Origin of the sequence: Robertkochia aurantiaca (assembly GCF_020166495.1) — a bacterium.
Lineage (GTDB): Bacteria > Bacteroidota > Bacteroidia > Flavobacteriales > Flavobacteriaceae > Robertkochia > Robertkochia aurantiaca.
Genome location: NZ_JAINZS010000007.1, coordinates 115,343 through 173,013 on the forward strand (window position 1 = coordinate 115,343; position 57,671 = coordinate 173,013).

General features: G+C 45.7%; 45 protein-coding genes and 1 tRNA gene (2 of these 46 running past the window's edge). 27 read left to right on the forward strand and 19 right to left on the reverse strand.

Annotated elements, in window-relative coordinates; translation table 11 throughout:
• The 7 genes from K7R10_RS14080 to K7R10_RS14110 all read right to left on the reverse strand — a co-directional run.
• A protein-coding gene (locus K7R10_RS14080; RefSeq protein ID WP_224485369.1) for an ABC transporter permease crosses the window boundary here: on the reverse strand, positions 1-314 show its beginning. 892 nt of this gene lie to the left of the window's left edge; 314 of the gene's 1,206 nt are visible here — the first part of the coding sequence; the start codon lies at positions 312-314; the stop codon falls past the left edge of the window.
• A gap of 10 nt (positions 315-324) precedes the next feature.
• The gene (gene rbfA / locus K7R10_RS14085; RefSeq protein WP_224485370.1) at positions 325-717 is read right to left on the reverse strand and encodes a 30S ribosome-binding factor RbfA; all 393 of its coding nucleotides are present in this window, start codon (positions 715-717) and stop codon (positions 325-327) included.
• 373 nt (positions 718-1,090) lie between these two features.
• Positions 1,091-1,164, reverse strand: a tRNA-Ile gene (locus K7R10_RS14090).
• Positions 1,165-1,280: 116 nt separating this feature from the next.
• Positions 1,281-1,685 carry a methylmalonyl-CoA epimerase gene (gene mce / locus K7R10_RS14095; protein WP_224485371.1) on the reverse strand — a complete coding sequence of 135 codons (405 nt, stop codon included), beginning with the start codon at positions 1,683-1,685 and terminating at the stop codon, positions 1,281-1,283.
• 141 nt (positions 1,686-1,826) lie between these two features.
• Positions 1,827-2,294 carry a hypothetical protein gene (locus tag K7R10_RS14100; protein ID WP_224485372.1) on the reverse strand — a complete coding sequence of 156 codons (468 nt, stop codon included), beginning with the start codon at positions 2,292-2,294 and terminating at the stop codon, positions 1,827-1,829.
• A gap of 111 nt (positions 2,295-2,405) precedes the next feature.
• Positions 2,406-3,410, reverse strand: a complete 1,005-nt coding sequence (locus K7R10_RS14105; protein ID WP_224485373.1) for an NADP-dependent oxidoreductase — start codon at positions 3,408-3,410, stop codon at positions 2,406-2,408.
• A 135-nt stretch (positions 3,411-3,545) separates the two neighbouring features.
• Positions 3,546-4,940, reverse strand: a complete 1,395-nt coding sequence (locus tag K7R10_RS14110) for a phage integrase SAM-like domain-containing protein (protein ID WP_224485374.1) — start codon at positions 4,938-4,940, stop codon at positions 3,546-3,548.
• A gap of 419 nt (positions 4,941-5,359) precedes the next feature.
• Between K7R10_RS14110 and K7R10_RS14115 the strand changes: the two genes are divergently transcribed.
• Positions 5,360-5,854, forward strand: coding sequence for a CIA30 family protein (locus tag K7R10_RS14115; protein WP_224485375.1), 495 nt, complete (start codon positions 5,360-5,362; stop codon positions 5,852-5,854).
• Between the two features lie 17 nt (positions 5,855-5,871).
• Here the strand turns inward: K7R10_RS14115 and K7R10_RS14120 are convergent, their stop codons facing one another.
• A complete protein-coding gene (locus tag K7R10_RS14120) occupies positions 5,872-6,381 on the reverse strand; it encodes a hypothetical protein (protein WP_224485376.1) in 510 nt (169 codons plus the stop codon).
• A 178-nt stretch (positions 6,382-6,559) separates the two neighbouring features.
• Here K7R10_RS14120 and K7R10_RS14125 point away from each other — a divergent pair, with 178 nt between their 5' ends.
• The gene (locus K7R10_RS14125; RefSeq protein ID WP_224485377.1) at positions 6,560-7,546 is read left to right on the forward strand and encodes an amidohydrolase family protein; all 987 of its coding nucleotides are present in this window, start codon (positions 6,560-6,562) and stop codon (positions 7,544-7,546) included.
• Between the two features lie 489 nt (positions 7,547-8,035).
• Here the strand turns inward: K7R10_RS14125 and K7R10_RS14130 are convergent, their stop codons facing one another.
• A complete protein-coding gene (locus K7R10_RS14130; protein WP_224485378.1) occupies positions 8,036-8,683 on the reverse strand; it encodes a potassium channel family protein in 648 nt (215 codons plus the stop codon).
• A gap of 242 nt (positions 8,684-8,925) precedes the next feature.
• Here K7R10_RS14130 and K7R10_RS14135 point away from each other — a divergent pair, with 242 nt between their 5' ends.
• From K7R10_RS14135 to K7R10_RS14145, 3 genes are read left to right on the forward strand one after another with little or no spacing between them, the layout of a single operon-like run.
• Positions 8,926-10,056 (forward strand): efflux RND transporter periplasmic adaptor subunit, encoded by a 1,131-nt coding sequence (locus K7R10_RS14135; protein WP_224485379.1) that lies wholly within the window; start codon positions 8,926-8,928, stop codon positions 10,054-10,056.
• Entirely contained in the window at positions 10,053-13,220 is a 3,168-nt protein-coding gene (locus K7R10_RS14140) for an efflux RND transporter permease subunit (protein ID WP_224485380.1), read from the forward strand. The genes K7R10_RS14135 and K7R10_RS14140 overlap by 4 nt, the downstream gene beginning before the upstream one ends.
• Entirely contained in the window at positions 13,217-14,629 is a 1,413-nt protein-coding gene (locus tag K7R10_RS14145; RefSeq protein WP_224485381.1) for an efflux transporter outer membrane subunit, read from the forward strand. The genes K7R10_RS14140 and K7R10_RS14145 overlap by 4 nt, the downstream gene beginning before the upstream one ends.
• A 947-nt stretch (positions 14,630-15,576) precedes the next feature.
• Here the strand turns inward: K7R10_RS14145 and K7R10_RS14150 are convergent.
• Together K7R10_RS14150 and K7R10_RS14155 are read right to left on the reverse strand one after the other, a co-directional pair.
• The gene (locus K7R10_RS14150) at positions 15,577-18,129 is read right to left on the reverse strand and encodes an ABC transporter permease (protein ID WP_224485382.1); all 2,553 of its coding nucleotides are present in this window, start codon (positions 18,127-18,129) and stop codon (positions 15,577-15,579) included.
• Positions 18,123-18,812 carry an ABC transporter ATP-binding protein gene (locus K7R10_RS14155; protein WP_224485383.1) on the reverse strand — a complete coding sequence of 230 codons (690 nt, stop codon included), beginning with the start codon at positions 18,810-18,812 and terminating at the stop codon, positions 18,123-18,125. The genes K7R10_RS14150 and K7R10_RS14155 overlap by 7 nt, the downstream gene beginning before the upstream one ends.
• Positions 18,813-18,896: 84 nt before the next feature.
• On the opposite strand from K7R10_RS14155, the gene K7R10_RS14160 reads away from it, so the two are divergent.
• Positions 18,897-19,574, forward strand: coding sequence for an arylesterase (locus tag K7R10_RS14160; protein ID WP_224485384.1), 678 nt, complete (start codon positions 18,897-18,899; stop codon positions 19,572-19,574).
• 83 nt (positions 19,575-19,657) lie between these two features.
• On the opposite strand, the gene K7R10_RS14165 is transcribed toward K7R10_RS14160, so the two are convergent.
• Positions 19,658-20,008, reverse strand: coding sequence for a four helix bundle protein (locus tag K7R10_RS14165; RefSeq protein ID WP_224485385.1), 351 nt, complete (start codon positions 20,006-20,008; stop codon positions 19,658-19,660).
• Positions 20,009-20,160: 152 nt separating this feature from the next.
• Here K7R10_RS14165 and K7R10_RS14170 point away from each other — a divergent pair, with 152 nt between their 5' ends.
• On the forward strand, positions 20,161-21,042 hold the full coding sequence (locus K7R10_RS14170; protein ID WP_224485386.1) for a tetratricopeptide repeat protein: 882 nt from the start codon (positions 20,161-20,163) through the stop codon (positions 21,040-21,042).
• A gap of 122 nt (positions 21,043-21,164) precedes the next feature.
• Here K7R10_RS14170 and K7R10_RS14175 read toward each other — a convergent pair whose 3' ends face one another.
• The 3 genes from K7R10_RS14175 to K7R10_RS14185 form a co-directional block, all read right to left on the reverse strand.
• Positions 21,165-22,748, reverse strand: coding sequence for a DUF7133 domain-containing protein (locus tag K7R10_RS14175; protein ID WP_224485387.1), 1,584 nt, complete (start codon positions 22,746-22,748; stop codon positions 21,165-21,167).
• A gap of 203 nt (positions 22,749-22,951) precedes the next feature.
• Positions 22,952-24,763, reverse strand: coding sequence for a hypothetical protein (locus K7R10_RS14180; protein WP_224485388.1), 1,812 nt, complete (start codon positions 24,761-24,763; stop codon positions 22,952-22,954).
• Positions 24,764-24,974: 211 nt separating this feature from the next.
• Positions 24,975-26,129, reverse strand: a complete 1,155-nt coding sequence (locus K7R10_RS14185; protein ID WP_224485389.1) for a hypothetical protein — start codon at positions 26,127-26,129, stop codon at positions 24,975-24,977.
• A 182-nt stretch (positions 26,130-26,311) separates the two neighbouring features.
• Here K7R10_RS14185 and K7R10_RS14190 point away from each other — a divergent pair, with 182 nt between their 5' ends.
• From K7R10_RS14190 to K7R10_RS14215, 6 genes are all read left to right on the forward strand, one after another.
• Positions 26,312-29,569, forward strand: coding sequence for a SusC/RagA family TonB-linked outer membrane protein (locus K7R10_RS14190; protein ID WP_224485390.1), 3,258 nt, complete (start codon positions 26,312-26,314; stop codon positions 29,567-29,569).
• An 18-nt stretch (positions 29,570-29,587) separates the two neighbouring features.
• Positions 29,588-31,009, forward strand: coding sequence for a SusD/RagB family nutrient-binding outer membrane lipoprotein (locus tag K7R10_RS14195; protein ID WP_224485391.1), 1,422 nt, complete (start codon positions 29,588-29,590; stop codon positions 31,007-31,009).
• A 20-nt stretch (positions 31,010-31,029) separates the two neighbouring features.
• Entirely contained in the window at positions 31,030-31,797 is a 768-nt protein-coding gene (locus K7R10_RS14200; protein ID WP_224485392.1) for an SGNH/GDSL hydrolase family protein, read from the forward strand.
• Positions 31,797-33,272, forward strand: coding sequence for an SLC13 family permease (locus tag K7R10_RS14205; RefSeq protein WP_224485393.1), 1,476 nt, complete (start codon positions 31,797-31,799; stop codon positions 33,270-33,272). The genes K7R10_RS14200 and K7R10_RS14205 overlap by 1 nt, the downstream gene beginning before the upstream one ends.
• 31 nt (positions 33,273-33,303) lie before the next feature.
• The gene (locus K7R10_RS14210; protein WP_224485394.1) at positions 33,304-35,085 is read left to right on the forward strand and encodes an Ig-like domain-containing protein; all 1,782 of its coding nucleotides are present in this window, start codon (positions 33,304-33,306) and stop codon (positions 35,083-35,085) included.
• 67 nt (positions 35,086-35,152) lie between these two features.
• A complete protein-coding gene (locus tag K7R10_RS14215) occupies positions 35,153-36,526 on the forward strand; it encodes an Ig-like domain-containing protein (RefSeq protein WP_224485395.1) in 1,374 nt (457 codons plus the stop codon).
• Positions 36,527-37,683: 1,157 nt separating this feature from the next.
• Here the strand turns inward: K7R10_RS14215 and K7R10_RS14220 are convergent.
• Complete coding sequence (locus K7R10_RS14220; protein ID WP_224485396.1) at positions 37,684-39,036, reverse strand: serine hydrolase domain-containing protein; 1,353 nt, start codon at positions 39,034-39,036, stop codon at positions 37,684-37,686.
• 628 nt (positions 39,037-39,664) lie between these two features.
• Between K7R10_RS14220 and K7R10_RS14225 the strand changes: the two genes are divergently transcribed.
• On the forward strand, positions 39,665-41,191 hold the full coding sequence (locus K7R10_RS14225; protein WP_224485397.1) for a M61 family metallopeptidase: 1,527 nt from the start codon (positions 39,665-39,667) through the stop codon (positions 41,189-41,191).
• 206 nt (positions 41,192-41,397) lie between these two features.
• On the opposite strand, the gene K7R10_RS14230 is transcribed toward K7R10_RS14225, so the two are convergent.
• Positions 41,398-42,738, reverse strand: coding sequence for an erythromycin esterase family protein (locus K7R10_RS14230; RefSeq protein ID WP_224485398.1), 1,341 nt, complete (start codon positions 42,736-42,738; stop codon positions 41,398-41,400).
• Positions 42,739-43,691: 953 nt separating this feature from the next.
• Between K7R10_RS14230 and K7R10_RS14235 the strand changes: the two genes are divergently transcribed.
• Both K7R10_RS14235 and K7R10_RS14240 read left to right on the forward strand, forming a co-directional pair.
• On the forward strand, positions 43,692-44,390 hold the full coding sequence (locus K7R10_RS14235; protein ID WP_224485399.1) for a Bax inhibitor-1/YccA family protein: 699 nt from the start codon (positions 43,692-43,694) through the stop codon (positions 44,388-44,390).
• A gap of 508 nt (positions 44,391-44,898) precedes the next feature.
• A complete protein-coding gene (locus K7R10_RS14240; protein WP_224485400.1) occupies positions 44,899-45,675 on the forward strand; it encodes a hypothetical protein in 777 nt (258 codons plus the stop codon).
• A 255-nt stretch (positions 45,676-45,930) separates the two neighbouring features.
• Here K7R10_RS14240 and K7R10_RS14245 read toward each other — a convergent pair whose 3' ends face one another.
• Positions 45,931-47,880 (reverse strand): DUF2779 domain-containing protein, encoded by a 1,950-nt coding sequence (locus tag K7R10_RS14245; RefSeq protein ID WP_224485401.1) that lies wholly within the window; start codon positions 47,878-47,880, stop codon positions 45,931-45,933.
• A 153-nt stretch (positions 47,881-48,033) separates the two neighbouring features.
• A complete protein-coding gene (locus K7R10_RS14250; RefSeq protein WP_224485402.1) occupies positions 48,034-48,246 on the reverse strand; it encodes a hypothetical protein in 213 nt (70 codons plus the stop codon).
• A 117-nt stretch (positions 48,247-48,363) separates the two neighbouring features.
• On the opposite strand from K7R10_RS14250, the gene K7R10_RS14255 reads away from it, so the two are divergent.
• The 11 genes from K7R10_RS14255 to K7R10_RS14305 all read left to right on the forward strand — a co-directional run.
• The gene (locus K7R10_RS14255) at positions 48,364-48,672 is read left to right on the forward strand and encodes a DUF805 domain-containing protein (RefSeq protein ID WP_224485403.1); all 309 of its coding nucleotides are present in this window, start codon (positions 48,364-48,366) and stop codon (positions 48,670-48,672) included.
• A gap of 27 nt (positions 48,673-48,699) precedes the next feature.
• Complete coding sequence (locus K7R10_RS14260; RefSeq protein ID WP_224485404.1) at positions 48,700-49,224, forward strand: hypothetical protein; 525 nt, start codon at positions 48,700-48,702, stop codon at positions 49,222-49,224.
• Positions 49,225-49,296: 72 nt separating this feature from the next.
• On the forward strand, positions 49,297-49,677 hold the full coding sequence (locus K7R10_RS14265; RefSeq protein ID WP_224485405.1) for a PH domain-containing protein: 381 nt from the start codon (positions 49,297-49,299) through the stop codon (positions 49,675-49,677).
• Between the two features lie 129 nt (positions 49,678-49,806).
• Complete coding sequence (locus K7R10_RS14270; RefSeq protein ID WP_224485406.1) at positions 49,807-50,523, forward strand: DUF2225 domain-containing protein; 717 nt, start codon at positions 49,807-49,809, stop codon at positions 50,521-50,523.
• 28 nt (positions 50,524-50,551) lie between these two features.
• The gene (locus tag K7R10_RS14275) at positions 50,552-51,136 is read left to right on the forward strand and encodes a hypothetical protein (RefSeq protein WP_224485407.1); all 585 of its coding nucleotides are present in this window, start codon (positions 50,552-50,554) and stop codon (positions 51,134-51,136) included.
• Positions 51,133-51,435: a hypothetical protein gene (locus K7R10_RS14280; RefSeq protein WP_224485408.1), complete on the forward strand. Its 303-nt coding sequence runs from the start codon at positions 51,133-51,135 to the stop codon at positions 51,433-51,435. Before K7R10_RS14275 ends, K7R10_RS14280 begins: the two co-directional genes overlap by 4 nt.
• Positions 51,436-51,506: 71 nt before the next feature.
• Positions 51,507-51,782, forward strand: coding sequence for a hypothetical protein (locus K7R10_RS14285; RefSeq protein WP_224485409.1), 276 nt, complete (start codon positions 51,507-51,509; stop codon positions 51,780-51,782).
• Between the two features lie 207 nt (positions 51,783-51,989).
• Entirely contained in the window at positions 51,990-52,445 is a 456-nt protein-coding gene (locus K7R10_RS14290) for a very short patch repair endonuclease (RefSeq protein ID WP_224485410.1), read from the forward strand.
• Positions 52,409-53,971, forward strand: coding sequence for a DNA cytosine methyltransferase (locus K7R10_RS14295; protein ID WP_224485411.1), 1,563 nt, complete (start codon positions 52,409-52,411; stop codon positions 53,969-53,971). The genes K7R10_RS14290 and K7R10_RS14295 overlap by 37 nt, the downstream gene beginning before the upstream one ends.
• A gap of 50 nt (positions 53,972-54,021) precedes the next feature.
• Positions 54,022-55,479 carry an ATP-binding protein gene (locus K7R10_RS14300; protein WP_224485412.1) on the forward strand — a complete coding sequence of 486 codons (1,458 nt, stop codon included), beginning with the start codon at positions 54,022-54,024 and terminating at the stop codon, positions 55,477-55,479.
• On the forward strand, positions 55,472-57,671 hold the 5' portion of the coding sequence (locus K7R10_RS14305) for a Z1 domain-containing protein (RefSeq protein ID WP_224485413.1). The gene runs 536 nt beyond the window's last position; 2,200 of the gene's 2,736 nt are visible here — the first part of the coding sequence; it begins with the start codon at positions 55,472-55,474; its stop codon lies off the right edge, out of view. Before K7R10_RS14300 ends, K7R10_RS14305 begins: the two co-directional genes overlap by 8 nt.

Consider the following 57,671-nt stretch of genomic DNA (forward strand, 5'->3'; position numbering starts at 1 on the left):
TGGGTGAGGAAAATGCGTTCCTCGATCTCTGTAGCGTAGTGAGCAATACTCTTCAGACTGTCCAGCGAAGCGATCTCCTCCTTTTCCAGAGTAAAATATTTGCCGGTTGCTGTTATGGCCTTAAGATCCGGATCAAAGGTATTTGAAAAAGAAAGACTAAACGTTTTGAGTCCGGCAAAAGCTGAGAGCACGATAAAAAGGGCGGCTGCACCTATAACGATTACCAGAAAGGTGACCATATTGATGATGTTCACCGCATTCTTACTGCTTTTAGAGATCAGGTATCGTTTAGCTATGTACAGGGCCGGGTTCAAGGCAGACAGGTCAGGATTTCTTTCGTTTTTCCAAAAGATCAGGGTCGTCTATCGGGTTTTCTTTCCCCTTCAGAGAGCTTTCGATGCGATCGATATACTCCAATGAGTCGTCGATATAGAATTGCAGTTCGGGTACCCGCCGCAATTGATTCTTTGTGCGTTGTGAAAGGTCGTGCTTGATCTTGGGTGCGATCTCCCGTAATTCCTTCAGCAGTTCTTTCGCCTTGTCATGGGGAAAGATGCTGATATAGACCTTCCCGATCGAGAGGTCGGAGGTCACATTTACCTTGGTCACAGAGATCAGCGTTCCGGTTAGTCCGGCATCAGCTGCCACCCGCTGCAGGATTTCGGCAAGGTCCTTCTGCAATACGCCTGCTATCTTTTTTTGCCTGTTTGTTTCCATACCGACAAAAGTACGAATAAAGTACTACAGTTATACGGTTATGCGGTGATACGGTGATACAGGGATGTGGTTGTAAGGGTGTGAAGTGATAAAGTTAAAGGGTTACCGGCTGAGAGATCCGGCTAATCGTGTTCACAGAAACAAAAAACCCCCACTCTTGCAAAGTGAGGGCTTGCGCTTTAAGTGGTCCCACCTGGGTTAACTTACTATGCTCGTTGGACCAGGGGTTCCCGCTTGTGAAAATGCAAGCCACCGTCCTGCTTCGCAGAACACACATTTTTTGTTTCTCTTCCACCTTCCAAAAGCAAGCTTTTGTCTGTTCCACAAAAACAAAAAACCCCCACTCTTGCAGAGTGAGGGCTTGCGCTTTAAGTGGTCCCACCTGGGCTCGAACCAGGGACCACCTGATTATGAGTCAGGTGCTCTAACCAACTGAGCTATAGGACCCTTTCGGTATGCACATTCAAAGTACATAAATATTCCGAAAATTGGAGTGCAATATTACTATTAATTCTTTAAGAGTGCAAAACTTTTGTCAGGCAAAATAAAAGAACTGCTTTTGCCTATTCCTCTATATCCTGACATAGCTCCACTAAAACGCCGTTGGTATTCTTCGGGTGTAAAAATGCCACCCATTTATTGTCGGCTCCGCGCTTCGGGGTTTCATTCAATACCACAAAGCCCTCCTCTTTAAGTCTGTTGATCTCGATCTGTATATCAGCAACCGCAAAGGCGATGTGATGAATTCCTTCCCCTTTCTTTTCTATGAATTTCGCGATCGGACTATCATCCTTAGTGGCTTCCAGCAATTCGATCTTGCTTTCACCCATCTCGAAGAATGAGGTTTTAACCCCCTCTGAGGCTACCTCTTCTTCCTTATACGGTGCGACACCGAGCAATTTGGTGAACAGATCGTTTGAGGCGGCAAGGTCTTTAACGGCAATGCCCAGGTGTTCTATTTTGTTCATCGGTTCAATTTTAGTGTTACAAAATTAGCAAGATATTGGCTGATAGCTAATTTTGATCTGGCTAAGCGCAATTTAAACGAATATAAAAAACCCTCTTGGTTAAAAGAGGGTTTCGAATATATAGAGATGCCTTGCGGCTGTTTATTTTACACGCTGCATCCACGCTCGCGGCTCGATTTTTCCGTGTTCGTCCACAGAGATCAGGCGGTCTTCTGAGAGTACCCAGTAACCATCGTTTTCCATCTGAACATTTTCGTTCTCGATGTCATCGATCTCGATCTGTCCGTTGTCATTGATCTCCCAATACAGCTCTTCAGTTTCGGTTTCTTCATCATCAAGGTCATTGACTACTGTGAGATAGGCCACGTTATTCTTTCTGAAATCGAAGGTGATGTGAACTTCCTCCAGCGCTGTTTCCACTAGTCCGGACACGCTTCTGGCAACCATCCTTTCAAAAAAGTTCATTTCTTCTGCCTCTTCCTCAATGGCTCCTTTGATGTCGATCTTGAATTCGTATACTCCGTATACGTCTCTCTCTGAAAAGCTTCCTTGTGCATATAGTCCCGTTGCCAGGAACATCATGATTAATGCGATAACTGTTGGTTTCATGTTGATGTGTTTTCAAGGAAGACGAAACAACAGTATAATTGTTACAGCATTCCCTGAATTCGTTCAGCACAGTGTTATCAAATCACCCTTTTTCAAAGCGATTGCACTGATCTAGTCTTCAGCTACCTTCACCAGCATTTTTCCTTTATTTTTCCCCTCGAATAGTTCTAAAAAGGCTTTTGGGATATTATCAAACCCTTCCCTGATGGTTTCCTCATAGGTGAGCTTCCCCTCTTTTAACCATTGACCTAACTGTTGCACCCCCTCCGGGAATCGATCCTGAAAATCCCCGATGATAAAACCCTGCATCTTAGCACTGTTCTTGATCAGAAAGACTTCCGGACGCGGACCGGTGGGCATTTCGGTCTCGTTGTAAAGGGAAATGGCCCCGCAATTCACGATGCGGGCAAACTTGTTGATGTTCTTCATGACCCCATCTGAGATCTCCCCGCCTACATTGTCGAAATATACATCGACTCCGTCCGGACAAGCCTTATTAATGGCGGCAGCCATATCATCGGTGGTGTCGTAATTGATGCCCTCATCGTATCCGAATTTTTCCTTGATCATGCTGATCTTTTCATCGCTTCCTGCGATGCCAACCACTTTCATTCCCAGGATCTTTCCGATTTGCCCCACAGTACTACCAACCGCTCCGGCAGCTCCTGAGACCACCAGAGTTTCGCCCTTCTCGGGCTCTCCGATCTTGGTAAGTCCGAAGTAGGCTGTTAACCCCGTCATTCCAAGAACCCCCAAAAAAGCAGAGAGCGGTGCCAGATTCTTATCTGCTTTATTCAGGTCTTTTCCGTCGGAGACCTGGTACTGTTTCCATTCCAGCATCCCGGAAACGTATTCTCCCTTTTCAAAATCTTTGTGCTTTGATTCGATCACCTCAGCGATGATACCCGAAGCAATGGGTTTTCCGACTTCGAAGGGCGGAATGTATGATTTACCTTCGCTCATACGTCCTCTGAGGTAGGGATCTACCGAAACATAAATCGTTTTGAGCAGGATCTCTCCTTCTGAGGCTTCGGGCCTCTCTTCCTCGGAGAACTTAAAATTTTTGTCTGTGGGCTTTCCGGTCGGCCTGCTGGCCAGTTTAATGACTTTGTTCATATGCTTTTATGTTAGTGGAAGTTAAAAAGGCAGGGAGTTTCGGGAAGGATAATCAGTCCGTTCTTAAAAATACGTATTTCAACTGATACATAGAAATAAGGAAGCAAGATACCGACCAGGTCAGCACGTATGATTCTACTTATTCCAGACGCTTCGCTCATAGTTCATCCAGAACGAGGCTTCGCTTTCATACTTGTCATCCAGGTATACAAAATTAGGCACCTTGAGATCCCTGAGGGAATCGATTAGCTGATAGGTGAGGTTTTTGGCCTTGAAGTTTTCCAACACCTGAAGATGGGCCCGCTCAACCTGTTTGCGAAAATTATCCTTGCTGAGGTAATCCGGATATTGAGCCATGGGATAAGGAGTACCAGAGAGCACAGAGCGCACCGGCTGACTGACCTCCAGCTGATCGGCATAGTAGCGGTAAGTTGCCGCTGCTGTCCCGAATGTATTGCCTAACAGCGCTTTGACCTTTCGTTTGTAGATATCCCAGGTGGAAACATGCATACGGTAATTGTCGCTGATACGGTATTTGAATATGGCGAGTTCGTCGGTTACATCGGGAATGATGAATTGCTTCTGACGGTGATGTGTCAGGGTTACCGAGTACTTCAGGCTTTTGATAAGTTTTCCGGTAGGATAATCATCGATGCGTATCAATTCAGGGGAATGTCTTTTTTTTCCTGAAGGGAAGAAGATCAGGTAAGTATAATCAGGGTCGGTAAAAGGAAGCAGCTCTTCGAAGTCATGGATGTTGCGTGTACGGAAACCGGGTATATCTGCCATACCACAACCTCTGGTGCAGAACATGAGCAGGTAAAAGGCCATCGCCTGCCATTCATAGATCGTTGAAACGTTTTCGATAGCCGTCCGCATTTCGGCAAAACTGGTCAGTTGAGATTTTCTGGTGCTGATGTCCTTTCTTTTAAGTTCCCGATCCAACTCAAACCGTTGTTTTACAATCCCTGCTCTCCACGCTTCGTTCATGATAGAACGTATCTTATTCAGGTAACTGTTGAATGATGAGCCGCTCAACGAGGAGAAACTATTTTCCCTGAATAATCTCAGTAGGTTGTGATCTATGGCAGAGAAGGGCAGGGGTTCTTCGGTATCATCGTTTCTATAACCCGTATAATTCTTCAGACCCTGAATGGCATACCGGTAATCAAGCAAAGTGGGCTGGCTTTTGGTCTCTTTCAGGTGATGATCCAAAAAATCATCGACCGTTTCGATCACTGCCTTTCCCTTCAGTTTCATCAATAACTGTTTACGGGTCAATAACCCTTGGGCATACTGTGTTTCGGCTTCCTGTTTACGAGTCTGTAATTTTTTCAGTTCAGAGTTGATCTGATCTTCTGCGGAAGTGCCTGAGTTGACAGGCCCGGTTTCCTCTGGCCAATGTTCCGGAAGACACCTCAGACCGGTTCTTATCTTCCGCCTGAAGGAACGGCCGTCTGAAAGATCAAAAATGACCGGGCAAAGACCTTGTTTGTCGGGAACGGCTAATAATTTCAGTCGAATGGTCATATTTTAGTGTACAATAAGAGTTACAAAAGTAGCGGAAGATCATCGTCGAATTAAAAATACACTAAATATTTGATTACGTGGTTAATCGCTTCTTTTTTCTCCCGGTATGTTAAAGGAACTATTCCCTTTGGGTGCATTTCATCGATGAAATTTCGTAAATACATTTTATAAACCATCAAGTGTTTTAATAGAAAAAAGGTGTAAATACAAGCTAATTAACCTGATAGCATCTGTAAGGGGAAACTGTTGAATATTTCAGGGTCTGACAGTGATTTGTTTCCAGGGCAGACCGGCTCTTATCTCTTTTAAAGGCAGGTCTGATAATTGATACTTCCGGGATTCTTTTTCCGGAAATTTAATACGTAACTTATTAGAAAATCAACGCAATGCACTGGCACTATTTTTTGATATTGATTCTTATGATACAGACAGCAACCCTTTTCGATTTTAACGAACAAACAAACGCTGATTCCTGGGAGTCAGAAAACGACGTGGTCATGGGAGGTCGCTCTGAGGGCGGACTGAAAATAGGTCCTGACGGGAATGGTGTTTTCTCCGGAAGTGTGTCTTTGGAAAACAACGGCGGTTTTTCGATGATTCAGCATCGACTAACGCCTAAGTCGGTAAGTCAGTATTCGGCCGTGGTGCTGAAGGTGAAAGGCGATGGGAAACGTTACCAGTTCAGACTTCGGTCTGAGATCTCTCAGCGACATGCCTATATACAATACTTTGAAACGACCGGCGACTGGCAGGAGATCACGCTTCCTTTTGAAGATTTCTATGCAACCTTCCGCGGAAGAGAGCTTGACCTTCCGAATTATCCCGGAGAGCAACTGGAATATATCGCGATTCTCATAGGAAATGGAAAACCTCAGGATTTTACTTTACTGATCGATCATATTGGCCTGCGATAGGCCATCTGAAATATATCTTAAGGGTTAACCTTCTCCCGATTTTCTTTCTTACGTACATAATACACCCTTACTAAGTATACTTCGTTCTTATAGGTAGCTATACTGTGTACGCTCATACTGTCTTTATGTGTAAATAAAGGAGTCATGCTATCGAAAAGTTTCACGGTTCTTTTTTGTGTTTGCCATTCGATATCAACCACCGAGTCATTCACGACTTCCCAATTGCCTTTCTTTAACCTGCTGATATCCCGGGCCGCAACCCCGTCAATTTTAAGGGTGTCATAACGATGGGCGTCGTGAGAATAGGCGCCATTGCTCTGGAATTCCATATAACTGTTCGGAATCTTATTCTTAACAAAGGGAGGTGGCGATGCCACCACTACCTGATGAAGAGTGAAAGTCTTTACATCATAAGGTTCCCATATTCCCGGCAAAAGGCTGTTGAGATCTTTCTTTTCAGATGAAATAGCAGGGGTTTCCTGGCTTAAGCAGATCAGGGGTAAAAACAACAGGAACAAAATTTTCATAATCGGGTGGTTAAAAAGTCAAATCTAGAAATAAAATCCAGGGGATCATTGTATAAATGGAAGAGCGGATTAAGTTACCCGTTCCTGGCCCTGCTTCACAACATTTCTGACATCACTCACAACTCTTTGACAGTCTGAAAGTCAATTATTCGCTACCTTACCCAAAAGCTTCCAAAACATGAAAAATTTTTTTTATGTAGGAATACCGGTGATCTTGCTTACCCTGCTGATGGCTTTTCGCAACAGTGATGTGCAATCATTTGGAGAGTTCATGCGGGGTCAGCCGGTGATCGACGTACATGTTCACCTCACCAAAGGAATAGAGGGCAACGAAGTGTATACCAACGGCACCTTTCAGGAGGGTCCGCAATTGGATGAGGTACGCCTGCAATACCTGCAATACGAATTCAATAATAACAATGTGGTGCTCGCCATCGGTGGCGGGGTACCTAAATACGCAGCCCTGTACGGAAAGAAGGAACCCCGTATCTGGAGTGGACTCATCTTTCCCTGCAGCAAGCTGGTTGACGACGAGGAACCCTGCGAGAAGGAGTTCTTAGGTTATGAAGAATTGAAAGCGCTTTATGATGAACAGGGTTTTCGGGCTATGGGAGAGTCGCTGTACAATTACTATGGAATACCTCCTACAGACCCCCGCCTGGCCCCTTACTGGAAATTTGCAGCAGAACGTAACCTTCCCGTTGGAATCCATTCCGATTCCGGTCCGAACCGGGTCGACGAAAAGGAACGTCCGCATTTCAATCCCGAATTTGCCAATCCTGAAGCGCTCAGACCCGTTCTGGATCAATACCCCAACCTGAAGATCTATCTGATGCATTACGGGAATGATTATACCGATGAGGCCATTGCCCTGATGAATGACTACCCGCAGATCTATTGTGACATTTCAGCCATCTCCATCTTACTGCCTAAAAGGTTATGGGAACAGAACCTGAGAAAACTCTATGCCGCCGGCCTGGGAGACCGCTTGATGTTTGGCTCTGATTACTTTGGAACCACACGGCAACACCTGAAAGCCATATTTGATATCGGCTGGCTCTATGAAGAACAAAAGCGAGATATTCTATACTACAATGCCGCCCGTTTTCTCGAACTCTCAGAAGAGGAGATCAGGCAACATCATGCCTGGGTGCGGCCGAGGTAGGTTGTTTGGGAATGGTTAGTCGTGAGTCGTGAGCAGAGATCTTGCCTGTCGTGCAGACAGCGGGGCCAGCTGCGGCGTTGGCCACTATTCGGTAAAATTATTTTCTAAGTGGCTGAGTTACTAACAATCATAATATCCTTCGCCCCTGCAGGGCTCTGGGTGACATTATTGCTTATAGATGTTCCTGGAAGTTGTACCGCCCACTCTTAGCCCTTAACCCTTAGCCCTTAGCCCTTAACCCTTAACCCTTAGCCCTTAACCCATAACCCGTAACTCACAACTAAAGCAGGCAAAGGAGCGAAGGAGCAAAGAGGGTAAAGTTGTGAAGGTGTTTTTTTGATAACTTATCTAACATCTAACATCTAACATCTAGCATCTAGCATCTCTCGTAACCCGTAACCCGTAACTAATCCCCCCTCCCGACTAACGACTCCCCATGCACTAACTTTCGCGGCTACAATTCTTAACATGCCAGGAACCTTAATTGATTTATTGTTCCTCTCTCAGGTGTTTCCCAATTATCAGGGCGATGACCACGGTAAGGTAGAATTGGCCTGACATACCTATGAGGATGGCTGTTCTTTGAGTGGCTTCAGAGAGCGGAATGATATCGCCATAGCCGATGGTCAAAAGGGTGATAAAGGAGAAATACAGGATATCTCCGGATTGTACATCGCCGCTGATCATATTGAATTGCATAGATAGCGGATCGATCATGATAAAATTTTCCAATATCAAGAACCCGATCGTTCCCAAAGTAACATAACCCGAAAACATGGCGAAAACGATCTGGCTGTCTACCTTTCTTATATGAATGATCTGTTTGATGATTTCGACCATCAGCGTCAGGTATAAGAGTGAAAGAATAAGATTTCGGCTAATTAATAAAGGTTGTGTGTCTCCTGCTGTCAATGAAAGAATGAATTGAATTAACATCAGCACGGCAACTACAGTTACCAGAACCCGGTTATTAGAAATAATGAGAAGGCCGGCAATAAGATTGAGCAAAAAGGCAAGAGGTCTGAACAATGAAGAAATATTTTCCTCCGGAAGAATGATCGAAATGAATAATACGATCATTTGAGTAGCAAAGAAAATATGAAACCGGTAATGATGAAGTCTTTGAATTAGCTTCATAAGGTGATGATTATTTGAAAAAGTTACGACAAAATTTCGAGCACATAATGGATATTATAGAATTGACCGAGGCATAATATAAATGCACAACAGTCAGTTGAGATTTATCTGACAGTTGAGTCCGTTCGTCCAAATCAGGCGACTGTCTATGTATCGTTTTCAAATGTTGCTTATATTAGTATTGCCATTCCCCAGATTAACCGCCGATCATAACCAATTTTTATGCATGAAAACCATGGGCCATGCGAACGATTCTTTTTTTCTTTTTTCTATCGGTTATTTTCTCTTGCAAGGAAGCCAGGCAACCATCCATACTACTGGAACTACCGGTAGTGACGATCGATGCACGGGAAGTTGCTTTTGAACGCGAATTCGTAGGCCAGGTATACGGGTACCAGGATATACCCATCAGAGCAAGGGTAGACGGCTATCTTGAAAAAATACATTTCCGGGAAGGTAGCCGGGTAAACAGGGGAGATCTGCTTTATACCATTGATGCCGATCCCCTCGCTGAAGCAGTAACCAGACAGGAGAGTCAACTGGCACAGGCAGAAACCCAGCTGGCAAAAGCAAAGGTAGACCTTGACAGGATCGAGCCTTTAGCAGAGATCAACGCGGTAAGCAAGGCTGAATTAGATGGTGCTAAGGCTGCCTACGAAGCGGCCAAGGCCGGAGTGAATGCTGCGAAAGCGAATTTAAATTTAACTCAAATTCGTTATGACTACTCCAGTATCGAAGCACCTATTACCGGGTTTATAGGGAAATCACAGGCCCTGGAGGGAGAATACGTCGGACAAAATCCGAATCCGGTTATACTCAACACCATTTCCAAGACCGATTCTATCAAAGTTGAGTTTCTACTTACCGAGAACGACTACCTCTATATGGCGCGACAGCGGATGATCCAGGAGCAGGAGAATTCTCCGAACACAGATGCAAAGGTGGAACTCATCCTTTCTGATAATTCGGTATTTGAACACCAGGGACGCTTTAGGTTCATCAACAGGGAGATCGATCCTGAAACCGGATCGATTCTGGTACAGGCGGTCTTTCCAAATCCTGATTTCCTGATAAAACCCGGACAGTTCGCCAAAGTAAGAATCACAGGAAAACCCGAGAAAGGGGTTGTTCTGATCCCTCAAAGGGCCGTTCGGGAGTTACAGGGAAAATTTTCAGCCTTCGTACTTACCGACAGCAATACAGTTCGTGAAAGGGATATTTCTCTCAGCGGTACGTATCGTGATTATTTCGTGGTTACTGATGGAATCGAAGAAGGTACGAAAATTTTACTCGAGGGCATACAAAAGGTGCGTGAAGGACAGGAAATAGATCCACAACCAACTGAATTCGAATCCCGAGCTAAAGATCAATGAATCAAGAACCAAAACAGAACTTTTTTGTTCGCCGTCCCGTATTGGCTATTGTAATCGCGATAACAACGGTGATCGTGGGTGGGGTTTCCATATTGGGATTACCCCTGGAGAAATATCCGGATATTACTCCACCCATTGTTCAGGTTCGGGCGAACTATACCGGAGCTAGCGCCCTGACCGTAGAGAATTCGGTGGCCACGCCTCTGGAGCAACAGATCAACGGGGTCGACAATATGATCTACATGAAGTCGACCAATACCAATGATGGTACCATGACCATTCAGGTATCATTTGATGTGGGCACCGATCCGGATATGAATACGGTTTTCACTCAGAACAGGGTTTCTGCCGCTACCGCCAAGCTACCTGAAGAAGTAAAAAGACTTGGGGTTACCACTGAGAAATCTCTGCCCAATACATTACTCCTTCTCACCCTGACAAGCGAAAATCCAGAGTATGATCAGAATTTTTTAGGGAACTATGCTTTGATCAACATCAAAGATGTGCTTTCCCGAATAAAAGGCATCGGTAGGGTCGATATAATGGGAGCCTCTGATTATTCAATGCGTATCTGGATCAAACCTGATGTATTGGCCAAGATGGGGATTACTATTCCTGAGATTATGAAAGCCATTCGGTCTCAGAATGCTATTGTTCCCGGAGGAAAATTCGGGGATGAACCCGCGCCTCCTGGAACAGAATTCACCTATACAGTCAGATTGCCCGATCGGCTCGTTACCGAGGCTGAATTTGGCGAGATCGTGATCAGGGCCAATGAAGACGGTAGTCAGGTACGCCTTAAAGATATTGCAAGAGTTCAGTTGGGTGTGGAAAGCTATCGTGCCCGTACGCGCATCAATGAAGAAGCCTGTGCCATCCTCGCGATCTATCAGGCTCCGGGCTCTAATGCCGTGGAACTTGCCGAGAATGTTATCAGCACTATGGACGAGTTGCAGTCGAGGTTTCCACCAGGAATGCAATACCAGGTGTCTCTTGATGCGACGAAACCCATTACAGCAGGTATCGCTGAGATTATCGAAACCCTCATCATCGCTCTTATTCTGGTTATCCTGGTTGTCTTTATTTTCATTCAGGACTGGCGTGCTACATTGATTCCCACCCTGGCTATTCCAGTATCGCTGATCGGTTCGTTTATGCTTTTCCCTTTACTGGGTTTTACCGTGAACACTCTTTCTTTATTGGGTTTGGTGCTTGCCATCGGCCTGGTGGTCGATGATGCGATCGTGGTGATAGAAGCGGTACAGGTTAACATGGAGAAAGGGATGAATGCTAAAACTGCCACGACACGTGCCATGCAGGAAGTAAGCGGTCCGGTTATCGCAACCACACTCGTTTTAATAGCGGTTTTTGTCCCCGTGGCCATGATAAGCGGAATCACGGGAAGCTTGTATAAGCAGTTTGCGATCACCCTGGCCGTTTCTGTGGCATTTTCATCGGTGAATGCTCTCACCCTTAGTCCTGCTCTTTGTTCCATCTTGCTTAAAAAACCTCAGGAGTATAAAGGTTTTCTGGGATCGTTTTTTAAAAAATTCAACAATTTCTTCGAAAAGAATACCCGCTCATATGTGAAACAAACGCAACGAATAGGAAGCCGAACAAGACGCGGGCTAATATTTCTGTTGGTGATATTGGTGGGTACAACAGTCTTAGGAAGATTGTTGCCCGGAGGGTTTATTCCGGAGGAAGATCAGGGGTATCTCTTTGTGAATCTACAACTTCCGCCTGCCTCCTCTTTGCAAAGAACCGACGGGGAAGTCAGACAAATAGAAAGAATACTGCTGGAAAACGAAGAGGTGGAGTATGTGACAGCAGTTTCAGGATTCAGCCTTCTTTCCGGAGCGATGTCTTCTAATGCAGGTTTTCTTTTCGTCACCTTAAAAGACTGGGATCAAAGAAGCGCAGATGGTTCGGTGGCCAATATTGTCAATACGCTTAACGGAAGGTTATACCGGGAGGTTAAACAGGGACAGGCTTTTGCTTTCGGTCCGCCTGCAATTCCGGGACTGGGTAACGGTACCGGGTTCAGCGTGATGTTACAGGATCAGGCCGGCAATACCCCTGAGTATCTTGAAGCCAATGCAAACCGCATCATTCAGTTGCTCAATCAGCAGGAATCGATCACAGGTGCCTTTACAACCTTTCAGGCCTCTGTTCCGCAGAAACAGATCGAATTGAACCGGGATAAGATTCTGAAGTCCGGAGTGGCGCTGGAAGACATTTATGATACTTTCGGGGCTTTTCTTGGAGGAGCATACGTCAATGATTTTAATCGGTTTGGAAGACTTTACAAATCCTATGTACAAGCTGAACCGGAGTACAGGCAGGATGAAAGCGGCCTGAACCTGTTCTATGTAAAAAATAAGGCCGGAAAACTGGTTCCCCTGGCAACGCTGGTTGATGTAAAGAATGGAAGCGGACCGGAATTCACCAATCGCTTTAATTTGTTAAGAGCTGTTGAGATCACCGGCGCACCTGCACAGGGTTACAGCTCAGCGCAGGCATTGGCGACCGTTGAGCAGGTGATGAAAGAAAACCTTCCCTCAGACATGACCTATTCCTGGAACGCTATGTCTTTCCAGGAAAAGCTGGCATCAGGTTCAACGGCCATGGTATTTATATTCTCCCTGATCTTCGTGTATCTCATTCTGGCAGCCCAATACGAGAGCTGGTCGCTGCCGCTGGCTATTCTGTTGGGTACGCCCTTTGCCGTCTTTGGAGCCTTTTTTCTGCTCTATCTGGCCAGACTGATAAGTCCGACCTTTGAGAATAACGTATTTACACAGATCTCCCTGGTCATGCTGATAGGAATGGCAGCGAAGAACGCGATCCTGATCGTGGAATTTGCCAAGATGAAATTCGAAGAAGGGAATAGTTTATATGATGCAGCCATGAAAGCTGCCCGGGAGCGTTATCGACCTATCTTAATGACCGCATTTAGTTTCATTTTAGGCGTGATCCCTCTGATAACAGCATCAGGGTCGGGGGCCGAATCAAGACAGATCATGGGAATGGCACTTCTTGGAGGTATGGGTATTGCCACCCTGCTTGGGGTATTCTTCTATCCCATGTTCTTTATAGTTGTGGGCCGGCTTTTTGGCTATGAAAAAAAACGCATAACTAAAGCAGAGATACCAGGTAAATGAAAAGATCGATTCATATAACCGCAATTTGCAGTTTACTGTTATCCCTGCTGGTGCTTGGCTGTAAAGTGGGCAGGAATTACGAGCCGGTGAATTATGAGGCGCCTGAGGGGTATTTATACGACCGTCATCCCGGAGACTCACTTCGGGAGGTGGCCTGGTGGCAATTATTCAATGACCAGGTGCTCGATACCCTTATTGCGACAGCTTTGCAAAACAATCCTGACCTGCGAATTGCTTTGGAGAATGTCGAGCAGGCAGAACTTGCACTGAACATTCAGCGAAAGGAATTATTGCCGAAGATCACGGTGCAGGCAGGAGCAACCCGGGGTAATTTTTTCGGTATCCAGGCCGGACAGGGGGGGACTTCAAACATTTTTACCGGGTTTGGAAATGCTTCCTGGCAGATCGATCTGTTCGGGAAACTTCGCCGCCTGAATGAAGCTGCCCTGGCAGACTACCTTGGCTCAGAGTACGGGGTAAGGGCTGTGCGCCTTACACTTATTTCAGAGGTAGTACGAACCTATCTCAGCATGCGACAATTCGAGGAATCATATCGCATATCACTGGCGAACCTTAAGCTCAGAGACAGTTCCCTGCGTCTTATACAAGCCAGGTTTGACCAGGGTTATACCGCACAGATCGAGCTGGATCAGGCACGAATACAAAAGGCCATAGCTGCCAGTGCCGTTCCCAGGTTCAAACGATCATGGCTTCAAGCTCAGAATGCCCTCAGTATACTCACAGGCAGTCTTCCACAACCTCCTGATTCTCTGCGAAGCTTTGAATCGTTGAAATTCATACCTGATATTCCTGCCGGACTTCCTTCGGAATTGTTGCGTCACAGGCCTGATATGCTCGAAGCCGAGCAGGGAATTATCGCACAAAATGCACTCGTTGGAGCTGCTATCGCCAATCGATGGCCTAATTTGAATCTTACAGGAGCAGCCGGTGTTGTGACAAATGAACTGGAAAATCTCAGTCTGCAAGATCCGGCCTGGTCTCTTTCAGCTGCGGCTTTAGCGCCCTTGTTCAATTGGGGACAGAACAAGCGGCGGGTGGAGATCGAGCGAAGCAGACTGGAACAGCAATATCTGGTTTATGAACGTACTGCTCTGAACGCTTTCAGAGAAGTGGAAGATGCCCTGGTGGCTATTGAAACGTATCAGAAGGAATACAAGGCCCGCGAAGATCATGTGAAAGCGGCATTAAGTGCACAATATCTGAGTGGAGAACGATACGATAAGGGAGTGACGAGTTATCTTGAGTTTTTGGAATCACAACGACAGGCTTTTGATGCCCAGATAGAAAGGGTCGCCACGCGAAGACTACTTCTTGAATCGTATGTGCTGCTGTATCAATCTCTTGGCGGAGGTTGGGTGGCCGAGGAACAATTGACAAGTGGAGAGTAGCATCACTCCTCACTTTTGGCAGCGGTCTTTAACCCTGTGGAAGAAGGAGTAAAGGAGCAAAGAGGGTAAAGATGTGAAGTTGTAAAGTCGTTGGGTAATATTGATCTCGTTTCACCCTGCTTGTTCCAATACAAGTCACCCTGATTGGAAGCAGCTTTGCTGCTGAAGTTGGACCGAGCGTTTAAAAACAGCCGGTGGCTGTTTTAAGCGACGGGGCCAGCTGCCGCGTTGGCCACTATTCGATAAAATTATTTTCTAAGTGGCTGAGTTACTGCCCATCATAAGATCCTTCGCCCCCGCAGGGCTCTGGATGACATTATTGCTAATAGGTGTTCCTGGAAGTTGTACCGCCCACTCTCAGCTCTTAACCCTTAGCCCATAACCCGTAACTCACAACTAAAGCAGGCAAAGGAGTGAAGGAGCAAATACCCCCTCAGTCTGTCGTTGCCAGACAGCTCCCCCTGGGAGGGGGAGCATAAAGGGAATTCTAAGTAACATCGCTTTTCCTTCTCCCTTTGGGGAGGGCCGAGCGTTAAAAAATGGTTCTGTGAACCATTTTAGCGAACCTGCCTGTCGGCAGACAGGGGAGCCAGAAGGCGCTTGGATGGCAACGCTGAATGCGTTGACGGATGGGGGAGTTATATTAATTGGATAAATAGATCAATAATAAGCAGATCCTTCGCCCCTTCAGGGCTCTGGATGACATTATTGCTAATAGGTGTTCCTGGAAGTTGTACCGCCCACTCTTAGCTCTTAACCCTTAACCCTTAACCCTTAGCCCTTAACCCATAACCCGTAACTCACAACTAAAACAGGCAAAGGAGCAAAGGAGCAAATAGGGTAACCTTATTCAGGCATGCTCACTAACATCTCTCGTAACCCGTAACTCATAACTCATAACTAAACCCCACTCCCGACTAACGACTAACGACTAACCATTCAGCACCCTACGCTGCCTCCTTTCGCAGCACTTCCAACGGCGGACTTTTGATCACCCCGATGCTGTTAGAGAGCCCGATGATCAGTATGAGCAAAGTGAGTCCTGGAAGGAGTACCAGGAAAGGGAATAGTGACGGACTAAAAGTCGTGTCGAATACGAACCAGGCTAACAGCTGGCTGCCCAGCAGGCTGAGCAGGATCCCCGACAAGGCACCCAGAATGCCCAGGTAGAGATATTCAAGGGCAACGATACGCAGTACTTGTTTTCCTTTCGCACCCAGGGTTCGCAGGAGCACGCTTTCGCGCATACGCTGATATTTGCTGCTTCGAACCGCTCCCAGTAATACGATGATTCCGGTAAGTATACTGAACGAAGCCATAAAATTGATAATCCAGGCGATCTTTTCCAGAAGCTCTTCTATCACGTTCAACACCTGACGGAGGTCTAAGATGGAAACATTAGGGAATTTGGCCACCAGTTTTTGCTGCAGTTTAGCCGAAGCCTCCTCGGTCGGCAGCTTGGTGGTAACTACGCGAAACTGTGGCGCTTGCTCTAATACGCCTTTAGGAAATACGATGGAAAAGTTCGGCTGCAGACGACTCCAGTCAACCGCCCTGATGCTTCCAATCGTGGTGGTCATGATCTTTCCCTGAACATTGAAACGAATGGTGTCGCCCATGCTCACTTCAGCATCTCCGGCAAAATCCCGGCTTACTGAAATGGGAATAACATTCGTCTCCGTTACTTCCCGCGTGAACTCCCCTTCTTCCAGTGTTTCCGAATCGATAAGGGAGTCCCTGTACGTGGTACGGAATTCATGGTTCAATATCCATCTGTTGATCGTTGAGCTCGTGTCTTTTCTGATCTCCCGCACCGGTTTTCCCTTTAGCTCATCTACCCGCATGGTGACGATCGGGATGTTGCTAAGAACAGGTTGATCATTCGATCTGATGGTCTCTAATACTTCTTTTTCCTGCCCGGTCTGTACATCCAGCAGGATCATGTTCGGACTGTTACTTCCGCCTTCAATGGAGGCTTCCGCGAGGAGCAGATCCCTTGAAAAGTAAAGGGTACTGATCAGAAAGGTACCCACCCCAATGGCCAGAACCAGTATCAGGGTTTGGTTGTTGGGCCGGAACAGGTTCAACAGGCTTTGTCGCACTTCAAAATTCCAGTGGTGTGGAAAATACTTTCTTACAGATCTGATAAACAGCTGGGCTATTCCGGCCAGGACGGCAAAGGTAACTATGGTTCCCCCCATAAATGCCAGGGAGTATTGCCAGTCTTCGAGCAGCCACAGAGAAATTATGAATATACTGGCGAAGATGGCCACAAAAACCAGCACGCTGCTTCGTTTTGATCGGGCGGAGGGCTGATGAGAAACCCGTAAAGCCTGCAGGGGTGATACATACAAGGTGCCGATAAGAGGGTATAAGGCGAAGAGCACAGACATGCTGACACCCAGCAAAAGCCCGGCGATCACCGCTTCGGGAGCAACGCTGAGTTCCAGCTGTACAGGGATCAGGTCTTTGATCAAAGCCGGGAATAGAAATTGCAAGCCTATACCGGCAGCTGTTCCTATGATACCTCCCATCAGTCCGATAAAGGCAACCTGGATCAAAAATATCTTAAAGGTTTGTGCCCTGGAGGCTCCCAGGCATTTCAACACGGCGATAGAGGGTAATTTTTCCTTGATGTACAGGTGAATGGCGCTGGCGATTCCGACACAGCCAAGTAGCAGAGCGATAAAGGCTACCAGGTTGAGGAATTTCCCGAAGTTTTCATACCGCCTTCCCAGACGCTGACTGGTCGACAGGTGGGTGTCGAGGTCTGCCCCTTCGGCATCAAGCATGGGGTCGAGCTCGCGATCCAGTCGTTCAAGGTCGGTATTGGCCTCATCTTTAAAATAATATTCATAATCGACACGACTCCCTGTCTGAATGAGTTCTGAAGATGCGATAAACCGATAGGGAATGGCTACAGGGGGAGCAATCGAACTGAAGATGGCGTTGCTGCCGGGGATGCTTTTTAGTGATCCGGCGATAGGTAAACTTACCTTTCCCAGGTGAATGGTATCTCCCTTTTCCAATCCGAATTGCAGCATCAGGGTTGCATCGACCAGGGCTGCACCCTGCTCCTGGTAGTTGTTTGCCGCTTCTTCGGGCTGGGTTTCCAGCTCCCCGTAAAAGGGAAAACCTCCCTCGATACCCCGTACCCGTACCAGTTTAGTGGCTTCGGTGGTGTTGAAGGCTGCCATTGAAGCGAAATTCACCTCCTGCGCATCGGCACCGCCTAAGGAGTCAATGATCGCATTGACCCTTTCATTGGGCAGATCATCACTGTCGATGATGTAATCGGCTCCCATCAGGGCCTTTGAGCGAAGGGCGATATTATCTTTAAGGTTGCTGCCAAATGATTGTATGGAGACCACAGCGGCTATACCCAGTACAGTCGAAAGCATAAAGAGCAGGATCTTGTTCCAGCTGCTGCGGCCATCTCTCCATGCCATTCTCAGCAACCATACAAAGCCCGGTTTTTGTGGTTGGTTCTTTTCTACCATGATGAAGCGACTTGGTTATCGACTATGGTACCACCTTTTATGCGCATGATCTGCTGGGTCTTTTCGGCCAGTTCCAGGTCGTGAGTCACAATTACCAGGGTGGTGCCAGCCTCCTTGTTGAGGTCGAAGAGCAGTTTCACCACTTTCTCCCCCGTTTCTGCATCGAGGTTTCCGGTAGGTTCATCAGCAAACAGAATGGCGGGACGGTTGGCAAAGGCCCTTGCCACGGCCACCCGTTGTTTCTCTCCTCCTGAAAGCTGTGAAGGATAGTGATGCCAGCGGTCTCCGAGGCCGACTTTTTCAAGGAGTTCCTTCCCTGTTTTCGAAGCATTTTTTTCACCGCGCAGCTCCAGGGGAACGATCACATTTTCCAAAGCGGTCAGGGTAGGGAAGAGCTGAAAATCCTGGAAAACAAATCCCACATGTTCATTTCGAAGCCTTGCCCGCTGGTTTTCATCGAGGTTGCTCAAACGAGAACCACAGAGCTCCACCTCTCCGGAATCGACCTGGTCGAGGCCGGCACAAAGGCCCAGGAGGGTGGTTTTTCCACTTCCTGACGGGCCCACAATCGCGAAGGTCTGTCCTTCTTCGATGTCAAATGAGACTTTGTCAAGCACGGTCAGTGTTTTGTCGCCATTCGAATAACTCTTCGTGAGATTTTCAACCTTTAATATCTTCCCCATCTTTCGTATTTTGTGATATCAAACAAATTAAGAATGATTTTGAACTCCCTTGTCCGGTTAAAGAGAATATTAACATTTTTGTGCGTGCTTACGGCATTTTCGGTGACCATCTCATGTGGTCAGGCCGATAAGAAGACGCAGAGCAACACAAACTCCGGGGTAGCAGACACTCCTTCAGATTCGATTACCACAGAAGCACAGGCATCGGCCACCAAAACCATATTATTTTTCGGGAACAGCCTGACCGCAGGCATGGGCCTTGATACGCAGGAGGCTTTTCCGGCAGTGATACAAAGGCGTATCGATTCTTTGGGATGGGATTATAAGGTGATCAATGCCGGACTGAGCGGAGAAACCACGGCGGCCGGCCGAAACCGTGTCGACTGGGTGATGGATGAAGATGTTGATGTATTTGTACTGGAGCTGGGTGCCAATGACGGGTTAAGAGGCGTGCCGCTGAGCGAAACACGGGAGAACCTGGAGGCGATTATCGAAAAGGTCAGGGAAAAGAATCCCGATGTGGAGATCATTTTGGCGGGAATGCAGATTCCGCCTAACCTGGGGGAAGCCTATACCAAAGAGTTTCGTGCGATCTTTCCCGAACTGGCCGAAAAGAAAAATGTGGAACTGATCCCTTTTTTACTGGATGGCGTTGCCGGCAACCCTGATCTCAATCAGGATGACGGGATTCACCCCACCGCTGAGGGACAGGAGATCGTCGCGGAGAATGTGTGGGATGTTTTGAAGGAGGTAATCAGGTAGGCGGGTAAGCAGGTAAGCAGGTAAGCAGGTAAGCAGGTAGAAAGGTAATCAGGCTTTAAAACAAAAGACGGAATTTTACTGGCTTAGATATGTTTTTTAATTGACTGTTTCTGTTTATACAGCATTTTCTTTATTGGGATTAAGTCCTCTGTTATTATTGATGAGGTCGTTGCGTAGTTTAATTGTTCTGCCAAAAGGAGTAATGTTTCAAGTTCGGAGGCAGAACCGGTAGCAATATCCAAGAATCGCAAGTACTCTTTTGTACTGCTTCTTCCTGCTCCTTCTGCAATGTTTGCTGGAATGGAAACTACTGCCCTGTTAATTTGAGACACCAAAGAAAATTTTTCATCTTCCGGAAAGAGCTTGGTCATTCGATATACTTTGGTAACCAAGGCCATACTTTGTTTCCAAACATGCAATTCGTTATGCAGCATTTTTCATTTTTTTCAAATATAGAAAATAATCTACTAATATTTAATTTTCTTTCTACCCGTCTACCCGTCTACCCGTCTACCCGTCTACCCACTTACCCATCTCCTCAATCCACCATTTTCATTATCTTTAAACAACTCAACCAGTATACTTCATGATCAGATACGTTCTCGCTCTAGCCGTTTTCGCATGTGTATTAAGTGTGACCTCCTGTAAATCAGATGCATCAAAATCTTCTGAACACCCGCCTTTTGAACAGATGGTGCAACCCGGGGATTCCCTTTTTCTGACGGGAGATTTTGATAAGGCCATCACCGAATTCCGAAAGGTGGCCCGTGCCTATCCCGACAGTCTTTCGGTGAAACGGGCGCTGGCCCGTGCATATATGGGTGTCGGACTCTTCAATGATGCAGAGGAAATGCTCAGGGAGACCGAAAAGGGAGATGATACTATTAGTCGGTTACGCAGGTATCGCAGATTCGCTATCCTTGGTATGTTTCGGGGAGATACTGCTCAGTTACGTCAATACAATGATTCCATTTTGAGAATCGCTTTCCATTCTTATCCGCAACCCTATGTGTCTGCCGCATTCAATGAGGTGTTCCTGCGGGAATTCGAAGAAGCAAAGGCACACCTGGAAAGATATGTGGCCTATGGCGAACCGGAACAAATTCCTATCAACCTGGGTTACCTCTACCTGAGAGCGGGAGATACCCTTAAAGGAAGAGAGATTCTGGAAATTGCCGAAACCCAGTTAACCGCGGTGTTACTGGAGAACCCTGCCGACCATGACGCGCTGTTCGAACTGGCAGAGATCTCCCTGATGAAGAAAGATACGGCCGCGGCCATGGATTATATAAACAAATCCCTGGTTACGGGATTGGGAAAAGAATGGTGGATCTATCATTTCGTCAGCGAAGAATCACTGAGCGATCCGGTGTTCGAACCCCTTTCCGGTCACCCGCCTTACGAACGCATTCGGGATTCACTTTATAAACAACGGCAGTTGATGAAAGCGAAGGTGATGGGGGAGTAATGATTAATTATGAATGTTTACTTGTTACTAAGTTCGTTGTGCAGTTGACAAGAAATACAATGATAAATTGCTTGGTTGAAGGCCCTGAGAAGACCCGGGCTTTTCGTAATCAGAAAATTTTATCACCTTGCGTTGGAGATCAGGAAGTCCAGAAGGGCATCGATCTCTTCCTGAGACAGTCCCTCTAACAGGCCTTCATACATCATCGACTCAGGGTGAAGTGCTGAAGAGGCAATCTCCTGTGTTGGTATTTTCTTTAACTGATTACCGACTAACATGAGCTGCAGGGTATCTTCATTTTGCGTTATGACCCTGCCAAGTTGGACCTCCCCGTTCTTCATGGTTATTTTTGAAGCGAACGATCCCGGCTTGATCCGTTTAGAAGGATATTGAATTTCATCCAGCAGTTCCTCGCGGTTATAGAACAGGCCGATGTTCTTAAGATCAGGACCTAGCATTTCTGTAGTTCCGTCAAGAGAATGACAAGCAGAACAGGCTCGTGTATTGAACAGCATTCTGCCCTGTTCGATTCTGTCAGCATCAGCACTTCCCTCACTCATGGCCAGGGATTCTCTCTTATCAGGCATCACCCAGGGGGCAGCCATTATTTTATAGATTGCCCCGTCAACAGAGTCTGTTTTCTGATACCAGTAATCTGTTACCCCTACCCGCGAAGCGTAGAGGGTTCCATCTTCTGAGAATGTTATATTGGATACTTTAGGCAAATCGGTCAGTATCTCTTCAATAATCTGAACGGTTCCATCTTCGTGTTCCTTCAGTTCCACCCGTGAGATGGCACCTCGTTCCCAGTATTCCCCCGGGCCGTAAAATGAAATGTACATTTGCTCTTTTCCTCCCACGTTCCTGAATAAGATATCAGAGGGAGCCACTTCCGTCTGCAGCAATCCAAAGGGGGGTGTTTGTGTTTGTTCTCCGAACTTGGCGGTATTATGACCGTAAAATCCATTTTTTTCATATAACAGAAGTTCTTCTTCTGCATTCTGCCCCCCCTGGTTATCGATCAGAAATAACTCCCCATTTCTGTTGAAAGCCATTCCGTGTACAGATCGTATACCCGTAGCCAAACGTTCATATTTTGAACCATCAGGAGAAACACGCAGCAGACTTCCTCTTAATTTTTCGGGATCTGGACTCGCACCCGGGTTCCAGGAATCGGTGGTCAGTACGAAATAAAGCCACCCGTGTTGGTCAAATTGCAAAGCAGAGGTCCATTCATAAGGGTGATCACTGAACGGAATATTATCAAAAAAGACGAAACTGGTATCGGCTACAAAATCATGGTTGAGATCCCGATAGACCCTAATCTGTTGAGGGAGGCCTACATACAGATCCCAGCCCTTAAAAGCCATACCTGCCGGAGTTCTGAAACCTTCTTTGCTAACATCACAGAACATTACTGCTTCATCTTCCAGGCCATCACCATCGGTGTCTGTCAGGCTGTAGATTTCCCCTGTCAGATTTGCACCGAATATGCGACCTCCGGGACCTGTTTTCAAAAGCCCGGGATTCCAAATCGGCACTCCTTTATCGATGGGGAGCCTGATCACTGCCAACGAATCATAGACATTGATCGTGGTATCAAGGTGGCGTATCAACTCATTACCTGACCCTGATGAAGAAAGCATTTTTTCCTGCTTGCAGGAAACCAGGAGCAGTATCACGAACAACAAAAGATAATATTTCATTATTGGAATGGGTGTTGGTTGATTTACAGTATTAATTTACGTCAAATAAATAAATTTTTATAGTTAAATGGCTCTGAACCAATATTTTATTGGTCGTTGTGGAATGTATAAGGCAGTTCTCATCTGACTTTTGCTATTAGGAGCATCCATAAAAAAAGCCACTCCTTAGTGAAGTGGCTTATAATTTGAAAGATGTTGTGGTATTAGGGTATAGGAGTGACTTCTACTCCGAATAAATTATTACTATATGGTTTTTGACTGATGGTGATCAGCTCATTTCCTGCCCGATAAATGAAATTTGGATACCCCTTGATCAAGATCTCACTGTTTTTGGTCAGGGCCGGGTAGCTGCCGATCTGAATGGAGTTGTGGTTACTGGAGGCAGCATAGATCACCGAACCATCTGCGTTAAAGGCGTAATCACTGTAGTCCAGCGATCCTCTTTGCAGGAGTCCGATAAATGTCATGGTGCCATCGGCGTGATAGACCGCTCCTTCATTATCGGTGATCGCATAGGTGCCGCTTGGATCGATCCTGAAAATACCTGCATTCAAAGGATAGTCGCCATGGTATGCGTCGTCCTGGTGCAACTCAAAACTCCCGTCGGCCGCCAGTTTCAGGTACTCCATATCGATGGGTGACACACTGGTTGAAATCGACATGATTTCCTGTTTTCCGGGTATCATACGCAGTCTATCTCTTTCATTATCTCCGTTCCCTCCCAGATAGGTGCCATCGGCCCTTGAGTAACTGCGAATGGGCTGCTCCCACCATGGGTCAGGCTCCAGTCCTGCAATGACAAGTCCGTTACCGTCGATAACCACACTGGCGTTGGGTAGTCCGGTGCTAATAGCGGTGATCTCGGTCAGGGTTTCCGGATTGTAAATATAGATCCACCCGTCATGACTCGGCAAATAGAGTTCTACTCCGCTGCCATTTTCACCGATATCCATATATCCGATGGTGCCAGGGGTATCTGTCTCACCTTCGATGGTGTAAGTGCTGTAATTATACTTATACAGTTTAAGATTGGTTCGATCGAGAACGTACAAGTAAGGCTGGCTGGGGTGTTTTACTACGTCAAAGGGTTTGAATGAGAAAAGATCTCCAGCCGGAAGCAAAACACCCTCTCCGTTGCTGTCCCGGGTATATGCATCGATATTGGTAACCCTTACTTTGTAACATACCGCCTCTTCGAAAGGCGTTTCAGTATCGGTATAGGTGGTGGTACTTTGAGCGTCGATCACGGCAATGACTTCGTAGGAGGTAGTTGTTTCACAATCGCCGCTGCTTCTTAAGATCTCATATTTGGCAAAGTCAATACCCGTGTAGGCTTCCCAGTTGAGGTTTACCGAAGGTGTTGCTTTGTCGGCACTGATCAGGTTCACCAGGCGCGGAGCTTTGGTATTGACGGTCATAGAGGCTGTGGTTTCGTAGCCGTCACCGTCGGTTGCGGTAATAGTTATAGTATGAATGCCTCGTGAGAGTTCTGCTTCAAAAAGCGACACGTTTTCGGAATTCGGATTTCCGCTAAAAAGAGTTCCGTCCAGATCACTTTCCCAACTTACGCTGATATCGCCGGAACTGGAAAAATCATCGGTAATCTGTGCGCTGAAACTGATCAGGTCTGCGTCAGAGAAAAGGGCTTCACCTTCAGGAGTGAGCGGTTGTATAACCGGAGCGGTTCCTTCTGCTATTCCAGAGGTAATATTGATGGTAGCAACACCCATTTTTCCGGTTTCGACCAGGTGAGAGGTTTGGGCTGACCCAACGCCTTCCAGTTCAGCGAATAAAGTGATACTTCCCGAGGGGAGCCCTTTGAAAATAGCCATCCCGAAATCATCTGTGAATATTTCAGAAGTGGCCGGGCTGGTATAAACTTTGGCATTGATGGCCGGCTCCATATTATTGAGAGTCACCATAAGGGTCAGGTCTCCTGTTGAAGGCTCGTCATCCTTTCCGCAAGCAGTCATTACCAGAGCTGCCAGCAGGAGTGCAAATAGGTTTTTGATCATTGGTTGATTTGGTTTTAAATTAAAACGAAGCAAATATAAAGGTAACCTTTCTCTTATTGAGAAATATTTCTTACATAAATAAGAATATGTTGAGAATGTAAGGCAGGGTGTTGGGAAGTATACACAAAGTAGTAAGGGAGTGTAAATTCAAATTCTATTCCTATCTACCAGCTGATCACCGATAGCTGTTAGCCGTTAGCCAAGATGCTCATCATCTACACACATTCGTGATGTACTGATAATCCAGTTCATAGGATTTGTTGTAATCTACGAGAAATCTTCCCGTACTGAACTGGCAACTGAAGTTGAGCTCATCACCTTCGCTGATTTGATGGAAATCTTCCCTGGGAAGTTTTGCTGGGTTACAACTGATGGGTTTTGAAAAGTCTTCCAGGCGATTCTGGGCAATGGCATTTACTTCATCTATCAGCTCACCCATCAGTTCTTCAGAACTCAGAGAAGCCTGCAGGGTCTCTTCCGGCACGAATTCGATGTCTCTGCCAATCACCTTTCCGGAGCGATGAACCCCACTGCTGTCAATAGTGTATTCTCCCCGGAAGAAGGTATGCACGTAGGCGATCTTCACAAAATTATCGTCCTCCTCCAGTTCTGCGTTGGTATATTCAGGTCTTATCTTGGTGGAGCCGGCAGTCACCAGGAACGAATCTATAGGCATTTCCCGCTTGTCGTACCAGATCTCATGTTTTTGATATTCGTACCCCTCAAAAGCTTCTCCTTCCTCGTTGCGGTCGGCTACCAGGCAATTGGAATACATAGTAGCTTCCCTGGCGACATAGTGAAAGCCGTTCCGTTCTCTGAAAAAGGGAATTTTATACTGCTTTTTCAAGCTCCACCTTCCCTGGTACTTATAACACGGGTAATAACAATCATCGGGAAGCTCCCTGAGTTTTACATAGGGGTTGATATATTTATTTTCATAACTCCATTGAAGCATTTCATAGCGGGTATCGGTTTCGGCTACTTCAACAGTTGAGGTATTTTCCGCAGAAAAGTATACATAAGCCAGGTACATGGTGGCAGCGGCAAATAAAAAAGTAAGTATCCAGAGAAAGACCGGCTGTCCCGTTTTTGTCTGTACTGCCGGGGCGGGGCCTTCAGCAGATTTATAGTTTCGCAATTCCAGCGAACGCTCCACGTTTCGAATGGCTCTTTTGAATTCTCCCTCTGAGGCAGTACCGTTGATAAGTCTTGAAAATTGGGAATCACTGTAGAAAAGGTCCCTGGCGATCTTCGAATTACTGGTCGACTCAAACTTGTTCTTTTCCTTATCGAAAGAACCGTAAAGATGCTCCAGTAATTCAATGAATTTCAGGTGCAGGGGCGTTATGCTATCATTACCGTTCATGGGCGTGAAGTAAGAGCTAGACCTTGCAAATATTGGTAAAAATTGGTAAAAATTGATAAAAATTTTTAAAACATGATTTGAACCCGGCCTTTTTTATATAATTGGCAAAATTATCACACTTTTTTTACGATTTCCTTTTGTTAAGGAATCGTTATCAACCCGGAAACTAAAACCTAAAACGCATGAAATGTTGCCTTAAAAAGACCTGGCTGCTTGTGGGGATTCTTATAACCCACCTTGGTTTTGCACAAAACCAGGAGACAGTAACAGGTACTGCTTATGATGAATCGCAGGTACCCCTGGCAGGGGTGACCGTAATGGAAGAAGGAACCGCCAACGGTACGGTGACCAACTTTGACGGAAATTTTACCCTGACAGTCTCAGGTACCGATTCCCGACTCGTCTTTTCTTATATTGGTTTTAAAACGCAAACGATTGCGTTGGAAAATACCGATCAACCGCTTACCGTCACCATGCAAACCGATATTCAGACCCTTGAAGGGGTCGTGGTAACTTCCCTCGGTTTTGAAGAAAGCAAAGACGAACTCGGATATGCCAGTTCGACCGTTGAAGGACAGTCGATCGCCGAATCGGGTGAGGCTACCGTTTTGAACGGACTCTCCGGGAAATCATCGGGAGTTCGTATTTCCCGTAACTCCGGTGACCCGGGTGCGGGGTCGTATATTCAGATCAGAGGGGTGTCATCGATCACCCGTAACAGTCAGCCGCTCATCGTGGTCGACGGAGTACCCATCTCAAACGATACCCGTGGGAACAGCGATCGGAGCGGGGTTTCACAACAATCCCGTCTGAATGACCTGAACCCTAATGATATCAAAAGTGTTTCAGTGCTTAAAGGAGCCTCGGCAGCAGCGCTCTGGGGAACCAAAGCCCTGGGTGGGGTGATCGTGATCACAACCAAAAGCGGGCAGTTCAACAAAAAACTGTCGGTAAGCTATCAGTCGACCTACTCCATTGATGAGATCAATCGTCGTTATCCGTTGCAGACAAAGTTCGGTCAAGGAGATAACGGTATTTATGATCAGAGAGCCAGAGACTCATGGGGAGATCGTATTGCAGATCGTGCAGGCGGTCAGGATGAATTCGATACTTCAGGGGAGTTCTATGTCGATCAGGACGGCAGAACCTATTACCCTATTATTACCAAAAATTCACGTGAAACATTTGATGATTCGAACTTCGACCAGGTATTCGGAAACGGATATTTCTGGGAAAACAACCTGAGCCTGAGCGGAGGAGGGGAAAACACTTCCATTTTCTTCAGCGTTGGTGACCTGGATCAGCAGGGGATCATTAAGAACAATTCTGATTACCGCAGAACCACAGCAAGGTTCAACGCCAACCATATCTTTACAGACTGGCTGAAACTGAAGTTCAGCTCGACCTATGCACAGACCAACTCGAACAGGATTCGTAAAGGAGCCAGTTCTTCAGGGCTCTACCTGGGGCTGCTCAGAAATCCTGCCGACTTTGACATCTCAGGATACCGTGGAGATTACTATGCTTCTCCTACAGCCTCTCCGATTCCCAATCGCCAGCGTTCTTACAGGGAGCCCCTGGGCGCCGATGGATCGGCAACCTATAATAACCCTTTGTGGACCATCAATGAACAGGAGAACTTTGCTAAGGTTGACCGTTTCATTTCGAATTTCGAGCTCACAGGTTCTGCTTCGAACTGGCTGGACCTGATCGCCCGTGTGGGAATTGACCACTACAGTGAGCAACGTTCACAATTCCTTACACCGGGGTCTGCAGCCGGGGAATTCCAGGCGGGATACCTCGACCAGGAACTGGCGACCAATACCATTTTCAACATGGATTACATCGCCAAGGCAAATTTTGACCTTACCGACGATGTTAGCTGGAATGGCCTGGTAGGGTTCAATTACAACGCCCGTAGAAGGGTGGTGAACGGGACCATAGCCACCAACTTCATCCAGTTCGTCGATGTAGACAGCGGGATCAGGGATATCGATAATTCCCTGCCTGAAAATATCTCGGCCAGCAGTACGGTTGGACGGGAGCGAACAGCAGCTGTCTATGCCTCGTCGACGCTTTCAGCTTTAGACATGTTCTTTATGACCAATACCGTACGGGTTGAATCAGCCTCCACTTTTGGTAGTGCCGATGATAATACATTTATGTTCCCATCTACCTCCATCGCATGGCAGTTCTCTGAGTTGTTCAATAACGACAGCTATTTCTTTTCCTTCGGAAAACTGAGAGGATCTTATGGTGAAGTAGGGGTACAGCCGGCACGCTATAATACCACTAACGTATATGTATCTCCGGGTTACGGAGACAATCTCGGTGGGGAGCTGAACCTCGGTCTCTATGGTAACGGTGGCTTTGTGCCCAGTGCCAGCCGTGGAAATTCATCGCTCAAGCCCGAACGTAAGAAAGAACTGGAAGTGGGTATCGACCTCCGTTTTTTCAACAACAGGCTTTCTTTCAGCGGAACCTATTTCGACAATGTAACTGAGGATGTATTGCTGCCCTTCCCGGTAGCGAATTCGACCGGTTACGCTTCCATCTATACCAACGGAGCTGAGATCGAAAACAAAGGTCTGGAGCTCGACCTGGGATACCGCGTTTTCTCGACCAACAATTTCACCTGGGATATCAATGCCAACTTTACCCGCGTACGTAATGAGGTGACCGACCTGGCAGGAATCGAATCATTAGACCTGGGCGGCCTTTCAGCCGTAAGTTCCAGAGCTGTGGAAGGACAGCCACTGGGGGTACTTTGGGGATCCCGAACCCTGAGAGATGATAACGGAGACCCGGTATTAGATGAATTCGGCTTCCCGGTACAGGACCAGACCGAAGGAGTGATCGGAGATCCGAATCCTGACTGGCAGGGAGCTGTGACCAGTACCATGAGCTACAAAGGCTTTTCATTTAGCGTATTGTTTGAAACCTATCAGGGGGCAGATATTTATGCTGGTACCAAATCAGTGCTTGCTGACCTCGGACGCTGGGAGAGCACTGCCAATGAGATCACGGCCACAAGAAATTACTTCGAGGCCAACGGAAATATCATCAACATCGGTGAAACCTTCCGTGGAAATGTAGCCGACTTTGGTGCAGGCCCTGTGGCGCTTACCGAAACCTGGTACAACGGAGACGGGGGATTCTTTGGAGGCGGAAACGATGAATTATATATCGAAGACGGGTCATGGAGCCGTATCAGGGAGATGATACTGTCGTATAACTGGCGGTCAGAATGGCTTACCAGCAAGACTTCACTGGAGTCAGTTCAGTTCTCGCTGACAGGAAGGAACCTTTTCCTGTGGAGCGAATTTGAAGGAAATGATCCTGATACCAACCTGTCAGGCGTAAGCGCGGCAAGAGGTATTGATTACTTCAACAACCCCAGTACCAAGTCGTATCTGTTTAGTCTAACCCTGAACCTGTAATTTAAAAACACAGCAACAATGAAATCATTTTTATCCATCATAGGATCAGCCATATTACTCACCTCATGTAACAATGTGGTAGGTGATATCAATGACAATCCGAACAGCCTGACCACCAGTGAATATGATAATATCATCACAGGGGCTGAGGTTGGAAATATCATACTCCAGACAGGAGAAACCGCCCGCCGTGCCGGGATCTTTGCAGGGCAGTTCACCGGGATCGACCGGCAGCACCTGGGGTTCTCACAATATACAGTGACGGCAAGTGACTTCGATCCGCTATGGTACAATGCCTATGTGAACACCCTGAGAAATGCCCTGGTGGCCGAAGAAACCATTCTTGAAAACGCAGAAGATGCTCCCGTTTCAAGGGGGATCACCCAGGTATTGCAGGCTTATACCTTTGGAACCATGGCATCGCTCTATGGCGACATTCCTTTTGAAGAAGCCGGGATGGTAGAAATAGGTAATCCTGTCTACGACGAGCAGGCCGATGTGTACCAAAAGACCCAAAGCCTTCTTGACCAGGCGATCACACTGCTCCGTAACGGTTCAGGAAGACCGGCCTCAGGTGCAGAGATTTACTTTGATGGAGATCCGCAGAAATGGATCGCTGCCGCCTATACCCTGAAAGCGCGTTTCTATATGCATACAGGTCAATATTCGCAGGCCTATAATGCGGCCCTGCAAGGGATCGGTAATGCTGCTGATAATCTGAGCGCACCTCACGGACCGGCCCAGGAAGAAAACAATCTGTATTACCAGTTCTTTGCTATCGAAACCCGTCAGGCCGACCTGATCGTTTCTGATTTCATGACCAGTTTACTGGAGCCGGGAGCAACGAATCCGATTCCGGCGAACTACCGTGGGAATGCAAAAACCAATGAGGCCGGACGTTTTAATTTCCTGTTCAGAAAAACCAATATAGGCGTTCAACCAAATACCAACAATGGTTTCGCAGCCCAGGAAGCTTCCGCTCCCCTGGTAACCTTTGAAGAGAACCAGTTGATATTGGCTGAGGCAGCCCTGAGAACAGCCGGCTTTGATACCGCTCTCGCACATTTGAACGAGTACAGATCTTACCTGGCGTCTGGAGGCTATATGACCAATGCAGACCCGGCAGACATTCAGTATGATGCCTATGTGGCTGCTGATTTTCAGAACGGGGGAATCGAAAACCCGGATGGGATCAGTACTGATAACGCTTTGTTGAGAGAGATCCTGCAGGAAAGGTATGTGACGCTCTTCGGGCAGATCGAACCTTTCAATGATATGAGAAGAACCCTGGGGAATTCTGCAGTACGGGTGCCGGTGCAACCCAATGTTGGAAACCAGTTGCCTCAGCGCTTTTTATACCCGCAAACCGAGATCAACAGAAACGAAAATACCCCGAACCCGATTCCTGACTTTTTCGAACCCACAGATATCAACCAATAAAAAACGGAATGATGATGACGATGAAAAAGATAGTTAGCAGATTATTATACGTCTTGTTATTGGCTGGTGGCCTTACCCAGGCTTTTGCCCAGCAACAGGAAGACGAGAAGGTGTTGTTCATCGGAAACAGTTTTACCTACTTCTGGAATATGCCTGACCTGGTTGAAGCCATGGCTAAAGACCAGGGGGTCAACCTGTATACAGACCATTCCACCGTGGGAGGCAGTAACCTCAAACAACACTGGGAAGAGGAGAAGGAAACCCAGACCCGCAAGCGGCTGGAGGCGATTTCCTATGATCGGGCAGTGTTGCAGGATCACAGCCTCAGCACTATTGATCATACCGAACGCTTCCAGGAATACGGAGAGCGCTTTATCGAACTCTTGCGAAACAAGGGAACAGAACCACTACTGTATATGTCATGGGCGTACGATTCAAACCCGCTGATGCAGGATAAAATCACACAGGAGTACCTGGCACTGGGGAAGAAACATAACCTTCAGGTTGTTCCTGCGGGTCTGGTGATCGAAAAAGCCAGACAGCTACGTCCCGACCTGGATCTTTTCTTTGACGATAAACATCCTTCTGCAGACGGAGCTTACCTGATCGCCCTTGTTTTTTACAAGGCCCTGACCGGAAAATCGATCAGTGAGATTCCCAACAGGCTTTATTCTGAGGGAGACTTTGGTGAGCGACATTACCTCTGCTTTGTATTGCCTGAGACCGGAGATTTCTTCAGAGACCTGGTAGAGCAATTTGATGTGGAACCTTATGACTACAGTAAGTAATGAAAGACAGTAAGAAAAGAATCTTTATAATCCTGGGACCTCTGTTGTTTATCATACTTCAGCAGTTCGATGCTCCTGAAGCCATGCCTGACGCAGCCTGGGATGTACTTTGTGCCACCCTCTGGATCGCCCTGTGGTGGATCACCGAGGCCGTGCCTATTGCTGTGACGGCTCTGTTGCCTATTATCCTGTTCCCACTCACCGGGGCCATGGATTTAAGCACCACCACCGCTTCTTACGGGCATAAGTATATATTCCTGTATATGGGCGGGTTTATCCTGGCGATCGCAATAGAAAAGTGGGGCTTGCATAAACGTATCGCCCTGCACATCATCAACCTGATCGGTACCAATGTAACCCGTATCATTTTAGGGTTTATGGTAGCTACGGCCTTTATGTCAATGTGGATTTCAAATACCGCAACCTCTGTGATGATGCTCCCTATCGGGATGTCGATCATCAGTCAGTTGAAAGATAATCCGAATACCATTGCCGATGAGAACAAGATTTTCGGGAAAGCACTCATGCTCAGTATTGCCTACTCGGCTTCTATTGGTGGTATTGCCACCCTGATAGGAACCCCCCCAAACCTTGTTCTGGCCGGGTACGTGCAAGAGGTTTATGATATCGAGATCACCTTTTTCCAGTGGCTGGTATTCGGTCTTCCTATATCGCTGGTTCTGCTGGTCATTGCATGGTGGTATCTTACTCGAAAAGCCTTCACCTTTAAACAAAAGGAGTTTCCCGGGGGAAAAACAGAAATACAGCGACTGATTAATGACCTGGGTCCCATGAAGCGAGAGGAAAAGATCGTTCTTTCAGTATTCGTACTGACCGCATTTTGCTGGATCTCCCGCTCTTTCCTCCTGCAAAAGTTCATTCCCTTTATTGACGATACCATTATCGCGATGAGCGCAGGAATACTGTTGTTCACCCTTCCTGCTAAAGGGGGGCGCAAACTGATCACCTGGAAGGAAGCTGTGGAGATGCCCTGGGGTATTATCATTCTTTTCGGAGGTGGTATGGCTCTGGCATCAGCTTTTGAATCTTCTGGACTGGCCGTATGGATGGGAAATTCGATGACTCTGCTGCAGTTCCTGCCTCTGTTATTATTGGTGGTACTGATCATCTTCAGTGTGAATTTTATCACAGAAATGACCTCTAACCTGGCTACCACTGCTATGCTGTTGCCCATTCTGGCACCGGTTGCGGTATCGCTGGGTGTGAACCCATATATACTCATGGTAGCTACAACCGTAGCGGCATCATGCGCCTTTATGCTACCGGTGGCAACCCCACCCAACGCGGTGGTATTTGGTTCAGGATACCTGCGTATACCTGATATGATCAGAACCGGTATCTGGATGAACCTGATCTCGGTGATCTTGCTGTCGGCCTTTGTGTATTTCCTGCTTCCGTTATTATGGGGCTTTGATCCGCTGGAACTCGGACAGGAATTTATTAAAAATAAATAGTCAACTATCTCAACTTGTAAATAATTCGATTATGAAAATTAAGACGAACATTTTAAAGCGTATTCTTCCGGCCCTGTTGCTGGGAGCCTTTACCCTGGCGGTATCCTGCGAAGACGATGATGAAGCGATCATCGACGACAGCAGGCTGACCTTTTTGCAGGGGACAGCCAATGGAAGCAGACTGGAAAACGGAGCTGAAAATGTGCTGACCACCACCGATATTTCGCTGATATTTTCCCATGTGATGGAAACCCAGCTGGTTGAAAGCAATCTTTCAGTGACATCAGATGCGGGTGCTCCTGATTATGAGCTCACATTTGCCAACTCGAACTCAGTGCTGAATATATCAACCCCTTCGCGGTTTGAATATGCCACAACGTATACCATTGCACTTCCAGCAGGGGTATACGGAGTGAACGGACAAGAGCTACGGGAAGATTTCAGTTTTACTTTTACTACTGAAGCTTTCACGCCTCCTATGGTAAGTCTGCGATCAGATGTGAATGAGATCGAAGAAAACGGAGGAGTGGCTACCATCACTGCCAGCCTTGATAAACCTGCTGAGAACGATGTGACCGTTGAATTACAAACCGACGGAATGGCTGTTATCGATGCCGATTACATCCTTGATCCTGTCTCCCTGGTTATTCCGGCCGGAGGCCTTGAAGCTACGGCTACCATCACCAGCAGACTGGATAGTGAAGATGAGATGAATGAGAACGTGGTGCTGAGCATTGCTTCAGTGACCAATGCAGATGCAGGAGATCCTTCTTCCGTAGAGATAATTATTCTTGAACAACCTGCTCCCCTGGCTCTGAAAGGGATCATGGCGATGACATGGGATGGTTCGGGAACCAATGACGGGAAGGCTGTACATCTTGTTGCCAATGAAGATATCGCTGACCTGAGTGTTTATGGTATCGGCGTGGCCAACAATGGTGGTGGAACAGATGGTCGTGAGCTCGATCTGCCTGCGATCAGTGTACTTGCCGGAGATAATATTCTGGTAGCAAGAGAGCCTGCATTGCTGGAAGCCTATTTCGGAGGATGTTTTGCTGAATTCGATCATGTGATACAGGTGGCCGATGTGATTACCCAGAATGGAGATGATGCTATCGAACTCTTCAGTGGTACCGAGGTTATTGAAACCTATGGTGATGCTGACGTTGACGGAACCGGACAACCCTGGGAATACACAGGTTCATGGGCCTATAAGAGCGACGGTGAATGGTCGACCGGAGGGATCGACTGTACCATAGGATCGACAACTGTAGACGCTTCTTCTTGTCCGTACCCGCTTTGCGGCCCGGCCGTTCAGCTTAAAGGAGTATTGGCTCTTACCTGGGAAACCAGTGGTACCAATGGAGGGAAAGCATGGCACCTGAAAGTGACCAAAGATGTGGAAGACCTGAGCATATACGGGATCGGCGTTGCCAATAACGGAGGTGGAACCGATGGACTCGAGTTCAGCCTGCCTGCCGGACCGGCGAAAGAAGGAGATGATATCCTGATCGCCAGGGAGCCTGCTACCATTTCAGCCTATTTCGGAAGCTGTATTAACAATTTTGAGTTCGTGATCGATTCTCAGGATACGGCCAACCAGAATGGTGACGATGCCATCGAGCTCTTTGAGAACGGAGTGGTTATTGAAACCTACGGAGATGCGAATGTAGACGGAACCGGCGAAACCTGGGAATACAGCGGTTCATGGGCCTATAAAATGGGAGGTGTCTGGACTACCGGCGGACTTGATTGTGCGGCCGGCTCTACCAGCACGCAGGGATCTGCTTGTCCGTACCCGGAATGTAATTAATAGATATAGTTAGCGATAAAGGCCGGAGATTTAGCGATCTTCGGCCTTTGTTATAAATAGAAGTGATATGAAAAATGCAGTAAGAATACTGAGTCTGATTGCTCTTCTGGTATGCCTGCCTGGCTGTAGTTCGGGGTCTGACAATGAAGTAGAGGAAACAGCGGCTATTACCGTCACCGGTGCAAGCATCAATGAAGTGAATGTCTCCGGTAGCCCTGAGGATGTTCCGCTGAACACAAGCATTGAGATGAACTTCTCAACAGCAGTCGATCACCAGACTTTTGAGAATGCTCTGAGCATTACAGACCCGACAGGGAGTGTGCCTTTTACGGTGACTTATTCCAATGGAGCAACCAGGGCCAACATTGCCCTGAGTGGACTTCAGCCCCTTACGGCTCACAACCTACGTGTAGACAACGTTGCCATAGGAGCAGAGGGAGAACGGTTGCAACAGGCCTACAGTATTGGTTTCACCACTACGGAAGGAACGGCATACAGCACCTGTACCACAGCTTCGGCAGATTGCCTGAGAACCCTGTCGATAGAGGTAGATGGAACACCCTATGAATTTCAGTATTACAGCAATTACGATATTGAATCTGATCCGGAATTTGTCTGGGAAGGAATTGAAAATCTGATCCTGGTGACCCACGGACAGAACCGGGATGCAGATAATTACTTCAGGATCATGAATCAGGCCGTATCCGGAGCAGGACTCGAGGGAAATACCCTCGTTGTTGCCCCTTACTTCAGGGAACAAGCTTCAGCCGCTGCCGGTCAGCTGTACTGGGGAAGTAACTGGCGCTTTGGCGGAAACGCCTCTAACGCGGGCACAGCAGTGAGTTCATTCAGCGTGGCAGATGCTTTGATCACAGCCCTGACCGATACCAATCGCTTTCCTGATATGAATACCGTTTTTGTCACCGGACATTCGTCGGGAGCCAGTTTTAGTCATTATTACAGCCTGGCCAGTACCATCGATACGCAGATCAGCACAGTGAATTTTGAATACAGCGCCTTGAACAGTCAGTATTATTTCTATGCTACCAATCAGCGGTATGATGAAGGAGCCAACAGCTGGTATGAGCCTGCGGGCTGTGCGGGTTTCAACTCCTGGCCTTATGGGTATGAGTTTGCGCCTTCCTACCTCGACGGAACCGAGAAAAATGCCGTTGTACAACGTATGAGTGTGATCAGCATGAATTTGTTTCTCGGAGGAAATGATACCTCAACCACGGGTACCCTGAATACTGACGATTGTGGTGCCGTATTGCTGGGAAGCAACCGCCTGGAACGCGGAAGGAATTACGACAATTACCTGAACACCTATTTCCCGAATAACATCAGCGATTTTACGATCGTACCGAATACCGGTCATGATGCGGCCGGGATGTTCGGTTCACCGGAATTCAGGGAGTATTTGATAGCTAAGACACAGTAGTAAAGTAGTAAAGGAGCGAATAACCCCTCAGTCAGGCACCAAGGCGCCGGACAGCTCCCCTTGAAAGGAGGGTCGAGCGTTTAAAAAAGGTCTTGCAGACCTTTTTAGCGATGGAGCCAGGGGGCGCGGAGGCAATCAAGATACTTTAGAAAGCCCTTAATCCTGCCTGTTTCAAAAAAAAAATCGTCATCCAGAATGAAGGTGACATGGTCACCGAAATGAAGGATCTGTCTGAATTTGATACTGCAGCCTTTTTATCATCTGCACAAATAAAGCCCCCCCACAGTCCAGCCTTATTGGCTGGACAGCTCCCCCCGGAGGGAGGAGCGAAAGGATTTTTGTTTGAAAACATTATCCTTCGCCCTTTCGGAATCTGGATGACCGATTTGGTCAGGAAGTCAAAGGGTCAGAGGAGGTAGGATCTCATCATTTAATACCCCATACCTCCATACCTCCTTACCCATCTACCCGTCTACCTGCTTACCCGCCTACCCAAAAAACTAAAACGTTATATACTGAAAACCAACTAGTTATTCCTGTTTTTATACCATAAATGAGCCTGGTAGCTGCCATATCTTTGCCTCGTTGAAATGATGAAAACAATGTGACGGGAACAAAGACGGTACAGTCTCCCGGTTCACTAAAAGATATTTGCTTATCCTACTTTCGAGATAAGTAGCCTGTCTCAGCCCCCCTTGAGGCAGCGCTCACAATCTCATGATAAATTGGTTGATTTTTGATTTTAAGTTGGTTGGTTGAAGGCCCCGGAGAACTCCGGGGCTTTTTTGCGTCATCCAGAGTCCCGCAGGGACGAAGGATCTGCCAATGTCTTGTAATGCAGTATTATATTGGTCATTGTACTAAACTTTATAAGATCCCTCGCCCTTTTCAGGACTCGGGATGACCTTACTATTAATTGATGTTCAGGGAAATTAGACCCTTCACTCTTAGCTCTTAGACCTTAACTCATAATTCAAAAAAACCGTTCACCGTTAGCTGATAGCCGCATCTCTCTTCACCCTTCGACGGGCTCAGGGTGACATGTGCGGTACACTGAAAACTGAAAACCAAGAACTACTCATAACCCATAACCCGTAACTCCATAACTCCATACCCCCATACCCCCATACCCCCATACCCCCATACCCTCATAATTATTAACCTTTAATCAACACATAATGCCCGCTCACCTGGTCAACATGCAGCGTATCGCCCCTGAAATGAAAGATCTGGTTCTCTTTAAGCCACCGGCCTTTACCGGCATAGATTTCCAGGGTGTCTGTTTCTTCACTGTCCTCGGGAGAAAACAAAAGTTTATCCTCCTCCTGTGTGATGTTAAGATTGACCTGTTGTCCGCGTACTTGACCGGCGTAGGTCCCTTCAAGTTCTGCCAGGTCCATGTCCTGATCCTGTGAGGTCATCTCTGTTTCCTTGTCAAGAAGCTGCCATTGTATGTGTTCTGCGAAGAAATTACCCCCATGCGGCCCTGCCGTATTCACCAGGCTGATGATATACAAATCTTCCTCGGGCAGGTAACGGGTATCAGACAGGAAACCGTGAATACCTCCACCATGGGAGATCATCGGGTGGTTATGGTCCTTAAAATTCGTCAGCCCCATGGCATATCGAACCGGCGTACCGTCCTTCAGGGCTTTCGGACTGATCAACTCCTCATAGAGGTTATCGGGGAGTACTCTTCCGTTGTGCAGCGAATACATCCACATATAAAGGTCACGGGTGCTGCTGCAAAGCGATCCGGCGGCATATGGCCAGGTATGGTCGAGGTAGGGTTTTTGCTCCAGTCCGTCTTCGCCCAGATTATAACCATACACTTTATTCGATGTCACCTTTTTCGTTGAGCAGTAGGAGGTATTATGCATCTCGAGCGGATCAAAGATCTCTTTTTGGAGGAATTCTTCATAGGGCATTTCCGCTACCTTTTCGATGATCAGTCCGAGCAGGAAATACCCGGTATTGTTATAGATCAGCGCTTCTCCCGGTTCGAATATAAAACCTTTGTTTTCGACCACCCGCAACAGGCTGTCACGAGGGTGTGATTCGGTAGAGAGCGGCCAGAACTCAGGCATATCGGTATAGCTTTCTATCCCTGAGGTGTGGTTCAACAGCTGATGGATGGTCACTGTTCTTCCGCCGGTATCGAATTCCACGTATTTGGTGAAATCGTCGTAGAGTTTGAGTTTCCCCTGCTGTACCAGTTTGAGAATGGCAACAGCGGTGAATTGTTTGGTTACCGACCCGATCTCAAACACCGGTTCTTCCGGCATGGGCGTTTGCAGTTCCAGGCTGGCGTAGCCATAGGTCTTATCGAGCAGGACTGAGTCGCCTTTGGCAACGAGAATGGCACCTCCCGCTATTTTGGTGCTGTCGAGACTAGCCTGGTAAAGAGAATCGGCATAGACTTCGAGTTTTGAAGTAGTTTCAGTGGTTTGTTGTGAACAGGATGCCATAAGAACGAGCAGGCATATTTCAGAATAGATCCGGAATTTCATAATTGGTTGATTGATAGTTCATTTCAAATATAGAATATTTCTTACCACTCTCGTAATTTGATACGTCTTCGCGAGTCAGATTTTTGATCTGGTGAAGCGATCTTTTAAAGCTGGAAACCAGCATGCAAAGGAGTAAAGGAGTAAAGATGTTAAGCTGTAAAGTCGTGAAGTTGCCAGGAAGGCGTGGTCTCTTTTCATCCTGCCTGTTTCAGAACGCGTCATCCAGAGCGGAAGCAGCTTCGCTGCTGTAGTGAAGGATCTGCCTGGGGCTTGTAATACAGCCCTTAATTGGCTGAGGTACCACCATAAGTAAGATCCTTCGCTTCCCTCCGGTCGCTCTGGATGACATTACTTGGAATACATAGTCACCGGCTTCACCCGAAAAAACCGTTCGCCGATAGCCGTTCGCCGTTAGCTAAGAACCTCATACCTCATCTCCCTTCGACGGGCTCAGGGTGACATGTGCGGTAAACTGAAAACCGAAAACTGAAAACCAAGAACTACTCTTAAACCCATAACCCATAACCCATAACTCATAACTTCATTCCCCCTATACCCTCATCACTTCACAACTGTAACCATTCGCTTTCTGGCTCGTCGTATTAGTATCACATCAATCAAAAATCGCATGCAGTTCTTATTAAAAATACTATTCCTCTTTTTTGCTTTTCTGTCCTCGCTGAATATTCAGGGACAACGGCCAGAAGACTCACAAACCGATCACTACCACCTGACCTTTCTCGATACCCAGCCGCGATCGATCGCTGTTCAGGCTACCCTGAACCTTTCCGATTCCCTGCTTTTTATGAATCGCCATGATGGAAAGGCGGCACGTTGGCCCGAACATATCCATGATGTGAAGGTCTTCGATATGCAGGGTCATCAGCTTGAGGTCGATCGGCCCGATTCCCTGTCATGGGTCTTAGAGGAGGTCCCTGAAGGAAAACAAGTGAAATTGGAATATACCCTGCTGGTCGATCATGAAGAAGAAGAGTGGTCGGGCGGGATTGATGGTGTTGCCTTCGGAAGGGATTACGGAGTGATGAGCTCGGGAAGGGCTTTATTTGTGATGAATGGTACGGACAAAGAAATCACCCTTACCGCTGATCTGCCGGAATCCTGGAAGCTGAGTGTTCCGTGGCCTTCCACAGAAAACACTGAAGAAGGTTTTTACATAGCAGACCATGAAACCCTTACTGAAGCCTTCCTGTTCGCAGGAACCCATGAAGAAGTAAATCTCCGGCGGGGTCCCTTTACCTTGAAATTCGTACTGGGAGGCAAGAATGTCCAGGCAGAAAAGGAACGGTATGCCCACGCAGCAGAAAGGATACTGGACTACTACGTGCAACTGATGGGTGGTATTCCGAATACTGGAGATGCTGCTGAAAGATTTACTTCCATGGTGATGATCAATGAGGGTGAGTCAGTAGACGGAGAAGTGATCGGGGATCATATCAGTATGTTGCTCAATCCCACGGCCGATCCGCAGAACCAACTAATAGGGTGGTTTATTTTTGCACACGAATTCTTTCATCTCTGGAATGGCAAGAGTATTCGTTTTGAGGGGACCACCTCAGACTGGTTCAAGGAAGGAGTTAGTAATTATTATACGATCAAGGCGTTGTATCAAACAGGCTTTGTCGATGAGGAGGCTTTAAAAGCCGTATTGAACGGATTGTTTTACCAGCGGTATGTCAATGATCCCGGATTCGGGAAGAAGACTCCCGTGGAAGCTGCAGCATGGGACACCAAGGATGATCATTGGGGACTGATCTACGGAGGCGGATTGTTTGCCGGGATTTGCATGGATATGGAGATACGGCATCAGAGCGCCAATGAAAAGTGCCTCGATATGCTCATGCGTGATCTTTACAGAGAATACGCGGGAAGCCGTGACCTGGTGACCAATGATGTCATAATCGAAAGGACTAAAGATCTCGGTTTTACCGGTTTTGATGAATTCTTCAATGGTTACCTGAATGGTACCGCACATGTTCCTTTACTGCGATATTTAAGTCATGCGGGGCTGGATGTCAGCACGGAAAACCAGGCCTTAATACTAAGCCTCACTCAACAGATAACACCCTTGCAGGAAGCCATCTGGAACGGATTTCTTGGCAATCATTCTTGTGTAAACACAGAAAGGCCGGAATAGAATTGTGCTTTAAGGGGATTAAGTACTACCATAAGTAAGATCCTTCGCTTCGCTTTGCTCCCTCTGGATGACGGTACTTTCAATAGATGTACCGGGAAATTGTATCGCCCACTCTTAGCCCGTAACTCCATACCTCCATACCTCCATACCCTCATAACTCCTAACCCAAATACCGTTCACCGTTCGCTGTTCACCGTTCGCTTTTTCTAAAACCCAAATGGAAACGTTTCCGGCATTTGATTACCGTTTGGCTCAAGATGTAGCGGCTTTAGTGCCTCGGTTTTATCGATATGAATAAACGCCTCATACCGCCATGGAATGATACTCGGAACATAATTCCCCCGGTGTTCCTGATCCGGATGGTAGACCACTCCGATAGCCCTGTGACCGATGGGCTGCTCGAAAAGAGTGTCGTTGCGGAGTGCTGCGGTGTTGAGCAGGAGGTCTCTGCCCTTTCCGGCATGATGCAGCAGGTATTCCCAGCTGCCGTCAATTCCTTCGGGTACTCGCATACTTCGCATCACATCTCCCCAACGGCTTCCTGCGATCACCCTTCCGCGGTGGGTACCGAAACCGACTTTTACTACCTCTTCTTCATCATGGGCTTCAGTTACCAGTTCTCCCACATTGACCATTCCCTGTCGTGACATGCCCGTGGCGCGGGCGTCACCGATATGGGTGTTATGTTCCCAGACCACTGCTTTAGCACCTTCTCCGTGAAAATCCATCAGCCTGTTCAGCGTTTCGACCATATGCCGGTCCCTGATATTCCAGGATTCCGGTCCGCCACCGATCATCTCACGGTAGTAGTGTTCGGCATTTACCGCCACCAGGGCGTTCTGTTCGGTGCTGAAGACGGTTTCATGGTCGGTATTATACTGAGGTACCTTCTGACGGATTTCCGAGAGCAGTTGTACCACTTCTTTGGTACAGTGTTCAGGCACCATCTGGGTCATGCGGGCATAGTCGCTGCCTTCAAAACCGAAGGGTTCGAAGCAGGCCATGGCTTTGCGGGCGGTCTCGTAGGCGGCCATGTCTGTTTTCTCCAGGTAATCGAGTATGGCCTCTAAAGATTCTCCCAGGCTGTAGACGTCGAGTCCGTAGAAACCGACTTTCTCTCCCCGGGAGCGGTCTTTGTTAAACTTACGCAGCCAGTCTGCGAACGCCGCCACTTCCCAGTTGGCCCACATCCAGGTTGGCCAGCGGTTGAATTCGTGCAGCACATCGACGGCATCGCCAGGCGTATCGGGATAGTTCTTGACATAACGGTTGAGTTTATAACAATCGGGCCAGTCGCCTTCAACTCCTACGAAGGAGAATCCTTTTTCCTGTATGAGTCTTTGGGTGATGCGTGCCCGCCAGAGGTAGAATTCATGGGTCCCATGGGTGGCTTCCCCCAGCAGCACATAGCTGGCATCGCCTATCTGTTTCATCAGCGCATCGAGATCACTTTCCTCTTCGACTATAACCGCTGATTCTCTGAGGGTATCGATCATATCGCTTTCATGCTTAAGTTGTTCTCTGGGTATGGCTCGTATCTTCTTCATCGGTGTGTGGTTATGGTTATCAATAATATATGGATTTTTTGGGTAAGCAGATAACTAGGTAAACAGGTAAACGGGTAGGAGTAAAGTTGTGAAGTTGCAAAGGAGCAAAGAGGTGAAGGAGCGAAAAGTAATCCAGGTTTAATTTTTTTTGATTCATCTCTCAGCTCGCTATATTCTTAGCCCTTAATAGATTACCCATAACTCAAAATCTGTTCACTGTTCGCCGTTAGCTGATAGCTAAGATTTGCATCACGCGGAAACGTCTTCGCGAGAGAGCTTTTTTGAAGCGATCGAAGCGATCTTTTCAAGCGAGTTATGCTGCAGGCAAATAAGCTAATATGTGAAGAGGGTTAGTTGTTAAAACTCTGAAGACTAAAAGAACGTATCGACAATTGTCCCTTAACCATGCAGGTGAGTCACCCAGAGCCCACAGGTGCAGGTCCGAGCGTTAAAAAAACAGCCGGTGGCTGTTTTTAGCGACGGGGCCAGCTGGCGCGCTGGCAGCCTTCGAGTATGGTTTTTTCTAAGGGGCTGAAGTACCACCAATCATAAGATCCCTCGTCCCTTTCAGGACTCGGGATGACTTTATTTCTGAGTGAAAACCGACAACAATCCCTAACCTCCAACCCCCCATAAACCATGACCAAAAACCGTTCGCTGTTAGCTGATAGCCGTTAGCTATATACAGATCCTTCGCTTCGCTTTGCTCGCTCTGGATGACGTTACTTTGAAAAACCCGTTCACCGTTCACTGATAGCTGTTAGCTAATAATCTCTTCACTCTTAGCCCTTAACCCTTAACCCTTAGCCCTTAACCCATAACTCCATACCTCCATACCCTCATAACTGCATAACTCCTAACCCTTATTCCGTTCACCGATAGCTGTTAGCCGTTAGCTTTAAAAACTGCGAAAAATTTCTATATTAGCCATTCAACAAAACAAACCAATATCCATGAACGAAAATCTGCCTCAGTCTGAAACGGTTTTAAGAACCGAACAAGTCGACTTCATAAGAAAGGTCTACCACTGGATGACCCTCTCTCTTCTTTTAACCGGGGCGGTAGCCTGGTGGGTTTCAACCACCCCGACCATGATCGAAATGATCTTTTCAAACAGCCTGGTCTTCTACGGACTCCTGATCGGAGAATTATTGCTGGTTATTTACCTGACTTCAGCTATCAATAAACTGTCATCGGTGACGGCCAGTCTTTTGCTAATGATATACTCAGGGATGAACGGACTCACCCTTTCGGTGATCTTTTTGGCCTATACCAGCGCCTCGATCACCACTACCTTTTTTATCACCGCCGGAACCTTTGCGGCCATGAGTATTTATGGCTATACCACCAAACAGGATTTGACAAAAATCGGCAACCTGGCCTTTATGGGACTGATCGGGATTATCATCGCCTCGGTGGTGAACCTCTTTTTACACAATGAGGTAATGTACTGGATCATCACCTATGCAGGCGTACTCATCTTCGTGGGGCTGGTTGCTTATGACACTCAGAAACTCAAAAAGATGCACGAAGAAGGATTCGAAAATCCTGAAGTAGCTGAAAAAGGAGCCGTGATGGGAGCCCTGGCACTTTATCTTGATTTTATCAATCTCTTCTTGTTTCTGCTCAGGATTTTTGGAGGGAGGAAATAGTTTAAAGGTGAATAGAGAATGGAGAATGGGGTGAGCGGTTTTGTGATATCCATTTTCCACTCTTTCGACATTTATGGGTCATCCAGAGCCCCGTAGGGGCGAAGGATCTGCCGGAAGATAGTACTGTTGCCTTCTTATAAGTTTGTAGCCTCCCATAAAAGGAGATGAATTCAAAAAATATAACGTTATCCTTCTCCTTTGAGGAGAAGGTGGTTTTGCGAAGCAAAAGCGGATGAGGTTGTTCAATCTTTAAAGGCCGTTTATTGTCAGCTGTTCACCGTTAACTGATAGCGGTTTACTACTAGCCGCAACCCGCATCTCCCGTCTGACTTCACTCTTAAGCATACCCCTAAAATTAGCCTTTAGCAGACGAAATAAAAGGTTCCAACTCAAGCTTTTTAAGCCTCTTTTTCATAGGAATTTTGCTGTTATTTCCGTAAATTATAGATGCAAACAAGCCCTGATTTTTTCCTTTTGTCATAACCTGTTTTCACCTTAAAAATTCTTTATGACACAGCTTACACAAGAGAAGATTGAAGCTCTTATTGAAGTTGGCAGATACCTGCCAAAGAACAAAAAGGAACTTGCAAGATTCTTTCCAGATCCATCCATTAATGAAATTGAAACTATTGATTTAAAAGAAGAATTTTACGAACTCGATTTTAAAAGAAAACATTGGTTCTTATTTCGTGGTTTTGTCTGGATTGAGAACCTGTTAGATTGGCCTAAAACCGAGAATGCCTGTTCGATAAGATTATATAAAACTATCAGGAGAAAGAATTACGACCGGCCCTTGATTCTGGCGCGGTGGGCCAGAAGTGTCACCAAAAACCCTTACCTGTTAAGCTTTCTTCCTGCTACCAGCGTCGGAGCGATAAGCTATACCCTGCAGAGTGATTCATTAGGCGAATGGGTAACTTGTGTTTATGATCTCCGGGAGTATGCGGAAAGCTTAGATTCTTTAACGACTGATCAATCAGATAAGATCAATATGCTTTCCAGGCAATTGGAGAAGGAAAAGCAACATTCATCTGAACTTCGATATCGCCTTCAACTGGCAGAGATGTCAAACCAGGAACTGATTAAAACAATTCTGGAAGATCATTCCCGACCCATTTACTTCTATGAAATGGAAATACGTCGAATTTTGAATGAACCGGATATTTCAACTACCGACTTACAATTATTTTTAAAGAGGTTCAAAGACAAAGAACGTCGCAATGGGAAGCGATTAAAAAGGGAGGTTGAGAAAGCGTTCCACCTGTGTAAGGCACAAGGATCATAAACCCTAATGATTCAGAAGTTGTTTTATGTTTGATTCTTCCTCTTTCCGGCAAGTCTTCGCGAGTTCTGTAGCTTCCGCAGAAAGCGATCTTTTCAGGGCAGTCATTCAGCTGGAAAAACAGGTTAAATGGCAAATGGGCAAAAAGCTAAAGGAGCAAAAATGCGCCAGAGATTGGTGGCCCAAACATTTTTGCACATCTCACACCACCCTTAACTCGTAACCGCATAACCGCATAACCGCATAACAGTATAACCGCTACCCAACAACCTCCCTAAAATACTCATAGATCATCACCATGGCGAGGGTATCCAGTTCGCAGTAGCGCAACAAGCCTTGCTTTAAGGCTTCGCGTTCTGCTCCTTCAATCTCTTCGAATTGCAGTTTGCTATAAGCGGTCAGGGCGGCGCCACCATCAGCTACGTTCTCCATACCTGAAACCAGGCTGTCGAGCGCTTCTTCGCTCCAGGTGTCGAAGAGCGGTGGCAAACTTTTATACGGACTCACCACTTGCTCATTCTTTACCTGAAGGAAAACCTGATCAGAGGCAAAGTTTTTGGAAGTAACCGCCAGTCTATCGAGGGGTTGGGTGTATTTATTCCTAAGGAAGTCACTGGACTTCAGGACTGCTGGCAGCACGGCTTTGATCGAAATGGACCCTTTGGTGGCGGGGTCGTAATAGTAGTCTTTTACCACCTGATACAGATCGATCATATCCCTTTCTCCTTTCCATTTTTTAGCCAGTTTGCCTGGGCTGTGAGAAATACTTTCGATAAATGCCATCAGCTCTTCCCTGTCGGGTTCATTCGACTCGTAGAGTTGTTCCCAGATCTTACAAACGATGGTATTTTCATGATTGTGATAGCGGAAAATGCTTCCCTGATTTTTTGAGAGGGCTTCTTTCAGGGCTCGTATAAATTCAAAATTGGGGAATACTCCGGGTTCCACGTTCAGAAACTCCGAAGCGTGCTCCACGCTGCCATCCTCATAGACGATATGGTGAGAGAACTGAAAGGCGATCTGTTCATAGGGTCGCCGTCCTTTGGTGAAGGGCAAGGCTACTGCTGAGGTTTCAAAGTCGATAAAATTAAGCGGGTACTTCCAGTCCAGCATTTCTTCTCTGAGTCCGTCGACCTCCACAAAAGGTTGTTGATCATCTGCCAGGGTTTTCTCTACCTGTATCCATCGGCGTTCTGAATTGGAGATCTTTCCGGCTTCCGGTTTCGGATTCACATCTTCTTCACAGAGGTCTTCCATAAAGAGTTTCCCTGCTTCCATGAGTTTCCCTGAACTGCGAAAGTTCCAGATGTCGAATACCTTCGGACGGTCAATCGCTTCATAGCTTAGTTGCAATTGTTCGCTCCAGCATTGGTGAAATCCACTATGCTGCGGATTGTCCGGTGCAAAGAATTCACATCCCTTGCAGTGTTTCCCGATAGGTTGAGGAAGCTTTTGATCTTTCAGGTAATATTCTCGATAGAGGGCTATATGTTCTTCAAAAGTTCGTCCGTCTCCCCCAGGGTTCTCCCGGTAGATGAATCGGATTTCCTCTGCTACTGAAATATGGGCCAGGAGAGGACCTCCAAGGTCTTGAAGACTCAATCCTTCTTTTTTGATGATACCGGTTCTGTTACCGCTGGTTTTAGAGATTTTAAAACAATGGTTGATACCGTCTACTGTTGCAGTTTTGCTTTTATCAACCAGGGTAAGATACGGATGAATCTTCCAATAGGGATGGCACTGCTGCATGACATACTGCTGAAAGGCTATATCATACAGGTACTCTCGCCAACCTCCTGAAATGTCTTTCCCTTTTTTAATGATAAAAGAATCATGCTCGGAACTGTCAACCGATTTTGCCTTTACCTCACAGAGGTTGATCTGATTCCCTTTTTTCTCAAGTATATCGACTCTGACAAAAAGGTTATTATATAGGAAAGCCGCCTCGAAGATGACCACATTTTCCTGCTGAAGCAATTCCTGTGTACGATCATGCAACTTTTGATAATCCCAGTCTTCACCCAGTATCGCATGTCCATCAGGAAAATACATTCTCGCCAGTTCTTCCACCTGGAAACCACCTTCAGCCAGCGCTTCCAGAAACGAATCAGACTCGGCCGTATTCACATATTCCTCTTTTTTGGTGTAGTATAACTTGGTCGGGCACCCTAAGGCCAGCTTAAATCTCGATTTGGTTAATGTTTTCATCCGCAGTGTTGATTGGAATTTATAAATGGTTCCCCGCCTCAGGCATGGCCAGGTAGTTTGATTAATTATAGTTATAAAAAGCTTCCTTTATGATGCCCGAATTCATCAATTGATTATAAAAACAATTCATAATTAACCATTCATAATTCATAATTACTTTGCATCTTCTATGCTCCATTCCACATCCCCCAAATCCAACTTCCCATACATATCCACTTCCAGCCATGCCCCCAGTTCGCAATGATTCAGGATAATTCCGAAGCCCGAAAAAGTTTCTTCTTCCAGGTTTATTTTGGAACCTCTTTTAATATGGTTTTCATAGGCTTCATACTGTTCGTCGCTGAGGGTGATGCAGAGTTTTTTCATGGTAGTAATTATTGAAATAAAAATAAGCAAAGAATCTTGGTTGAGAATTATGGAATACCGTAATGCTATTTAATGAAAAATTAGGATTTTTCTTCTTTAATTACGAAAATTACGCACATGTTTAAAAACCCTTTCTCTTTTAATGGCAGGATACGCCGTACGGAATACGGACTATCCTATTTGATTTACTGTTTTGCCTATTTTTTATTTATTGGCATTGTAGATTCTCCCAATCAGACTTCCTCTTTGATAGGATTGATAATCTTGATTCCTTCACTTTGGTTCATCATAGCCCAAGGGGCTAAAAGATGCCATGATCGTGGTAATAGCGGGTGGTACCAAATAATTCCTTTCTACGGATTATGGATGCTATTTGCTTCAGGAGATTCAGGTGATAATATGTACGGTCCGAATCCTAAAATTTAATAGTCTGTCTACGATTAAAAGTATTATATGAAAAATGGTATTTTGAAATATCTGCTTTTCTGTTTGCTAGTGCCATTGACAAGTAACGCTCAGTCAAATCCTGAAGTCTGGGCTAAATATATTCTTAAGGAAGCCAGAAAGAATGAAAAAGAGCTTAATTCAAAAAAGATGGAAACTGAGTTGCCGTATTTGGTTTTTTATAAGAAGGCTAAAAGCGATAGCCTGTTTATGACCATTATTAAAAGAGCTAAAGCGTCAGAAATCGTTGGGCCCATTTATAATCTCTTGATCACCGATAGTAAAAGTAGATCTTCAAAGAATTACGCCGGTTATGAAGGGCAGTTTACCTGGAAGATTAATGATAAATTGAATGATCGAACTGATGAGGTAAAAGGAGCCTTTGTAATTGTATTTGATAAACCTGAATATCCACAATTCGGAATTAAAATTCAGTATAGTGAAAACGAAGTCTGGGAGTACCTTGGGGAATTACAGGGAAATGTTTCGCCAGAATTCAAGGAGTATTTAAAGAGCCTTGAGCAGCAGATTTAAGAACGTATAACAGTAGTATTAATAAAGGAAACGCTTAAAAAACAGTATACTAACTTACAAGCCAAATATTTTATGGGACTATTTAATAAAATTATGGGCAATGCCAGCCAGGTAACCCCCGAAGAATTAAAATCAAAATATGGTCGTCTATTGACAGATGCGGAAGAAATTGAACTGGGGTTTAAACTCTTTAGAGATGTTTTTATGTTTACCAACAAACGCCTTATTCTAATCGATGTTCAGGGTCTGACAGGAAGTAAAGTCGAGTACAAGTCGCTTCCCTATAAGAGTATTTCCCGGTACTCCTTAGAAACAGCTGGTACCTTCGATCTTGATGCCGAGTTAAAGATTTGGATTTCCAGTGAAAATAGTCCTTCGGTAAGCAAGAAATTCAATAAAAGCATTGACGTTTACGAAGTTCAGAAGTATTTGACGGAAAAGGTTATTCAGTAGAAAATATTATTCCTTGATTGTCTGGTTTTTATCTGTTTTTTTGAAATGTAAGCATAAAGGGACGTGTACGGATTGCCGTAAGGATAAAGCTTTGAATCGCCTTAGTTTTCTGTAAATTAAAAAGTCATCATGAATTTTTCAAAGCCCATTTCGCTAATTGTCACCCTATTCTTAATATTCTTCTCATTCAACTCCAGTGCCCACAGCTGCGAATGGGAGACATATCACTGTCCGATAGATGGTACTGAAGTATCTTTCTGTGCCACCGTAAGCATGTATGTGGAAGGACGAAAAAGAGATATGCAGAAGTTCGGAGCTGTAGGAAGTTATTACAAAGAACTGGTAAACAGCTGTCACACTTGCTATTTTTCAGGCTATATCTCAGATTTTGAAAAAGACTATTCAGAAAATGAAATATCTGCCCTCCGCACATGGATAAAAAAGAACATAAGTGAACCGAAAGATGAGGCAGATGAGTATGCTATATGTGCCCGGATTCAGGAATTCAATAATGCGTCACCGGATGTAATAGCTGACACCTGGTTAATGGGATCTTATATGTTAAAAGGGGTTTCTGAAGAAAAAGAAAGGCGAAAAGCCATGCAACTAAAGGCCGCCTGCTATTTTGAAGAGGCTGCATCTGCATACCAGTGTGAGGAGAAGCAACTTTGTGCGATATATAAATACGTAGCTGCTGAAATGTACCGTCGAGCCGATTTTTTTAAGGATGCACTTTTTTGGTACGAAAAGGCAAAACAAGATCCTGACCTTCCGGAATGGTTGTCTGAAATGAATACCGAACAGCAAAAACTGGCGGTCAATAACGATAACCGAAACGATGTTTAGTGATTGCGGTAATAAGAAAAACCCTCCCATGAATCGCTACTTCCTTTTAATACTTTTACTGCTGATTTCAAGCCAAAGTTTATTTTCTCAAGATCGCGACATACTCAGCATTTTCAGGGTAGACTATTCTGAAATCAATGGTAAGGATGTTTCCCGGGCCGCCTACGATTGCAGTATGGCTATTATTTTTTACAAACGGGAAGGACAATTGCGAATCAGTCGTACCTGTCTTGATGGAGGTACGGAAAAAGATGACTACTTTCAGTCAGAAGAACCTGTAATCTTCATGGAAAGCCGGAAAGAGGAAAAATGGCTGCTGACCTTCGATTTTAAATGGTGCATACAGGAAGTCGAGTTAAAGGGTGAGAATATTGATCGCGACGAAATGTCGGCTAAAGCTCTGATCTCCATTTTAAGCGAAAAGAACGAACCCCTATTTATGTTTTTTAAAACTTTTAATGATGGAGCATGGTATCCGAATATAGCCATCGAAGCGGAATTGGTACGCGGATCAGAGGCCTGGGAGAAGATGATTGATAATTGGAAGGTCATTGCAAAAAAGAGAGATCCGGCGGATCAGAAAAAACATTCAGGAAATTATAAGCAATTATGAAATTTAACATCCATGACAAAGCTTTAAGCACAGACGATGGTCGGCTCATTAAAAAAATGCATTGCCCGAAACGAGTCCAATGGTCACAAATGATCAAAGATAAAAATCCAACAACTAGATTATGTGAGCTTTGTGAACGGAAGTTGATTGATACCGCCGATTATACAGATCAGGAATTACTTGAAATTGTCAGTAAGGATCCGCATGCTTGTTTTAAGGTGGATCTCGAACAGGATAATTTGACAATAGCAACCCAAGATATGGAATGGTATTTATCCCGTAGTCATTTAATAGTATAGCTGAAATTGAGTTTTTTAAAAAGAAGGAAAAGTCATTAAGAACGATCCGAACTGCGAGTACAATTGAAGAAATGAACGAGGCAGTCAAAGAAGGCTGTAAGATTTTGGTTAAAAAAGTAGAATCTTCCAATAAGGTTAAAGGGAAATATGCTCTTATAAAGGACAGAAAAACTGGTGAGATCATAAGGTTAGGAGACTATCGCGCCATGATGAGACGAGATGAAGGTGATTTTGAGATCCTGATCGATTGGACCTACTACTACCCTTATAGATTTGAGAATCCATTCGCGGCCTATCTTATTCCTCCGGATATTAAAAAAAGGAAAAAATTTTTATTGAAGATGTGATTGAAGATATAGTGGAAGGAGTGTGGAATCAGGGTGCTGTAAAAAGGCTTAACTTTTGTCAAGCGATATGGACGGGAAAAGACCTTAAGATGCTTTATGATCCGAAAAAAAGATAGATCAACTTTTGTGGGGTAGATTTTATCAATGAGGTTATCTTCCTTTAAGATATAGTTTGTTTTTTATATTTTTCGGAAGACAATTCCTTGATTGAAAAACAGAAATGAGATGACCGATGTGCATGACAAATTTACCCGAAGCTATAATATGAGTCGGATAAAAGGGTCAGACACAAAGCCTGAGTTAACAGTACGAAGGTTTCTTTATGCTAAAGGATTACGATATCGTCTAAATGTTAAGAAGTTACCAGGTACGCCAGATTTGGTTTTCGCAAGATACAAAGCGGTGGTATTCGTACACGGGTGTTTCTGGCATGCTCACAAAGGGTGCAGGTATTTCAAATTACCTGTCACCAGGAGAGACTGGTGGAAAGAGAAGTTGGAAGGTACTAAAAAAAGAGACCAGGAGGCTATTGAAGAACTTCAGAGGCTTGGATGGCGGGTAGCTGTGATCTGGGAATGCCAGTTAAAAGGAAAACAAAAAGGAGAACATCTGACAAGGTTGTACCAATGGGTGAAAAATCAGAAAAACGAAAAATTCCTGTAATCGATTTATTTGCAGGTCCCGGCGGATTGGGCGAAGGATTTATGAGTGTCATGGATGATGAGAATCAGTCTGTTTTTGATATCCGGGTATCTATAGAAAAAGAAGAGAATGCGCATAAGACGTTAACGTGGAGAAGTTTTTACCGGCAGTTTACAAAGAAAGGGAAAAAAGTTCCCGCAGTATATTATCAGGTACTTAAGGAAAAAAATCTTGCAGAAAGAGAGCGACTGATTGAAGAAGCTCTTGAGAAATATCCTGAAGGTAAAGAAGCGCGGGAAGAAGCCTGTCTTATTGAGCTGGGCAGTGAGCAATGGCCACCAGCAAAGCTCGATGAGCTCATACGAAACCGACTGGGGAAAAGCCCCGGTAATTGGGTGCTTATCGGAGGCCCACCCTGCCAGGCTTATTCCAATGCAGGTCGTTCCAGAGTTGGAGGCATCCATGCCGAAGATCATCGTGTCTATCTTTACAAGGAATACCTCCGTATTATTCAGGAGCACCATCCTGCGGTATTTGTTATGGAAAATGTACAGGGTCTGCTTTCTGCCTCAGTAAATGGTGAAAAGGTGTTCGACTGGATGAAAAATGACCTGTCCTGTGATGGAGAATATGTGCTTAAATCCTTTGTTAAGGAGGTGGAAGAGGATAAGGATTACCTAATTAAGGCAGAAGATTATGGAGTGCCTCAGAAAAGGCACAGGGTCATTCTGCTTGGTATTCGTAAAGACCTGAATCAGCAACACAGCTATTTGAAAAGAAAGCCGGAGGTGACTTTGAAATCGGTGATCGGGAAACTTCCGGAGATCAGAAGTACGCTGAACCGGCGCTTTGCAGGGTATAAACAAAATGAATTGACCAGTCAGGGGAAGCCTAAGCGTATTTATGAAAAGGCGATCGATTCTGATGATAACTGGAAAAACCTGATGAATGATTTTGTGACAGAAATTAAAGGATGGGGATCTTTGTCTCTCAATGGATTGTCCCGCGGTTTTGACGGTCCTGTAAAAACGACGGGGAGTGAATTTGAACCTGCTGCCGCTACCTTACCAAAAAATCATTTATTAAGGCCATGGTATCTGGACAAAAGGCTGAAGGGTGTGCCCAACCACGAGTCCCGTTCTCACCTTACTCAGGATTTAAAGAGGTATTTGTTTGCAACGCTGTTTGCAGAAAGTGAAAAGAGATCACCGAAGCTTGATGATTTTGCCGGTCATCATGAAGATCTGATACCTGATCACTCCAGTGCCGATTCCGGTAAATTTGTAGATCGCTTCAAGGTGCAATTGCCAGACCGTGCCGCGACGACGATCACTTCTCACATATCGAAAGACGGTCATTATTTTATTCATTATGACCCGAAGCAATGCCGGAGCCTTACGGTTCGTGAAGCGGCAAGGGTGCAAACCTTCCCCGACAATTACTTGTTCAGAGGTTCGAGAACCAAACAGTTTCAACAGGTGGGGAATGCAGTGCCTCCATTTCTGGCGAATCAAATAGCAGAGATTGTAGCAAAAATCCTTGACTAACTATGACTATGAATTCTGATTACGAAAAATGCCCCCCTAAAGCAGATGCAATGATTCAATCCATGCGTGCTGTGGGATATGATTTTGGGATGGCGGTTTCTGATATTGTCGACAACAGTATCTCGGCAGGAGCAAAAAATATCTGGATCTCTTATTGCTGGAAGGGAGAAGATTCTTTTATGACCTTTTTGGATGATGGTTCAGGGATGACGGATGATGAGCTGTATAATGCTATGCGCTTAGGGTCAACCAATCCGAAAGATATCAGGGAACCTCATGACCTGGGCAGATTCGGGATGGGACTTAAAACAGCGTCGTTTTCTCAGTGTAAATTGTTAACCGTTGCTTCGAAAAAAGAAGGGGCTGTTTCAACCCGTTGTTGGGATCTTGATTTAGTCGATGAGCATCAGGAATGGTTGTTAAAGAAAACACCTTACAGGTCAGCTTCTGAATTAATGAAAGGGTTAGATGAGGTAAATTCCGGAACGATGGTTATCTGGGAAAAACCGGACAGACTTCTTGATCAATTAGAATCTGAACAGGAAAGTCTGGACAGCTTTTTGAAAAAAATACATGCTTTGTCTCAATATTTGGGAATGGTATTTCACCGTTATCTGGAAACCCCGTCGAGAGTGAAAATTTATCTCGGAAACGTGGAAGGAAGTTTTATCCCTGTTAAAGCCTGGGATCCATTTCTTAAAACGCATAAGGCAACCAGAGAACTGAGTGATGAGGCATTTAGAATTTTTAACAACAAGGTCAATGTAAAGCCTTACGTTTTACCGCACATCTCCAAACTGGAAGGGAAAGAACATGAGGAAGCTGCGGGCCCCAAAGGCTGGAATGCCCATCAGGGAATCTACCTGTATCGTAAAGAGAGGCTCATTATAGCAGGGGGGTGGTTAGGTTTAGGGTATAAACAGGAAGACCACTACAAACTTGCCAGAATTATGGTCGATATTCCTAATAGTATGGATCAGCAATGGCATATAGATGTAAAGAAAGCAGCTGCCAAACTCCCTGATGTTTTTGCGAATAATCTAAAGAAAATGGCAAAGGTTACCCGGGAAAAAGCCTCGGAAGCCTATCGTTTCAGAGGGAAATATGGAGCCAGAAAAACGCCTTCGGTTAATCGGTTTGTATGGAAAAAGACCGAAAAAAAGGGAAAAACAAGCTATAAGGTAGACAAAGAACATCCCGTTGTTAATCAATTGTTAGGCGAATTAAAAGATCATAAATTAGCAGTAACAAGGCTTTTAAAGTTAATTGAATCTACAGTTCCCGTTGAAACCATAATTATTGACAATGCCGAGAAACCAGACTCTCTCGAAAAAGAAAAGCATGTCATTACATCCCGTAATTTCCCTCTTAAAGAATGGTTCGAAGATTTTGTTGACCTTGAAATTCAAAAGGGAGTTGCCAAGGAGGATGCATTTAGGAAGGTGCTTTCTATGGAGCCTTTTATTGACTATCCTGAATTATACGCGTTAATCGAAAATTATGAATAGCAATTTATACAAACAGGCGGTAACCATGGTTCAAATGTATTTGGAACCAGGGGTTCCTGTTACCAGTGAGGATTTAGCTACCAAGGTAGAAGAGGTTTGCAGCCTTCCCAAATTCAGGGAGCTGGATATTAAAAAGGTCCAGGAGTTAGTGGAAATGGATGTGTTTATCACCTACTCCGGAGCGGGGGTGTTGGATGCAAAAAGGGATAATCATGAAGAATGGTTGTTTGAAACAGGAGGTACAGTTAAAAAGGAGAGAGAAATTGACTGGAGGTTTTGGAAGCATTACGAGATGTACCTTCGTAAAAATAATTTTCCAGAGAAAGCAATTGAGAACACGGATCTTTGGACGAACAGAATTTTGATGCGATTGGAAGATCCCAAAAGAAAAGGGGGATGGTCCAGAAAGGGAATGGTGGTTGGTGAAGTTCAGTCCGGAAAAACGGCAAATTATACAGGATTAATATGTAAGGCAGCAGATGCAGGGTATAAAATTATTATCGTACTGGCCGGCTTGCATAAAAGCCTGAGAGCGCAGACCCAGCATCGTGTCGATGAGGCTTTTATTGGGTTTAATACTGATAAGGATGACAACAAGTACAGAGAGTCATCACGTATTGGTGTGGGGACTTTTCCTAATCACCCCATAGTTAACTATCTTACAACCAGTAATGATAATGGTGACTTTTCAAATGCAATAGCCCAGGGAGCAGGTATTCAGCTTGGAGGGAATCAACATCCGGTAGTGCTTGTCATTAAAAAAAACAAAAGTATTATAAACAACTTGATACTATGGTGCAGGAGAATGGGCTTGCGTCGGGGGAATAATACCATCGAAAACGTTCCTTTATTGCTTATTGATGATGAGTGTGATAATGCTTCGGTGAATACCAATAAATTAAACTTACATGGGGAGGATACTCCCAGAGATGAAGATGGGAATCCCATTGATGAATTTGACCCTACAGCGATCAATCAGGGAATCAGGACGCTTCTTAAATTATTTAATCAAAGTGCCTATGTAGGTTATACAGCAACGCCCTTTGCAAATATTCTTATTCACCGGGAGTCTGCACATCAGGATTTCGGAGAGGATTTATTTCCAAAGAATTTTATCATATCACTCCCTAAGCCTTCTAATTATGTGGGGCCTTCCAAGTTTTTCGGTTTGGACGGGGATGATATTGCAGGCCTTGAAAGAGTTGAGTCTCTGCCACTCTATAATGCAGTAAGGGATGCAGGTAATTTTATACCCAATAAGCATAAATCAGATTTCAGATTACAGCAAGGATTGCCAAATTCCCTTGTAAAAGCTATTCGGTGTTTTGTATTGAGTTCGGCTATCCGCTATGCGAGGGGGATGGAAAATCAACATAATTCGATGTTGATTCACGTCACGAGATTTACCCTTGTTCAGGGGCAGGTGGGAGACCTCGTTCAGGATTTTGTAGATAAAATGGTCCGCAGGCTTAAGTTTGGTGGAAGTGGTGCAGGTTCCGAATGGCATATTTTACAAAAACTGTATGAAGATGAATACGAAGACATAACTTCTCAGGTTTATGGTGATCAAGAAATTTTGCCATGGGGAGAGGTGAAAAATAATATTCCAAGGGTTCTTGAAAAACTTCAAAAAGTAAAGCGTATCAATGGTTCTGCCGGAGATATTCTTGAATATAAGAAATACAAGGACGTTGGGATTAATGTCATCGCCATTGGGGGCGATAAGCTTTCCAGAGGACTTACCCTGGAGGGGCTTACAGTAAGTTATTATCTGCGGGCTTCCAGAACCTATGACACCTTACTCCAAATGGGCAGATGGTTTGGGTATCGTCCCAATTATCTGGATGTTTGCAGATTATTTACCACTCCTGATTTATATCGGAATTACAGGCATATTGCCATGGCTTCTGCAGAGTTAAAGCAGGAATTTGATTATATGGTGAAACACGATCAGGAACCCTCTCAATATGGATTAAAAGTGCGATCCCATCCTGAAACCCTAACCGTTACCGCAATAAATAAAATGCGGAGTGCTTCCAAAATGAAGGTAACCTACGATGGTCATATGGTACAAACCCTGGTTTGCTCAAATAAGAAGACTCATCTGGTGCAAAATCATAAGTTGTTTACAGACTTGGTAAAACAATATCAATGGGAAGAATTTGGAAAATCAAAACGGGTTGGTTTTAAGA

Coding starts and splice junctions, on each gene's coding strand:
- K7R10_RS14225 (WP_224485397.1), top strand. CDS start 39,665: ATGCAGTTCTTATTAAAAATACTATTCCTCTTTTTTGCTTTTCTGTCC.
- K7R10_RS14155 (WP_224485383.1), bottom strand. CDS start 18,812: ATGGGGAAGATATTAAAGGTTGAAAATCTCACGAAGAGTTATTCGAAT.
- K7R10_RS14190 (WP_224485390.1), top strand. CDS start 26,312: ATGAAATGTTGCCTTAAAAAGACCTGGCTGCTTGTGGGGATTCTTATA.
- K7R10_RS14250 (WP_224485402.1), bottom strand. CDS start 48,246: ATGAAAAAACTCTGCATCACCCTCAGCGACGAACAGTATGAAGCCTAT.
- K7R10_RS14205 (WP_224485393.1), top strand. CDS start 31,797: ATGAAAGACAGTAAGAAAAGAATCTTTATAATCCTGGGACCTCTGTTG.
- K7R10_RS14165 (WP_224485385.1), bottom strand. CDS start 20,008: ATGCTGCATAACGAATTGCATGTTTGGAAACAAAGTATGGCCTTGGTT.
- K7R10_RS14300 (WP_224485412.1), top strand. CDS start 54,022: ATGATTCAATCCATGCGTGCTGTGGGATATGATTTTGGGATGGCGGTT.
- K7R10_RS14150 (WP_224485382.1), bottom strand. CDS start 18,129: ATGGTAGAAAAGAACCAACCACAAAAACCGGGCTTTGTATGGTTGCTG.
- K7R10_RS14215 (WP_224485395.1), top strand. CDS start 35,153: ATGAAAAATGCAGTAAGAATACTGAGTCTGATTGCTCTTCTGGTATGC.
- K7R10_RS14240 (WP_224485400.1), top strand. CDS start 44,899: ATGACACAGCTTACACAAGAGAAGATTGAAGCTCTTATTGAAGTTGGC.
- K7R10_RS14115 (WP_224485375.1), top strand. CDS start 5,360: ATGATACAGACAGCAACCCTTTTCGATTTTAACGAACAAACAAACGCT.
- K7R10_RS14265 (WP_224485405.1), top strand. CDS start 49,297: ATGGGACTATTTAATAAAATTATGGGCAATGCCAGCCAGGTAACCCCC.
- K7R10_RS14145 (WP_224485381.1), top strand. CDS start 13,217: ATGAAAAGATCGATTCATATAACCGCAATTTGCAGTTTACTGTTATCC.
- K7R10_RS14100 (WP_224485372.1), bottom strand. CDS start 2,294: ATGAAACCAACAGTTATCGCATTAATCATGATGTTCCTGGCAACGGGA.
- K7R10_RS14175 (WP_224485387.1), bottom strand. CDS start 22,748: ATGAAATATTATCTTTTGTTGTTCGTGATACTGCTCCTGGTTTCCTGC.
- K7R10_RS14140 (WP_224485380.1), top strand. CDS start 10,053: ATGAATCAAGAACCAAAACAGAACTTTTTTGTTCGCCGTCCCGTATTG.
- K7R10_RS14230 (WP_224485398.1), bottom strand. CDS start 42,738: ATGAAGAAGATACGAGCCATACCCAGAGAACAACTTAAGCATGAAAGC.
- K7R10_RS14170 (WP_224485386.1), top strand. CDS start 20,161: ATGATCAGATACGTTCTCGCTCTAGCCGTTTTCGCATGTGTATTAAGT.
- K7R10_RS14200 (WP_224485392.1), top strand. CDS start 31,030: ATGAAAAAGATAGTTAGCAGATTATTATACGTCTTGTTATTGGCTGGT.
- K7R10_RS14270 (WP_224485406.1), top strand. CDS start 49,807: ATGAATTTTTCAAAGCCCATTTCGCTAATTGTCACCCTATTCTTAATA.
- K7R10_RS14235 (WP_224485399.1), top strand. CDS start 43,692: ATGAACGAAAATCTGCCTCAGTCTGAAACGGTTTTAAGAACCGAACAA.
- K7R10_RS14255 (WP_224485403.1), top strand. CDS start 48,364: ATGTTTAAAAACCCTTTCTCTTTTAATGGCAGGATACGCCGTACGGAA.
- K7R10_RS14120 (WP_224485376.1), bottom strand. CDS start 6,381: ATGAAAATTTTGTTCCTGTTGTTTTTACCCCTGATCTGCTTAAGCCAG.
- K7R10_RS14180 (WP_224485388.1), bottom strand. CDS start 24,763: ATGATCAAAAACCTATTTGCACTCCTGCTGGCAGCTCTGGTAATGACT.
- K7R10_RS14185 (WP_224485389.1), bottom strand. CDS start 26,129: ATGAACGGTAATGATAGCATAACGCCCCTGCACCTGAAATTCATTGAA.
- K7R10_RS14110 (WP_224485374.1), bottom strand. CDS start 4,940: ATGACCATTCGACTGAAATTATTAGCCGTTCCCGACAAACAAGGTCTT.
- K7R10_RS14220 (WP_224485396.1), bottom strand. CDS start 39,036: ATGAAATTCCGGATCTATTCTGAAATATGCCTGCTCGTTCTTATGGCA.
- K7R10_RS14135 (WP_224485379.1), top strand. CDS start 8,926: ATGCGAACGATTCTTTTTTTCTTTTTTCTATCGGTTATTTTCTCTTGC.
- K7R10_RS14125 (WP_224485377.1), top strand. CDS start 6,560: ATGAAAAATTTTTTTTATGTAGGAATACCGGTGATCTTGCTTACCCTG.
- K7R10_RS14245 (WP_224485401.1), bottom strand. CDS start 47,880: ATGAAAACATTAACCAAATCGAGATTTAAGCTGGCCTTAGGGTGCCCG.
- K7R10_RS14210 (WP_224485394.1), top strand. CDS start 33,304: ATGAAAATTAAGACGAACATTTTAAAGCGTATTCTTCCGGCCCTGTTG.
- K7R10_RS14105 (WP_224485373.1), bottom strand. CDS start 3,410: ATGAACAAAGTCATTAAACTGGCCAGCAGGCCGACCGGAAAGCCCACA.
- mce (WP_224485371.1), bottom strand. CDS start 1,685: ATGAACAAAATAGAACACCTGGGCATTGCCGTTAAAGACCTTGCCGCC.
- K7R10_RS14130 (WP_224485378.1), bottom strand. CDS start 8,683: ATGAAGCTAATTCAAAGACTTCATCATTACCGGTTTCATATTTTCTTT.
- K7R10_RS14280 (WP_224485408.1), top strand. CDS start 51,133: ATGAAATTTAACATCCATGACAAAGCTTTAAGCACAGACGATGGTCGG.
- K7R10_RS14260 (WP_224485404.1), top strand. CDS start 48,700: ATGAAAAATGGTATTTTGAAATATCTGCTTTTCTGTTTGCTAGTGCCA.
- K7R10_RS14195 (WP_224485391.1), top strand. CDS start 29,588: ATGAAATCATTTTTATCCATCATAGGATCAGCCATATTACTCACCTCA.
- rbfA (WP_224485370.1), bottom strand. CDS start 717: ATGGAAACAAACAGGCAAAAAAAGATAGCAGGCGTATTGCAGAAGGAC.
- K7R10_RS14295 (WP_224485411.1), top strand. CDS start 52,409: ATGGGTGAAAAATCAGAAAAACGAAAAATTCCTGTAATCGATTTATTT.
- K7R10_RS14285 (WP_224485409.1), top strand. CDS start 51,507: ATGAACGAGGCAGTCAAAGAAGGCTGTAAGATTTTGGTTAAAAAAGTA.
- K7R10_RS14275 (WP_224485407.1), top strand. CDS start 50,552: ATGAATCGCTACTTCCTTTTAATACTTTTACTGCTGATTTCAAGCCAA.